At 41.3% G+C, this 57,671-nt stretch carries 40 protein-coding genes (2 of these 40 running past the window's edge); 32 read left to right on the top strand and 8 right to left on the bottom strand.

The features are described 5' to 3' along the window. From R8N23_RS16485 to R8N23_RS16375, 23 genes are all read left to right on the top strand, one after another. Positions 1–744: the final stretch of a T9SS type A sorting domain-containing protein gene (locus R8N23_RS16485; RefSeq protein ID WP_318172713.1), read on the top strand. 2,934 nt of this gene lie to the left of the window's left edge; only the last 744 of its 3,678 coding nucleotides appear in the window; its start codon lies off the left edge, out of view; its stop codon occupies positions 742–744. Positions 745–803: 59 nt separating this feature from the next. Further along, positions 804–1,190, top strand: a complete 387-nt coding sequence (locus R8N23_RS16480; protein ID WP_318172712.1) for a hypothetical protein — start codon at positions 804–806, stop codon at positions 1,188–1,190. Positions 1,191–1,302: 112 nt separating this feature from the next. Continuing rightward, complete coding sequence (locus tag R8N23_RS16475) at positions 1,303–2,172, top strand: DMT family transporter (protein WP_318172711.1); 870 nt, start codon at positions 1,303–1,305, stop codon at positions 2,170–2,172. Positions 2,173–2,269: 97 nt separating this feature from the next. Next, complete coding sequence (locus R8N23_RS16470) at positions 2,270–4,456, top strand: alpha-N-acetylglucosaminidase (RefSeq protein ID WP_318172710.1); 2,187 nt, start codon at positions 2,270–2,272, stop codon at positions 4,454–4,456. Positions 4,457–4,479: 23 nt separating this feature from the next. Then, positions 4,480–7,206, top strand: a complete 2,727-nt coding sequence (locus tag R8N23_RS16465) for an alpha-galactosidase (protein WP_318172709.1) — start codon at positions 4,480–4,482, stop codon at positions 7,204–7,206. Between the two features lie 132 nt (positions 7,207–7,338). After that, a complete protein-coding gene (locus tag R8N23_RS16460) occupies positions 7,339–9,441 on the top strand; it encodes a beta-L-arabinofuranosidase domain-containing protein (protein ID WP_318172708.1) in 2,103 nt (700 codons plus the stop codon). A 321-nt stretch (positions 9,442–9,762) separates the two neighbouring features. Beyond that, positions 9,763–12,804 carry a TonB-dependent receptor gene (locus tag R8N23_RS16455; RefSeq protein ID WP_318172707.1) on the top strand — a complete coding sequence of 1,014 codons (3,042 nt, stop codon included), beginning with the start codon at positions 9,763–9,765 and terminating at the stop codon, positions 12,802–12,804. Between the two features lie 30 nt (positions 12,805–12,834). Further along, positions 12,835–14,358 (top strand): RagB/SusD family nutrient uptake outer membrane protein, encoded by a 1,524-nt coding sequence (locus R8N23_RS16450; RefSeq protein WP_318172706.1) that lies wholly within the window; start codon positions 12,835–12,837, stop codon positions 14,356–14,358. 77 nt (positions 14,359–14,435) lie between these two features. Next, positions 14,436–17,723 (top strand): VCBS repeat-containing protein, encoded by a 3,288-nt coding sequence (locus tag R8N23_RS16445; protein ID WP_318172705.1) that lies wholly within the window; start codon positions 14,436–14,438, stop codon positions 17,721–17,723. A gap of 195 nt (positions 17,724–17,918) precedes the next feature. Next, positions 17,919–19,475, top strand: coding sequence for a tetratricopeptide repeat protein (locus R8N23_RS16440; RefSeq protein ID WP_318172704.1), 1,557 nt, complete (start codon positions 17,919–17,921; stop codon positions 19,473–19,475). 77 nt (positions 19,476–19,552) lie between these two features. Continuing rightward, positions 19,553–20,947 carry an aryl-sulfate sulfotransferase gene (locus R8N23_RS16435; RefSeq protein WP_318172703.1) on the top strand — a complete coding sequence of 465 codons (1,395 nt, stop codon included), beginning with the start codon at positions 19,553–19,555 and terminating at the stop codon, positions 20,945–20,947. Continuing rightward, positions 20,937–22,139 (top strand): chromate efflux transporter, encoded by a 1,203-nt coding sequence (gene chrA / locus R8N23_RS16430; RefSeq protein WP_318172702.1) that lies wholly within the window; start codon positions 20,937–20,939, stop codon positions 22,137–22,139. The genes R8N23_RS16435 and chrA overlap by 11 nt, the downstream gene beginning before the upstream one ends. Continuing rightward, positions 22,136–23,167 (top strand): sulfotransferase, encoded by a 1,032-nt coding sequence (locus tag R8N23_RS16425; RefSeq protein ID WP_318172701.1) that lies wholly within the window; start codon positions 22,136–22,138, stop codon positions 23,165–23,167. The genes chrA and R8N23_RS16425 overlap by 4 nt, the downstream gene beginning before the upstream one ends. 73 nt (positions 23,168–23,240) lie before the next feature. Next, a complete protein-coding gene (locus R8N23_RS16420; protein WP_318172700.1) occupies positions 23,241–25,244 on the top strand; it encodes an MGH1-like glycoside hydrolase domain-containing protein in 2,004 nt (667 codons plus the stop codon). An 18-nt stretch (positions 25,245–25,262) separates the two neighbouring features. After that, positions 25,263–28,352 carry a glycoside hydrolase family 2 TIM barrel-domain containing protein gene (locus R8N23_RS16415; RefSeq protein ID WP_318172699.1) on the top strand — a complete coding sequence of 1,030 codons (3,090 nt, stop codon included), beginning with the start codon at positions 25,263–25,265 and terminating at the stop codon, positions 28,350–28,352. A gap of 250 nt (positions 28,353–28,602) precedes the next feature. Continuing rightward, on the top strand, positions 28,603–29,541 hold the full coding sequence (locus R8N23_RS16410) for a homoserine kinase (protein WP_318172698.1): 939 nt from the start codon (positions 28,603–28,605) through the stop codon (positions 29,539–29,541). Continuing rightward, complete coding sequence (lysA, locus tag R8N23_RS16405) at positions 29,538–30,791, top strand: diaminopimelate decarboxylase (protein ID WP_318172697.1); 1,254 nt, start codon at positions 29,538–29,540, stop codon at positions 30,789–30,791. Before R8N23_RS16410 ends, lysA begins: the two co-directional genes overlap by 4 nt. A gap of 315 nt (positions 30,792–31,106) precedes the next feature. Beyond that, positions 31,107–32,057 (top strand): hypothetical protein, encoded by a 951-nt coding sequence (locus R8N23_RS16400; RefSeq protein WP_318172696.1) that lies wholly within the window; start codon positions 31,107–31,109, stop codon positions 32,055–32,057. Position 32,058: 1 nt separating this feature from the next. Further along, positions 32,059–33,672 (top strand): sodium/sugar symporter, encoded by a 1,614-nt coding sequence (locus R8N23_RS16395; RefSeq protein ID WP_318172695.1) that lies wholly within the window; start codon positions 32,059–32,061, stop codon positions 33,670–33,672. A gap of 81 nt (positions 33,673–33,753) precedes the next feature. Next, complete coding sequence (locus R8N23_RS16390) at positions 33,754–35,991, top strand: glycoside hydrolase family 95-like protein (RefSeq protein WP_318172694.1); 2,238 nt, start codon at positions 33,754–33,756, stop codon at positions 35,989–35,991. After that, on the top strand, positions 35,978–37,396 hold the full coding sequence (locus tag R8N23_RS16385) for an arylsulfatase (protein WP_318172693.1): 1,419 nt from the start codon (positions 35,978–35,980) through the stop codon (positions 37,394–37,396). Before R8N23_RS16390 ends, R8N23_RS16385 begins: the two co-directional genes overlap by 14 nt. 133 nt (positions 37,397–37,529) lie before the next feature. Further along, entirely contained in the window at positions 37,530–38,042 is a 513-nt protein-coding gene (locus R8N23_RS16380; RefSeq protein ID WP_318172692.1) for a GTP cyclohydrolase, read from the top strand. A gap of 12 nt (positions 38,043–38,054) precedes the next feature. After that, the gene (locus R8N23_RS16375; protein ID WP_318172691.1) at positions 38,055–38,579 is read left to right on the top strand and encodes a DUF4442 domain-containing protein; all 525 of its coding nucleotides are present in this window, start codon (positions 38,055–38,057) and stop codon (positions 38,577–38,579) included. A gap of 69 nt (positions 38,580–38,648) precedes the next feature. Here the strand turns inward: R8N23_RS16375 and R8N23_RS16370 are convergent, their stop codons facing one another. After that, the gene (locus R8N23_RS16370) at positions 38,649–40,211 is read right to left on the bottom strand and encodes a SulP family inorganic anion transporter (protein ID WP_318172690.1); all 1,563 of its coding nucleotides are present in this window, start codon (positions 40,209–40,211) and stop codon (positions 38,649–38,651) included. 80 nt (positions 40,212–40,291) lie between these two features. After that, positions 40,292–40,615, bottom strand: a complete 324-nt coding sequence (locus tag R8N23_RS16365; RefSeq protein WP_318172689.1) for a hypothetical protein — start codon at positions 40,613–40,615, stop codon at positions 40,292–40,294. A gap of 186 nt (positions 40,616–40,801) precedes the next feature. Here R8N23_RS16365 and R8N23_RS16360 point away from each other — a divergent pair, with 186 nt between their 5' ends. From R8N23_RS16360 to R8N23_RS16340, 5 genes are all read left to right on the top strand, one after another. After that, entirely contained in the window at positions 40,802–41,674 is an 873-nt protein-coding gene (locus R8N23_RS16360) for a helix-turn-helix domain-containing protein (protein ID WP_318172688.1), read from the top strand. Between the two features lie 75 nt (positions 41,675–41,749). Further along, positions 41,750–42,298 (top strand): carboxymuconolactone decarboxylase family protein, encoded by a 549-nt coding sequence (locus R8N23_RS16355; protein ID WP_318172687.1) that lies wholly within the window; start codon positions 41,750–41,752, stop codon positions 42,296–42,298. Between the two features lie 175 nt (positions 42,299–42,473). Further along, positions 42,474–43,220, top strand: coding sequence for a 3-oxoacyl-[acyl-carrier-protein] reductase (gene fabG / locus R8N23_RS16350; RefSeq protein WP_318172686.1), 747 nt, complete (start codon positions 42,474–42,476; stop codon positions 43,218–43,220). Positions 43,221–43,439: 219 nt separating this feature from the next. After that, positions 43,440–45,506, top strand: a complete 2,067-nt coding sequence (locus R8N23_RS16345) for a VWA domain-containing protein (protein ID WP_318172685.1) — start codon at positions 43,440–43,442, stop codon at positions 45,504–45,506. A 19-nt stretch (positions 45,507–45,525) separates the two neighbouring features. Continuing rightward, positions 45,526–45,984 (top strand): hypothetical protein, encoded by a 459-nt coding sequence (locus R8N23_RS16340; protein WP_318172684.1) that lies wholly within the window; start codon positions 45,526–45,528, stop codon positions 45,982–45,984. A 337-nt stretch (positions 45,985–46,321) separates the two neighbouring features. Here R8N23_RS16340 and R8N23_RS16335 read toward each other — a convergent pair whose 3' ends face one another. The 3 genes from R8N23_RS16335 to R8N23_RS16325 form a co-directional block, all read right to left on the bottom strand. Next, positions 46,322–48,883 (bottom strand): ATP-dependent Clp protease ATP-binding subunit, encoded by a 2,562-nt coding sequence (locus R8N23_RS16335; protein WP_318172683.1) that lies wholly within the window; start codon positions 48,881–48,883, stop codon positions 46,322–46,324. Positions 48,884–48,977: 94 nt separating this feature from the next. Then, positions 48,978–49,583 carry a WbqC family protein gene (locus tag R8N23_RS16330; RefSeq protein WP_318172682.1) on the bottom strand — a complete coding sequence of 202 codons (606 nt, stop codon included), beginning with the start codon at positions 49,581–49,583 and terminating at the stop codon, positions 48,978–48,980. Next, on the bottom strand, positions 49,580–50,206 hold the full coding sequence (locus tag R8N23_RS16325; RefSeq protein ID WP_318172681.1) for an L-threonylcarbamoyladenylate synthase: 627 nt from the start codon (positions 50,204–50,206) through the stop codon (positions 49,580–49,582). Before R8N23_RS16325 ends, R8N23_RS16330 begins: the two co-directional genes overlap by 4 nt. 128 nt (positions 50,207–50,334) lie before the next feature. Here R8N23_RS16325 and mltG point away from each other — a divergent pair, with 128 nt between their 5' ends. Both mltG and R8N23_RS16315 read left to right on the top strand, forming a co-directional pair. Beyond that, the gene (gene mltG, locus R8N23_RS16320; protein WP_318172680.1) at positions 50,335–51,372 is read left to right on the top strand and encodes an endolytic transglycosylase MltG; all 1,038 of its coding nucleotides are present in this window, start codon (positions 50,335–50,337) and stop codon (positions 51,370–51,372) included. Between the two features lie 111 nt (positions 51,373–51,483). Beyond that, positions 51,484–51,816 (top strand): MGMT family protein, encoded by a 333-nt coding sequence (locus R8N23_RS16315; protein ID WP_318172679.1) that lies wholly within the window; start codon positions 51,484–51,486, stop codon positions 51,814–51,816. Here R8N23_RS16315 and R8N23_RS16310 read toward each other — a convergent pair. Beyond that, positions 51,811–53,244: a sodium:solute symporter gene (locus tag R8N23_RS16310; RefSeq protein WP_318172678.1), complete on the bottom strand. Its 1,434-nt coding sequence runs from the start codon at positions 53,242–53,244 to the stop codon at positions 51,811–51,813. The genes R8N23_RS16315 and R8N23_RS16310 overlap by 6 nt on opposite strands. A gap of 149 nt (positions 53,245–53,393) precedes the next feature. Here R8N23_RS16310 and R8N23_RS16305 point away from each other — a divergent pair, with 149 nt between their 5' ends. After that, positions 53,394–54,515, top strand: a complete 1,122-nt coding sequence (locus tag R8N23_RS16305) for an acyl-CoA desaturase (RefSeq protein ID WP_318172677.1) — start codon at positions 53,394–53,396, stop codon at positions 54,513–54,515. Here the strand turns inward: R8N23_RS16305 and R8N23_RS16300 are convergent. Both R8N23_RS16300 and R8N23_RS16295 read right to left on the bottom strand, forming a co-directional pair. After that, the gene (locus R8N23_RS16300) at positions 54,512–55,873 is read right to left on the bottom strand and encodes a hypothetical protein (RefSeq protein ID WP_318172676.1); all 1,362 of its coding nucleotides are present in this window, start codon (positions 55,871–55,873) and stop codon (positions 54,512–54,514) included. The genes R8N23_RS16305 and R8N23_RS16300 overlap by 4 nt on opposite strands. A 118-nt stretch (positions 55,874–55,991) precedes the next feature. Next, on the bottom strand, positions 55,992–57,173 hold the full coding sequence (locus R8N23_RS16295; RefSeq protein ID WP_318172675.1) for a trans-sulfuration enzyme family protein: 1,182 nt from the start codon (positions 57,171–57,173) through the stop codon (positions 55,992–55,994). A 119-nt stretch (positions 57,174–57,292) separates the two neighbouring features. Here R8N23_RS16295 and R8N23_RS16290 point away from each other — a divergent pair, with 119 nt between their 5' ends. After that, a protein-coding gene (locus R8N23_RS16290; protein ID WP_318172674.1) for an alpha/beta fold hydrolase crosses the window boundary here: on the top strand, positions 57,293–57,671 show its 5' portion. It continues 638 nt past the right edge of the window; only the first 379 of its 1,017 coding nucleotides appear in the window; it begins with the start codon at positions 57,293–57,295; the stop codon falls past the right edge of the window.

Genomic DNA, 57,671 nt, shown 5'->3' with positions numbered 1-57,671 from the left:
GACAGTTGGGATATCAGTAATATTCTTGCCTTTGGAGGAGCCAATAATTCACCAACATTTACTAGTGCGACCGTTGTGATCTATAAAGACACTTTAGGTAATCCTGGAGAGGTGCTATATATGAGTGATGAAATAGTACCAGATTCGGATCCTCTAGATGCCAACCTTAATTTGACCTTACCAGAAGAGGTGCATTTAGAGAGCGGCACTTATTGGCTTTCTGTTTATGCCAATCTGCCTTTCAATCCATCAGCAACGCAATGGTTTTGGACTTCACAGAATGGAGGAGTGGGACAAGAGCCTCAATTTTTGGATCAATTTGACTTGTTCGGAACTGGGTCAACCAATTGGACGGACGTGTCGGTAGCTTTTGGAAGACCGCCATTAGATCAGGTATTCCAGGTTTTTGGATCGATTGTGCCTTCAACTTTGGATCCTGTTTCGGCAAGAACAACCGAAAATGGACCTTTGGTAGATTTGGAAATGGAAGTTCGATCTGTGGTTTACCCTAATCCATCTACTGGGGAATTTACTTTTAGTATTGAAATGGGTGACTCTGATCAAGCTGCTCCTATCATAAATATGAGTGTGTATAATACTTCAGGTAGATTGGTGCATCAGATGAGAGACATTGACACGAAAACTGAATTTCGTTGGGATGCATTTAACCAACCTGCAGGTATCTATATGGTTAAATTGAATGGGCCACGCGTAAGTCAGTCGTTTAGAATTGTTAAAAAATAAATCTGTGATAATAATCCCATGCACGATTTGTGCATGGGATTTTTTTTGAACATATGTTTATGAATAAAATAGTTTGTCTGGTATTTCTTTTGATCTCCTTGGTTAATCAAGAACAATCAAAACCCAACAATATGTTGGTTCAGAATCCAGATATGGTAAAGTTTAGCGGTGTTATACTTAAAATTTCACCTGAAGAGGGACAAGTCTGCAATGCATCCGTTAAAACAATAGAGGTTCAGATCCTTAAGGTTTTATATAAAGGACGAACCGTCAACCTAAACCTACAATCTCAGACTGTAATAACTATTCTCATTGATTCTAAGATTCCTAGCGAGAAGATTGCCGGACTTCAAGCTGATCAGGTATTAACCTTCCATGCCATGGAAAAACTCTGTTCAGATGATACAGGATCCATGCTGATAGCTCTTTCCTGGGTTTTTGAATAGATCTTACTATGCCGGGACCATTGGATTGATTATTTAATCAATTCACGAATTAGATATTTCACAGTTCAGTGAACATGTATTAAGTTCACTTTAAAATTTAATTTCAATTCCTGTGAATCTATCAAAAAGTCACTTTCCTCAACTCATATTGGCAATTATAGTGATGAGTACCTCTGGCGTACTCGCGCGTGCTATGAACATTTCTCCTGAACTCGCGATTTGGGTAAGGTGTGTGATTGCAGGTTTGGCCTTATGGGTTGTGTTGAAGTTTTTGAAGCTTCCATTGTGGATCAAAGAGCCAAAGGCTCGCATGATAGTTTTGTATAGTGCCATACTCTTTGGTTTGCATTGGGTCACCTACTTTTATGCCTTACATTATTCAAGTGTGGCCATTGGTATGTTATCCCTATTTACTTATCCGGTTTTTACCGCCATCTTAGAGCCAATCATTATAAAATCTAAGCCTAAACTGATTGACATAGGACTTTCTTTTGTGGCCTTCTTTGGTGTTTTCTTTTTAGTTCCTGATTTCGACTTGACCAATGATGTTACTTTAGGAGTGGTGATAGGTGTGGTCTCAGCAATTGCTTACTCTTTAAGGAATATCTTGTTGAAGCTTCATGTACAAAACCATTCAGGCATCACCTTGATGTTTATGCAAGTGGTTGGGCTTTCGGTATTGCTTAGTCCTGTTTTCCTTTTAGGAGATGTTACCTTTCAATTGGATATGATCATTGTAGACTGGTGGAAACTACTGACGCTTGGACTGTTTACAACTGCATTAGGTCATACACTCTTCGTGGTGTCGTTCAAAAATTTCTCCATCACAGTGATCAGTATTTTAAGTACACTGACCCCACTTATAGGTATTGGTCTGGGTTATCTGTTTTTGGATGAATTGCCACAGGGTAATGTTTGGATTGGGGGATGCCTGATCTCGGTCGCAGTACTCGTTGAGTCTATAAAATCAGTTAAAAAGTAATTCTTGTCGTTTGCTAAGGTCATGTAGAGGTATAATCTCATGTCCTGGCTTCTTGAGCAGCTATATTCGGGTTTGAATATTATGCTAATCCATACTCATGAAAAGCCAAATTATAATTTTCTTAATAGTAACCATTTTTATCTCATCATGTGATGAGCCGTCCTCCGAAAATAATTCAAACACACCGTCCGAAGTCCTTGGGAGACTGATGGGCCAACAGTCCGAAATATTTGATTTTGAATTGGTTCAGGATGATAAGAAAGAATGGTTCAAACTAAGCATTGAAAAGGAACGCGTAAAGGTTCAGGCCAATTCTCAGATCGCATTGTGTCGAGGAGGTTATGATTATTTGAAAAATGAATGCAAGGCATTGATTAGTTGGTCTGGGAATAATATCAATATACCTGAGAAATTGCCAGCAGTCAATCGTAAAGTTGAAACTCCATATCAATTTCGGTATTATTTCAATGTAGTGACACACGGATATACCACCGCCTATTGGGATTGGAACCGCTGGGAAAAGGAGATTGATTGGATGGCTGTTCATGGATTAGATATGCCTCTAATTGGAGGAGCACATGAAGCCATATTGGCACGTGTTTTCAAAAAGTTAGGATTAAGCCAAGGAGACATTGATGATTACTTTTCAGGGCCAGCACATTTTCCTTGGAACCGAATGGGAAATTTGAATGGATGGGATGGCCCACTTCCCGATTCGTATTTTGACAAACAAATTGAGTTGACTCATCAGATATTAGATCGCATGTATGCTTTGGGAATGACCCCAATAATACATGCTTTTGCCGGCTTTGTGCCAAGAGGAATTAAGGAATTATATCCCAATGTAGAGGTTCGTGAACTAGGATGGGGTGGAGGATTACCACTTGAAAATAATGCTTTTATATTAGCACCTGACAGCCCACTTTTTGTAGAAATTGGAAGAAAGTACATCGAAGAATGGGAAAAGGAATTCGGAAAAGCCTCTTACTACCTGGCTGATAGCTTTAATGAAATGGATGTGCCTGAGGCTGATAATCCTGCTCAGCAGCTCGAAGAACTGGCTGGGTTTGGCAAATCTGTCTATGAATCAATCAAAAGTGCCAATTCGGATGCCACCTGGGTAATGCAAGGATGGACTTTCCCCTATCATAAAGATGAGAATGGTGAATTGTTTTGGACACCAGAGCGGCTTCAGGCCTTGGTGTCGGAAGTTCCGGATGACAAGCTGCTCATCCTGGATATGGCGAATGAATATAACCACGACTTTTGGAAGATTGACCCGTCATGGAAGATGTATGATGGTTTTTTTGGCAAAAAATGGATTTACTCATTCATTCCCAATATGGGGGGCAAAGTTCCGCTCAACGGAATCCTTGATACCTATGCAACCATTCCTGAGCAGGCATTGCAATACCATGATAGAAAGAACCAGGTGGGTTTTGGATTTGCACCTGAGGGCATTGAAAATAATGAAATAATCTATGAGCTACTTTCGGATATGGGTTGGAGGGAGACTAAAATTGATTTGGACAGATGGATCGAAAATTATAGTACCCAGCGATATGGCGATTATCCCGAACAATTGAAATTAGCTTTTCAGCAGCTACGTGAATCTTGCTATGGTACATTTACGGATCACCCGATGCATAGATATCAATTTAGACCTTATAGTAAACCTGAGGGAGTCGAGGATCATGCTACAGTTCATCAATCAGATAAATTCATGTTGGCCGTTAATACCTTTTTGAGTTGCTCTGATGAACTTAAAGACAATGAATTGTTTGTCTACGATGCGATAGAAATCGTTGTTCAGGGTTTAGGTCTGATTGCTGACCAAAAACTTCTTAATGTTATTGATGTATATGAAAATGGGAGGGAAGCTGATCTTGATGAGGTGATGGAAATATTGCTGGTGATAGATCGTTTGCTAGCGTCCCACCCGAATCACAATCTGCAACGGTGGGTAGATTTTGCCCGAAGCTGGGGTGAAATTAGTTCTGAGAAACAATATTATGAGTCTAATGCCAAAAGATTGATTACTACATGGGGCGGAGATCCAGTTAATGACTATTCAGGTAGAGTGTGGAGTGGGTTGATCCGGGATTACTACGTGCCCAGGTGGATCAATTATTACAAGGATCCAAATGGAAATAAAAAACAGGAAATGAGAGATTGGGAAGAAAATTGGATAAAGACACCGGGTGTGTCTTCGATTAACCCTTATGAAAATCCCTTGAAAATAGCGAAGGAAACATTCGCCAAATATTACCAAGTCAGACATTGATCTGTTATTCAATTATAGATATGATGAAAAAAGCCATAATTACATTCATATTTCTTATTGCTACAGTAGCGCTCCAGGCGCACGAGAGGAAAAAAGATCAATCACCTTCGTTAAGCAATGATTTGATCGGATTTGCACTGCAAATCGACAATGAACAACTGACCAGCGAGCATTTCAAAATTGAAAAAAGTGATCTGACACTCAAATCAGATGGTAATTTTGCTGTTTCTATAGTTTGGACCGATTGGATAGCTCCTGGCATGAGCAACAATGCTGAAAACCCCGTCACATTGACTAAAGAAGATTTTACCATTGTTAATTATAAGCAAAATGATCTGCAGCTTGATCTTTTTCTTAGTGGAAAATCGACCTCTCTGCAAGTAAAAATCCAATATGAATTACAACAGGGTAAGTCCTATATCAGAAGAAAAATAGCTATTAGAGATTCACTTTTTGAGAAGCATTTCTTGCATAAAATAAGTGCCTACGATGCCCATTGGAAAAGCTCATCATTTACAAGACCATTGAAAGAAGGCGGATTTGGACAACCGGTCGCAGTAACCTTTGGAGATAATGGATTTTACGCAGGACTTGAATATCCTGCATCTACCAACTTCGTGAAGCAGGAGTCTGATTCAATATTTAATTTGACATGTAGTCGGCTCATCGGTCAAAAAATAACAAATGAATGGATTGAGAGTGAATGGGTGGTCATTGGTCTCACTCCGGGCCGAGGGGTGAAAAAAGCTTTTATGTCCTATCTCGACGATATCAAAATCGAGCCCAACAGACCTTTTACATTATACAATAGCTGGTATGATTTGAGAGGAGAAAAGTATCCGGTAGGGAGCTACGTGAAAGCTTTGCAAGATGAGGACTATATGACGGAAGCTAATGTGCTGCGTCTTTATGAGCTGTTTCAAAGGGACTTTGCTGAAAAACATGATGTTGAATTAGATGCATTTGTTTTAGATGACGGATGGGATGTGTATGAGAGTGATTGGGTGTTGAATAAAAATGAGTTTCCGAATGGTCTGAAACCATTGAAAGAAGAATTTGAGCGAAACAATACTTCATTGGGTTTGTGGTTTGGGCCTAGCGGAGGGTATTCTGCCAGAATGAAGAGAATTGATTGGTATCGAAACAATGGATACGAAGTAGTGGGGCAGGAAAAGCAATGGGGAGGCGCCCAGCTTTGCCTTGGTGGAAAAAAATATAGTCAACTCTTCAAAAAGCGTACAACAGAATTTGTAAACCAAGGCGTGTCCTACTACAAGTGGGATGGATTTCAGTTTTCTTGCAGTGAGCCTGATCATGGACATCCCATTGGGTTGTATTCGCAAGTGGCTATTTTGGATACACTACTTTCTTCCATTGAGGCTGTACATCAAATAAACTCTGAAGTATACCATAGTGTTACATCCGGAACCTGGTTGAGTCCCTGGTGGCTCAAACATGCCCACCAGATTTGGATGCAGGGAGAGGACTATGGATTGGCCGAAGTGCCTTCGTATGACTCAAAAGATGCGGCTATCACCTATAGAGATATAGTGCTGTATGATGATTTGCAGAATAAGAAATTTTGGTTTCCTGTCAGCAATATGATGACCCACGGCATTATTAAAGGAAAACTGGAAGAACTCTACCTGGACACGTCTTTGAATAAATTTGCTGACAATGTAGTACTCTATTTTGCCAGAGGGGTTTCGATGTATGAGCTATACACCAGCCCGGACATGATGAAAGAGGAAGAGTGGAAGGTAGTGGCTGATGCGTTGAAATGGGCAAAAGATCATTTTAGTACTTTGATGAATACAGAGATGGTTGGGGGGGATCCAGGCAAAAAGGAAGCCTATGGTTATGTTCATTTGAAAGGTAACGAGGGAATAGTGGCCGCCCGAAACCCTTTTATTGGTCAGCAGGATTTGAAAGTGGTGTTAAATCCTGATTTTGGTCTGGAACCAAACGCTTCAAATCTGGTACTCGAGAAAGTTTATCCGTATCGTTGGATAGCTCCTGAATTGTATGCGGCCGGTGATAGTATCAATCTGCCATTAAGTGGTTATGAAACCGCAATATATGAGATCTACCCATTGGTTGAGGCAACTGAACCTTTGATAGCGGGGGTGCCCTTTCAGACAGAGTATGCAGAAATGGATGGCTACAAAGTGCAGTGCTTTGGGGAGGAGGTTCCAATTATTCTGAATAAGAAAAGCATAACCTCAATCAAATATGAGAATGAAGTCATTTCGTTTGATCAGTTGCCTAGGCAGGAAAAGGTCAAAAGGGCTTGGGTTAGTGATTTTAAGGGAGAGTGGGACAAAGATACGATCAATATATGGTGTGAAATAAATGAGAACATTAAAGAAGCCTCGTTGGCATTCCTATTTAGTTCGGCAGATGATGCTCCCGGTTGGCTGCCTGAGGTAAAATTTGAACTGGAAAACAAACAGGTTCCATCCAAATTCAACGGAAAAAGTCTGGAAGCTACAACCGAACCTCTTCAAATTTCCTCTGGTTGGTACTCCATACCGATCGAGGCGGGCAAGCATGCTCTGAAGCTGATTCAGGATATAGATTCATGGAAGGGGAAAGTGGAAGTCTGGGCCATAGGTACTGTTTATAAACCTGGAGTTCAATTAGAAATCAAAATGAGGGGAAAAACCCAGTCGAGAACTATGGTTCCGGTAGTGATGGAAAATGGGATTATGCTAGAAAAAGTAAAACTGGGAGAAATATTGATCAGATGATTAGGCCAACTAATTGCTGCCAGAGGTCAAAGCGCTTCAGGAAGAATTGGTGTTGGGTAAGCGACAATGAAAAAAGGGAAAAATGAGAAGTTGGGCTAAGGTCTAAGTAAGCTGGTTTATAAAATGAATAGAGTGAGGAAATTATTATTTAAATGTATGTGTTTTATTGGTCTGGCTGGATTTATTGGTTGTCTGGACCAGGAAAATGTCGCTTTTGTTACTGTTGAGAATCCTTCTCAGAGACCGGGAACCTACTTTTTCAAGCCTTCTCTTGGCTCAGTGAAGCCAACAGGTTGGTTAGCCAGCTATTTGAAAACACAAAAAAACGGGATTACCGGAAATCTTGATATTGCTGGGGGATATCCATTCAACCTACCTATCTGGTCCGATACTTCCAAGGTCATTGATGACAGAGCACAGGCTACCTGGTGGCCATTTGAGCAGACCGGGTATTGGATAGAAGGAATGAGTCGTGTTGGTTATTTATTGCAGGATAGTTTTTTGATTACTAAGTCTCAAAAGTTTATCAATTATCCGCTAGAACACCCTACTTCTGACGGTTTTATAGGCCCTGCCTTTTTGAAGGAAGCAGGTAAAACGAACCGTTGGGCACACGTTGTTTATTTCAGGGCGCTAATGACTGCTTATGAAGCAGCACAAGATGTTAGAATAATTGATGCTATTTACAATCATCTCAAATATGATTTGAATACTTACCCATATCGACATGTTCGCGAAATGGGAATAATTGAATCTATGCTTTGGACTTATGAATTTACGAGAGACGAGTCCTTGCTACATCGGGCGAAAGAAATTTTTATTGAAGGAAATAAAATCAATTCAAACCGTAGTTCATCTATTCATCAAATAATAGATCCAAACAGACCCGTCAATGAACATGGAGTGACTTTTTTGGAGTTTGCCCGCTTGGGAGCTATACTCTATATGTATACTGGAAAAACGGACTATTTAAAAATTAGCCTTTCAGCCTATGAAAAGGTAGAGCAGCAGTCTTTATTGGTAGATGGCGTTAACAGTTCAACAGAACTTCTGAAAGGAAAGGATCCATTAGCCAGCCACGAAACCTGTGATGTAGTGGAGATTTCCTACGGTTGGGCCAAGTTATTACAGGCCACAGCTAACCCCATTTATGCAGATAAGATAGAAAAAGCTGCCTTTAACGCAGGTCCGGGAGGCGTTACCTCGGACTTCAAGGCCATGCAATATTTTTCATGTCCAAACCAGGTGATAGCAGGAAGTCATACCAATCACAATGCTTACATGAAAGGCAACAGTAGTATGCAGTTTGCACCAAGCGCCTGGATCAAATGTTGTCCTGGGCAGGTTTCAAGATCCATGCCGCTCTATGCATCACAATTTTGGTTTGTTAAAAATGCTGAAATATTTACCGGGACATATGGGCCAAATATTTTCACAACACAGACGGTATCTGGCGAAATAATTGAAATAGAGGAATCCACCAATTACCCTTTTGAAGAGGAAATTGAATTTAATATTAAAACCAAAAGAGATATACAGTTTAAATTCAATTTAAGGATACCGGAATGGTGCGATGCCGCTAAAATAAAACTCAACGGCAAACCTCTAAAAATACAACCACGAGGAGGCGAATATGTTGAATTGGATAGAGTATTTAAAAATGGAGATCAGGTAACTTTGTATCTTCCCAAGCATGTAATTATGAGTCAATGGGCAAACTATAGCGGGGCTATTGAATATGGATCTTTGGTTTTTTCATTGGGAGTTGAGTCAGATCGGGAGATAGATTCTAGTTCGGCATGGTCCATTTCGTCAGAATTTCCAGCACTTAATTTAGCACCCCGTTCTGAATGGAATTATGCTTTTGCCTTTCGACCTGATAATGTCAATGATGTGATTCAAATCGATGTGCAAAACGGTGATTTAGAGCAATGGACAATGGAGCGTGCGCCTATTACTATCAAGGTACCGGTACGAAAGGTGAAAAACTGGAATCTGGTGTCTACCGACAAAGTAATCCAAGAGGATTATTGGCCTTCTCACAATGCAGATACGGTTTCAACCTGGAATAAAGAAGTGATAGCAGTAGAAGGAGATTTTTTCTTCACTCCGGAAATACCTGATCGCGAATTTCTAATAGAAAATATGTCGACGCATGTTGATACGGTTCATTTAGTGCCCTATGGGTTTACCGACCTAAGAATGACAATTTTTCCACTTTCGCCAGTAGACTAAGGGCCTAAATCGACAAAATAACCTATCTGAAAATTCTAGTGAAGGCAAGCTTTATGCAGAGGCTTTACTGATACAATTTTAACCCATCCAGTAAATAACCAATTTTTTTGATCTGATTCTTTTGTTTGTTTGGTTAAAAACTGCCGATTTCCTGAATTAAAAACGTAAAAAATACATTTGTAAAAAGAGCCTATACGTTTGATGAAGGGCTGTTTCGACCCATTGTAGAGGTGGTGTAAAGGTGTTTTTTTATGAGAATGATTAATTAAAGTGAACATTTGATCTTGAATCAAAACCCATAATTAAATAATCATAAAGTCTATGAAGAAAAACATACTTAAAAGTTTAGGGTCGGTACTGCTGGTACTCATTCTAATACAGCTGGGACTACCAGCTCAGGCACAATCCCTGATTAAGGGGACTGTTACAGCTTCTGATGAAGCAGGTGGACTGCCTGGAGTCAGTATCCTTGAAAAGGGTACTTCGAACGGTACGGTAACTGATCTCGACGGAAACTTCTCGCTGAGCGTAGGAAGCGAGGCGACTCTAGTTATTAGTTACATAGGTTACACTACGCAAGACGTGACAGTGGGTAATCAGACCAGCATCTCTGTGGTATTAGATCCAGATGTTGAAACGTTGGAAGAAATTGTAGTAATTGGCTACGGCACACAGAAGAAAGCAGAGCTTAGTAGTGCTGTTTCATCTGTTGATGTCGATAATTTACAAAAACTCCCGGGTGCGAATGTGGCAGGGATGCTACAGGGACAGGTAGCAGGCGTCACTTCTACTACTGGATCTGGGGCCCCCGGGTCTGCACCTGTGATAAGAGTAAGGGGTATGGGAACCATCGGTAATAATGATCCTTTGTTTGTTATTGATGGAATACCTGGAGACATATCTTCTATCAATCCAAACGATATTGAATCAATTAATGTATTGAAAGATGCGGCAGCAGCTACAATCTACGGTTCGCGTGCGTCCAATGGAGTAGTGGTTGTCACAACAAAACGAGGAAAAGTGGGCCCTCCGGTAGTGTCTTTAAATGCCTATATGGGAGTCAGCTCAATTAATAAGAAAATTGACGTACTAAATCGAGATCAGAACAATCAGGTGAGTACCGCAGCATTTGCAGCTGAAGGATTAGATCCTTTGCCTTACACCACTCTGCCTATCACCACGGATACTGACTGGCAAGATGAAATGTTCAGAAATGGAGTAGAGCAAAAATACGATTTGGGTATTTCAGGTGGAAATGAGTTTGCTAATTACAATTTCTCGATTGGATTTTACGATAAAGAAGGTACTATCATCGCATCTGACTATAATCGATACAATTTGAGAATGAATGTTGACTTCAAATTGAGTGATCGAATTACCATTGGACAAACTATTTCATATGCGAGATCAGAAAGAAATAGATTAGGTGAGGATGAATCATCTGATAATGGTGGTAATGCAGGACTTTCACCAGTTCTTCAAATCTTGGAATCCATGCCGCACAATGCAGTTTATGACCCAAATTCTCCTAATGGATATGCAGAAGCGGTTGTTTCTTCGGGTAACGTAGTCGGATTAAACAACCTAATTACAGACAAAAGTACGGTTGATAATCTACAGGCCAATGTCTATTTGGAGGCCAAGATAGTTGAAGGCTTAAAATTCAGAACACGGTTTGGTGTGAATATGTATAGTGAAGACCAGGTATATCACGTACCTACCTATACTTTTGGTCCACAAAGTGCCAATGACAAAGCTTCGCTATGGGAATTAAGATCAAAGACATCCGAATGGGTTTGGAACAATGTTTTAGACTATAGCAAAACATTTGGAGATCATACCGTTTCTGCTTTGGTAGGCGTATCGGCTGAAGAACGCGTATACAAGTCAACTGGAGGTAGCAATAATGAATTGCCGTCCAACAAACTAATGGCCTTAAGTGCTGGTATTGGTGATGCCAACTCTTTTGGATCTAATGTAACAAGAACAATTTCATCGGCATTCGGACAGTTCAACTACTCCTATGGTGATAAGTATCTCATTCAAGCCAGTATCAGAAGGGACGGTTCTTCCAGATTTGGTGAAGACAATAGATACGGGGTGTTTCCATCAGTTTCACTTGGTTGGAGAGTTAGTTCGGAAGACTTCTTCAATGTGCCCGGAATTAGCAACCTGAAGCCAAGATTCAGTATAGGTAAATTGGGTAACCAAAATATTGATGATTATCTTTTCCTTGCTCGAGTTTCAAGCAACAATTCAGCACTTAATTACCCACTTGGTGGTGAAGCATCTCAAGTTCCAAACATAGGTACAATCAGCCGTACATTGGCTTCTTACGATATCAAGTGGGAAGAATCAACCACGAGAAACTTTGGATTGGATTTGGGCTTATTGGAGGATCAGGTCACATTGACCTTTGATTACTTTCATACAGAAACGAGCGACATGCTCGTAGGTGTACCAGTTCCTGCTACTTCAGGTATTACAGTGACTCCAGTGACCAATGGAGGTCAGTTGGTGAACAAAGGATGGGAAATGGCAGTGACCTACAAAAAAGTGAAAGGTGACTTCCAATACAACATTACGGGTAACATCACAAGCAACAACAATGAAGTAACCCAGCTTGGTTTTGCGGATGAGTCATTTACAAATGGGCATGTCATTTATGATACACACCCAACCACCAGAACAGAAGTGGGTAGGTCAATCGGAGAATTCTACCTTTTCAAAACTGATGGTTTATTTCAGAATCAGGGAGAAATTGATGCACACGGTATTCAGCCAAATGCTCAACCAGGGGATATCAAATTTGTAGATGTGAACGACGATGGAGAGCTAAATGATGACGACAGAACTTATGTTGGTAGTGGTATTCCAGATTTTGAATATGGTTTAACCTTTAATGCTTCGTACAAGAATTTCGACTTTAGTCTATTCTTCCAGGGAAGCCTGGGCAACGAAGTTTATAACGGAACTAAAGTCTATTTGTATAGAAGACAAGGTGATGACAAAAACTTCTCAGCTGATCTACTCAATGCCTGGACACCAAGTAATACCAATACCAGTGTACCAAGAGTATCTATGTTGGATGCAAACCAAAACATAAGACCTTCTGATTATTTCATGGAAAATGGCTCATACCTACGTCTTAAGAATGTTCAGCTAGGATATAGTTTCGGAGAGATCACCAAAATGTTTTCCAGTGCAAGAGTATATGTAGCAGCGGAAAACTTGTTTACGATTACCGGATATGACGGATATGATCCAGGTAATACTGGATACCAGCAGTTCTCAAGAGGCGTGGATGTTGGGCTTTACCCACTGTCTAGAAACTTAATCATGGGCGTACAGCTCAAATTTTAATAAGGGCTTAAAATGATAAATGAATTAATCATGAAAAGATATGTTATAATATTATTCACTGCACTTACCTTCATGGGTTGCCAGGATTTTTTGGAACCTGAAAATGTGCAAGAATTGACCGAATCTTCATTTTGGCAGAATGAAGCTGATGCCCGAAAGGCATTGGTAGCGGCTTATGCTTCGCTACAGTCTCATACGGGTTCTAAGTGGACTTTTTTCGAACAAATGTATATTAGTGTTACTTGGAAGGCGGATGATATTCTAAATGCGCCTACGGACTACGGAAAGTCCATTGCTGATTTTACTAATGGTACAGACGATGGAGCCATTGCCAGCTTTTGGAAAGCTAACTATACGGGTCTTTCATATGCCAATCAGATTATTGAAAAAGTGCCAGGTATTGAGGCTATCTCTGATGAAAATAAGGATGCATTTGTGGCGGAAGCTAAATTTCTCAGAGCCCTCTACAATTTCAATTTATTGGTGGCTTTTGAGAACATTCCGTTGATTACGGAGACTCCAAAAAGCCCAGAGGATTTCTATGTTTCTCAGGCAGAACCATCAGCAGTATGGGCTCAAATCGAACAGGATCTTTTAGCGGCCAAAGCTGATTTGCCTGCGACGAGAGAAGGCGAGGACGTAGGCCGTGCGACCAGCTGGACTGCTGCTGCATACCTAGGCAAAGTTTATTTATTCCAGGAGAAATTTGGTTCCGCAGTTACTGAGTTGACGGACGTGGTAGACAACGGACCTTATGATTTGTTACCAAATTATGCTGATAACTTTAATGGTGCGGGTGAAAATGGAGTTGAGTCTGTTTTCGAAATCCAATGGAGCGGTAACAGAGCGAATGGAAATGATGAACGTCATCCATTCAATTTTGAAGTGACACCTGGCGCATTGGGTGGATGGGAGTTGTATTACCCATCCGATTGGTTGCTTAGCGAAATGATGACTGACCAGACACCTACTGCAGAGTATAGCGACAGAGTGTATAGCTCCGTATTTTTTGATGACCCTAATTCAGAAATGCTGGATGTATACAGTGGTGTTTCGGTACCCTATGCGGATGTAAAAGATGATCTTTCTCACCCTAAATTTTTCAAAAAATATACTGGAGAATTCGACAAGGATTATTACAATGGAATCAATATTCATCTGATGCGATTTGCGGATGTTTTGTTGATGCAGGCTGAGGCATTAAATGAAGAAAGCGCAGCCAACACGGATGCCGCCATTGCGATTGTGAACCGTGTCCGAAACAGGTCTAATGCAGCCGACATTCCATTAGGCTCCATGAATCAGTCTGAACTAAGACAGCAAATCAGACATCATGAAAGACCCGTAGAATTGGCCATGGAGTACACTATTCGTTGGTTTGATTTGTACAGATGGGCTAAGGGTAGTACAGCACCGGAAAAGATCAGTGATATTATGGAAGCGCATGACAAACCATTTGCAGAGAACTATGTGGATGGCAAGCATGATATTTTCCCAATTCCACTTGAGGAAATGAATAAAAACGAAAACCTTATACAGAACGATGGGTTCTAAATAGTAGTTAGTTGATAATGTATGAAAGAGCAGGAGATAAGTTCTCTTGCTCTTTTTTCACTTAATATGGTATGGATATGAGGGTGGTATATTTCTTTTTGATCGTAGGGTTAATTTCTGCATGTGGTTCTGACAAGAAAGATCAGGAACGGGGAGAGAAGACTGCCTTATTTACTGAACTGAAAGGGGAGCAAACACAAATACGTTTCAAAAATATCATCCCGGAGAATGAAAGGATGAATAGTCTCACCTATGAATATTACTACAACGGGGGAGGTGTAGCCGTGGGAGATGTAAACAATGATGGACTCCCGGACCTTTATCTTACAGGCAATGTCACGCCAAACAAACTGTACCTAAACCAAGGAAATTTTAAATTCAAGGATATCACCGAAGTCACTGGCTTAAAGGACTCGCCAAGCTGGACCACAGGAACTACCATGGTTGACATCAATCAGGATGGTATTTTAGATATCTATGTATGCCGATCGGGTAAACTCGATGAGGCACAGCGAAGAAATTTGTTTTTCGTTTCTGTAGGAATGAAAAACGCCCTGCCGATTTATAAAAACCAAGCCGAAGAGCTGGGTCTGGATGATCCTGCCTACTCCACACAAGCTGCTTTTTTTGATTATGATCGAGACGGAGATGTGGATGTTTTTCTTCTCAATCACAACGTAGAAGTACAGCCTTACTACGAATTGGAAGAATTAAAGAAGAAAAGAGATCCTCTCGTTGGTGACAAGTTATTTAAAAACGAAAATGGAAAGTTCATTGATGTGAGTGCACAAGCTGGCATTCATGGAAATGAAATTGGATATGGCCTGGGTGTTTCCATGGGTGACTTGAATAACGATGGCTGGCCGGATATCTATGTAGCCAATGACTATTCCGAACACGATTATGTATATATCAATAATCAGGATGGTACTTTTTCAGAGCAATCCCAAACTTCCCTGATGCACCAATCCAACTATTCCATGGGCTCAGATATTCAGGACATCAACAATGATGGATGGCTTGATATTATGGTATTGGACATGGTAGCAGAAGACAATTATGGTATCAAAACCAGCATGAGTGGTATGAGCCCTGAACGCTTTCAAACACATCTGGATAATGGTTTACAATATCAATACATGTATAATACACTTCAGTTAAATCGAGGAGAGGCAAGGTTTAGTGAGGTCGGTCAGTTGGCAGGAGTGCATAGTACAGATTGGAGCTGGGCACCTCTTTTGGTTGATATTGATTTAGATGGTCATAAGGACTTGTTTGTGACTAATGGGTTAAAAAGAGACTTTAGAAACAACGACTATCGTAAGTATAAAATTAAACGCCTGGCTGCGGTGGAAGGAAAAGAAGGAGTGGACAAAGCCAAATTGATTAAGGAGTTGGTTAACCTTACACCTCAAAAGAAGTTAAGGAACTATGTGTTCCAAAATCAAGGCAATTTACGGTTTGAAAACAAACAAGACGATTGGGGGATAGTCTCTTCTACTTATTCTAATGGGTTGGCTTATGCCGATTTCGACGGTGATGGCGATCTGGATTTCATTACCAACAACATAGATGAAGAGCCGATTCTTTATAAGAATAATACGCAGGAAATCCATCGAAAAAAATACCTGAAAGTGAGTTTCAAGGGGAGCAAGGAAAACCCAGGAGGTATAGGTGCCAGAGTGAAAATATGGTATCAGGGACAGCAACAAACCCAGGAACATTATCTGACTCGTGGCTATCAATCCTCGGTTGCCCCTAATCTGACATTTGGCTTAGATCAGACCAATCTTATTGATTCTGTGAAAATAGATTGGTCAGATGGAAAAACTCAGATATTAAATCAAATAGCATCTAATCAAACATTGGTTGCAGACTATGAAGAAGCTGTTTTTTCTGAACGGGTGGGAAAAGCACCTCAAGAGGTTGAGCTGCCCAATATCCCCTTTGTCCATCAGGAAAAGAGTTTTAATGATTTTGAAAGAGAGAGTTTGCTGCCTCACAAAATGTCTGAGTTAGGGCCGGGTTTGACAGTAGCTGATATTAATAAGGATGGATTGGAAGACGTTTTTATTTGCGGGGCGAAGGGTTTTAGTGGTTCACTGTTTTTGCAAAATTCCTTGGGAGAATTTGAAATGCCTGCTCAAAATCCTTGGCAGAAGTATAGCGCATCGGAGGAAGTATCTGCATTATTTTTTGATGCTAATGGAGATGGTTGGCCTGATTTGTATGTAGTGAGTGGAAGCAATGAATTCGAAGAGGGAGCAAAAGAGCTCCAAGATCATTTGTATATCAATGACCATGGAGATTTTGTAGATGCATCCCATCTTTTGCCAGGCATTGGGGTGAGTGGAAAAGCAGTTGCTGCTGCGGATTTCGATGAAGATGGCGATCTGGATTTGTTTGTTGGGGGGAGACAAAAGCCAGGCTTGTACCCATATCCTGAAAGCAGTTATCTTCTCGAAAATCAAAATGGAAAATTTGTTGACAGAACTTCAGCAGTTGCTCCCGAGATGACCGAATTAGGAATGGTGACGGATGCGGCATGGATAGATTATGATTTGAGTGGCACGTTAGATTTGATCATAGTAGGCGAGTGGATGCCGTTAACTATTTTTAGTCTCAAAGACGGGAAGTTTATTAAACATGAAGTCGAAAATTCAACCGGATGGTGGAATAGTATAGCGGCCGCCGATTTTGATAAAGATGGCGACCTTGACTTAGTTTTAGGTAATAATGGTCTGAATTATAAATACAAAGCCACTCAAGAAGAACCTTTTTCCGTTTATGCCGACGATTTTGATCAAAATGGTTCTACTGATATTGTTCTGGGATATTATAACAATCAAAAACAGTTTCCACTCCGAGGCAGAGAGTGTTCATCCAATCAAATGCCTTTTATTAAGAAAAAATTTCCTACATACCACGATTTCGGACAGGCTACTTTGCAGGAAGTATACGATCATCAAAATTTAGCCAATGCGCTGCAATATCATGTCAAGACATTTGCCACCTCCTATGCAGGAAACTTAGGCAATGGAGACTTTACCATTATGTCACTACCAGTTGAAACACAATTTTCGGCTACTAATACAATCGTGATAGAAGATGTAAATGCCGACGGTAGTCTTGACATCCTTCTAGCAGGAAATCTATATCAATCAGAAGTAGAAACCCCCAGAAATGATGCAAGTTTTGGAGCCATTTTATTGGGGAATGGGCAGGGGCAATTCGAATACTTTGATCATTTGGGTCTAAACATAGATATAAGAAGTATGAGTCTTATTCGCTTAACAGATCAAAGTCTTGCAATAGTAGTATCCAGCAACCAAGGCCCTGTTAAAATATTGAAGCTGCCTTTTTAACACTAGTTTTCCTTTGTATTTTTAATATTATAAACAATTAATGAATTCAGGCTTTTGAGAAGACTTCATTGCATTTCAACATTATGGCTAATTTTTGTAATTAGTCTGAATTGCCAGGCGCAAGAATCGCTATGGGATCGACCGGTCACTAATGCTCAAAACTTAATCGACAGTCTTGTGCATCGATTGCCAGTCATGCAAAAAGAAGAAAAGCTCAAAAATCTCAATTTACTTGCAGAAGCTTATTGGGAACTCAATGCAGATAAAAGTATCAATTACGGCTTAGAAGCGTTGGCGTTAGCAAAGGAGCTTAGGAATCCCAAAGAGGAAGGATATGCGTTATTAAATATTTGTCAAGGCTATTTGTTTAATGATTCCTATGATCAGGCCTTGGATTATGGTTTAAAATCGCTGAAGGTGAGGGAGCAAGTGGGGGATGTAAAAGATATTGCATACACCCTTCGAACGATCGGTTGGTTGTATTACGATATAGGATATTTTGACAATGCTCTTGATTATCACTTCAAAGTACTTGACATCCATAAGGAGCTCGGAGATGATGAGCGCATTGCCTATAGTTATAATAGCCTAGGTATAATATATTCAAGTAAAAAAGATCATCTAAAGGCCATATCCTATTCCACTCAGTCTTTAAGGCTCAAATTACCATTTGGAAACAAAGAAAGAATTTCCAGTTCACATGCCAATTTGGGAACAAGTTATGCTGCTTTAGGTGAGTTGGATTTGGCGCAAGATCATTTAGAAAAGGCTTTAGCACTAATAGAAAATACAGCTGAATATTTTGAACAAGTCGAAATTTTGAATGAATTGGCCAATGTGCAATTTCAGAGAAAAAAATATGATCTAAGTGAAGAATACTTAGAAAGAGCTCGGCAGCTCATTGACTCAGTAAATGTTAATAAAGTACTTAAAGAAAGAAATTTCTTTTTATCCTCGGCGCTTTACAAAGCAAAAGGTGATTTCGAAAAGTCACTGGAGTACCTCACATCTTATGATTCGATTCAAAAAGAAATACTTTCTGATGAGAAACAGAATCGATTAGCAGAAATGAGGATTTTGTACGAATCCGAACGTCGGGAGAATGAGGTTAATTTATTGAAACAAGAAAAGGAGGCAGAGGAGCTTCGAAAAAATGCGCTCATCGTAGGCATGGTGCTGCTGTTAGTCATTGGTATTTTGATTGTCAATAGATTGGTGAGCGGTATGAAGAAGAATAAGAAAATCTTCGAGATCAATCAGAACCTGGTCAAGGTCCAACTGGAAAAAGAAGAAGTAGAATCCGCACGCCTAAAGGAGCGTTTGGAATACCGAAAAAAGGAATTAACCAAGATGGGACTTTTCATCTCTCAGCGTAACGAGACTTATCAGCTACTCGCTAATTCATTAAAGAAATTCGACTTTTTAGATAGAGCCGATGCCGAACAAAAAATCAAATCATTGATAAGCGAATTTGAAAGCCGGTTGAAAATTAATGAGGACATCGATGGATTCTATTCTGATGTGGAGCAGCTGCATGATGACTTCTTCTTTAGACTGAAAGAAAAATTTCCAAACCTGACCGACAATGATATGCGTCTGGCTGCTCAACTGAGACTCAACCTAAGTTCCAAGGAGATATCTTCCCTCAACAATATCTCTGTAAAATCTGTAGAAATCAGTAGATATCGGCTGAGGAAGAAACTGGAGCTTGACCCCGAGGATATCCTTACCGACTACCTGCGTGATGTATAGTGTAGAGGTCATGTAGAGCCGAAAAAATCTATTCTCAGTGTGTTTAAGGGTATTTTTGATTTTCATCAAACATACTGATGTTGACTTTTATTAAACATACCCCATTTTTAGCCTGTCTGGTGTTAGGCTATTGGCTTTCTTCTTGCCAGTCGGAAACTATTCAGTTTACTACGGATCCTGTAGCTCTTCCGGATTCTACGAATGAACTCCGAATGAAGGTCTCTTTTGACTTGAATCAGGAAGCTGAAGCTTACGTTGCATTTTGGGTCAAAGACAAACCAGATCAAAAGTATTACTCTCCACTTTCTCCTGTAGGCCAGAGTCACTACATGTCTTTAGTGGGGTTAAAGGGTATTACCACTTATGAGTATCAGGTAATCGCTAGAAATGAGAAGACGGAGAACAGCAGCGATATACAGAGTTTCACTACCGAGAAATTCCCAATCAATGTTCTGCACCTGCGTTGGGATGAGGAAAAAGTGGCGGGATTGGATGGTTATATTTTGTCTCAGCGAAGAATGGTAAATGGGATTATCTATTTGATAGATCAGGATGGAGATGTGGTGTGGTATCAAAGTGTACCCAAGCAACCGAAGCTATCACATTGGACAGATAAGGATCGGGTGCTCGTGCTTTATGGTGCCGCCAAGCATCGTAACAGTTCTGGTGATCAGATTGTGGAGTATGATTTATTAGGGAATGAACTTTTTCACCTCGATTTGAGCAAATTGAATGAACCATTAGAAGCACATCACGAAGTGAGATATAACGAGGAGGGCAATCTCCTGGCATTGGTCTACGAATTTCAAAAACACGATTTGTCGAAAGTGGGAGGGTCACCCGATCAGCAAGTGATGGGAGATAAAATCGTAAAAATGGACACTTCGGGTCAAGTGCTTTGGTCTTGGTCGATATTCGACTATCTCAATCCTGCTTTGGATTCCACCATTCTTAAAACCGCTGAGGATTGGAGTCATGCAAACAGTCTGTCTATAGATCAAGATGGGAATTATTTGATCTCATTTAGGAATTTCAATCAGGTTTGGAAAATCGATGCCCAAAGCGGAGACGTATTTTGGAAGCTGGGAGAGGGGGGCAATATCGCAGTGGACAGCTCTGGCTATTTTTATGGCCAACATGCCTTCCATATCAATCCAGAAGGAAGCTATCAGGTCTTCGACAATGGTAGAAAAGAACGCCAGACGCGAATAGTTACTTATCAAATAGAAGAGTCCAACAAAACGGCTGATATAAAAACAATCATTGAACTACCGGAGGATTTGTATTGCGACAAAATGGGCAGTGCTTATTTGATGAACAATGACAATTTCCTGATTTGCGCACCTCGTACCAATTCTCTTGTGGTGGTCAATCCAGTAGGAGAGGTATTGTGTAGGGCACGTGTTGGGATTCCGGATCCCTATCGTGCCGAGTATGTCCCGCAATTATACGATTTGAGCCATGTCAGATAATTCGGCGAACCTATCGATGGGTTATCTATTTAAGACATTTCTGAAAGTGGGGTCATTTTCATTTGGAGGGTTTATGGCATTGATTGCTGTCCTGCAAAAGCAAATGGTGGAAGAGGATAAAACGCTGGATAATCAAGTCTTACTAGACGGAGTGAGTCTGGCTTCCATTCTTCCGGGTCCTTTGGCTGTCAATACTGTAGGATTTGTTGGCTATCGACTCAAAGGCTTTTGGGGTGGTTTGCTGTCTATGTTTGCCGTTACCCTACCATGCTTTTTGTTGGTGCTTTTGTTTTCGGTTTTCTATTTCCAATACGGCGAACTGCAACTTTTCCAAACAATCATCTCATGGGTGATGCCAGCCATCGTAGTGATCATTCTGATGGTGGTAGTGAATATGTCAAAAAAGCATTTGACAGGTGCAAGTCATATTGTCTTGTCTGCCGTCGCTCTGGTAGCTGGTCAATGGCTCAACGGCATCTTTGCAACGTTGGTCGTGATGTTGGTTGGAGCTGTTTTTGGTTTTTTCTTTTTGAGAAAGAAGGAGGAGAACGCTTTGACAACTAATATCACTGCTTCTACAAACCATTTGATTCGGCATTTTGCCGTACTGCTGGCAGTTATTGTAGTGATAGTTTTAGGTCTTTATTTCTTTCAGAACGAGTCTCTTTGGCTAACCAATCTCAAAGTACTATTCACCTTTTCGTCAATGAGCCTGACCTTGTTTGGAGGTGGTTATGTCATCATACCGATCATACAAGAAACAATAGTAGAGTCCATGCAATGGCTGAGTTTGTCTGAGTTCAACACGGCACTGGCCATAAGCCAAATCACACCAGGTCCCATACTTATTAGTGCCACTTTCATCGGATACAAAGTAGCAGGTTTTACTGGGGCGTGCCTGGCAACTCTTGGGATTTTTTTACCATCAGGTTTGCTCATGATTGTTTGCAGTCACTGGCTGATACGCTACAAGGATAACAAAAATATCAAAGGAATTTTTGAAGGATTAAGGCCGGTAGTCCTCGGTTTGATACTATCCGCAGCAATTACGATTGCCAGAGGTACACTGACAGATGAGCAGGCCTTGATTTCTTTCGGATTACTGCTCATTGCAGGTCTTTGGTTCAAATTATCAACCCCTATGCTCATGCTTTCGGCTATGGTCATAGGTCTAATTGGATTTTTATTATGAATAAGCAATATACGCCCATCCAAATCATAGGTACTCAGCGCTCTGGGTCCAATTTGCTAAGGCTCATGATCAATGAGTTGGAAGGTGTGGTAGCTCCTCACCCACCGCACATTCTCAAAACTTTCATGCCGCTTTTGGGGCAGTATGGCGATTTGTCTGATGCGTCAAACTTCAGACAACTGGTCGAAGATGCCTGCCGACTGGTGGAGACTAATCCTGTGGTTTGGGAAAATGTAGCTTTGGATAGAGAGCAAATTTTCGCACAGTCCACCAATCGAAATCTGATCGAAATTTTCAAAAGTATTTACGAACAAATGGCTGCTGCCAATGGTGCCAACTTTTGGTGTTGCAAAAGTATGGCCAACGTCAGTTATGCTGATCAATTCGAAAGTAATGGATTGAAGCCATTGTATATCCGTCTGGTTAGAGACGGCAGGGATGTAGCCGCTTCTTTCAAAAAAGTAGCGGTGGGTGAAAAACACAGCTACCATTTGGCGAAATATTGGAATAATCTCCAGCAAAAATCTGAAGATCTGGTCGGAAATATTGGGACCGATCGGGCCATCACAATTAGATATGAGGATTTGATCCATGAGCCAGAGCAGGTGATGCGTCAGATTTGTGCTTTTTTAGGTTTGCCTTATTCGGATCAGGTTTTCAATTATTTCCAATCAGAAGAATCCAAGCATACTGCTGCTTCTGGTTTTATGTGGTCTAACGTCACTCAGCCTATTCTCAAAAATAATACGCAGAAGTACAAATCTGTTTTAACCGAAAAAGAAGTCGAGATATTCGAATCAATCGCAGGTCAAATGCTGATGAAGAACAGGTACACCGTGAATGGCAATAAGCCATTAATTTTCTCCGCTGAAGAGATACGGGAATTTGAAATAGAAAATGAAAGATTGAAAAAAGAAACGCTCAAACAAGAGCATCTTAAAATTGATTTGCAAAAAAGAGCTGCACAAGAAGCTTTGGTAGAGGAGATCAAAGCTCGAAAAGTTATGCAAATGGCCGAATTGGCCTGATTAAATAACAATGTAGGGGTAGTGTAGGGGTAAATTATTTAGCAAAACCTGATCTAAAAGATACATTTGAAATATGAAAAATGACTTAGTGACAATAAGCCTTATTGGATGTTTGGGACTTGCGGTTTTGATGTCTTGCGGCCAAAGCCAAAGTTCCAATGTCGAAAACCTGCAACCAGAATTTTCAAATTTGTTCGACCTTTGGGGTATGCCAAATAATGTAAAGGATCGCTCGGTCTTTAGTTTTTCAGACCTGGGTGCATGGCATAGTTATTCGCTGAGTCCGAAGCCGTCTGGAGGTTTTGTAGGCCCTTATTTGATGACCGACGACAATGGTATTTGGGCTTCTCAGCAGTTGGTTACACTGCAGTTGTCTTTGGGTGGTTTGGCATTGGATTGGTCTTCCGCCAAAATGATAGAAAGTCTCTATTTACCTGGGAGACTAATTCAGACTTATCAGTTAGAAGGCATCACGATCAAGCAAGAGCTGATCTTCATTTCCAACAGATCCACCTTGGTGCAATATCAAATCGAAAGCAACGCCAAACAGCCGAAGGTAGTGGCTGATCTGAAAGCAGCTACTTGGTTATCAGGGTGGTCTTTTAGTGTGGACAATGATCAACTATTGTTGCAATCTGATAGCAGCAAAACCAAGGTGTTGCTCACCTTTGATCAGCCTGCCGATGGCGTGATTGAAGCCAATTCGTTCGTTGGTCAGGAACAGGAATTTGATCTCAACCCTAATTTCCCGGTCAAGATCAGCTACGTGCAGTCGACATATTTCACCGAAAGTGAGAGAAGAGATGATAAAGAAGCGATAGACAAAGCACTGGTCAATCCGGTCTGGGCTTTCGCTAATAATCAAAAAAGGTGGAATGACTACCTGACAAAAACATTGGAGAAAACAGACGGACAGGCGATTGATTCTGTTTACAAAGACGTAGCGGTAAAATCCCTTAACACACTGATCAACAACTGGCGAAGCGCTGCCGGCGAATTGAAGCATGATGGATTGTTTCCGTCCTATGCCTACGGAGGATTTCATGGTTTTTGGGCTTGGGATTCGTGGAAACATTCCGTTGGATTGGCGGATATCCTTCCACAATTGGCCAAGGATCAAATACTGACCATGTATGATTATCAGGATATTGATGGCATGATTGCGGACTGTATTTTCAGGGATACGTTGATCGAAAAACACAACTGGAGAGATACCAAACCGCCACTATCAGGTTGGGCAATAGCCAAAGTATTTGAGACCACTCAGGATACAATATTTATTAAGCAGCTCTATCCAAAACTCAAAAAATATCATCAATGGTGGTACGATTTCCGCGATCACGACCAAAATGGCTTGTGCGAATATGGATCTACGGACGGCACCCGAGTAGCCGCTGCCTGGGAGAGCGGCATGGACAATGCCGTACGCTTCGATGAGGCCACCATGCTTACGAATGGAGGAGGCGGGTATTCCTTGGATCAAGAGTCGGTAGACCTCAATGCTTACCTTTATGCGGAGAAGTTGTACCTGGTTCAGTTGGCGCAAATACTGGGGGAAACTTCTGATGCAGAAAGATATCGGCAAGAAGCGTTAGGACTTGCTGAGCAGATAAAGGAGCAATTTTACGATAGCGGAAAAGGCTTTTTCTTCGATGTGATGTTGGATGATAAAGTCATTCAGATATTTGGTCCCGAAGGCTGGATTCCGCTTTGGGCGGGATTGGCTACGGAGGAGCAGGCTGCTGCCGTGGCTAATCACATCATGGATCAGTCTCAGTTCAACACCAAAGTACCACTACCAACCCTAGACGCTTCTCACCCAAAGTTCAATCCGAAAAATGGATACTGGCGTGGCCCGGTTTGGCTCGATCAGGTGTATTTTGCTATTCGAGGACTGGAAAAATATGGCTATCACCAAGAAGCCAACGAGCTCAAAAACAAACTGTTTAACAACGCCGAAGGCCTGATGACGGACGGGCCTATACGCGAAAATTATCACCCCATCACCGGCGAAGGCCTCAATGCCAAGCATTTTAGTTGGTCCGCTGCGCACCTATTGATGTTGATCAGAGAATAATCGAAAATGAAGAAAGGAATGAAAAAAGTAGGATGGCTAGTCGGATTGCTGGCCTTAGGTTGCACCACACCAAAGCAGCATCATGACTGGGAAGACCAGTCCATTACAGAGATCAATAAGCTACCGGCCAGGTCGGATTATTTCCCCTATGAATCCATGGATTTGGCGAAGACCAAAAACAAAGCCGCTTCAGAAAGATACTTGTCACTGGACGGTAAATGGAAATTCAATTGGGTGCGTAAACCAGCTGACCGACCTAAAGATTTTTATAAGAAAACGTTTAGTGATAGTGAATGGAAATTGATCGACGTGCCGGGTAATTGGGAGCGTCTGGGGTATGGCGTGCCTCATTACCTGGACGTTGATTATCCATTTCCGGCCAATCCGCCATACATTCCTAATGATTACAATCCGGTGGGCTCGTATCGTAAGACTTTCGATTTGCCACTTTCGTGGAATGGCAACGAGGTCATCATCCATTTTGGAGCTGTACGATCGGCCTTCTACCTCTGGGTCAACGGCCAAAAGGTCGGCTATAGCCAAGGCTCAAAGCTTCCGGCGGAGTTTGATATTACGGAGTTTGTACAGCCCGGTGAAAATCTGGTGGCCATCGAAGTCTATCGCTGGAGTGATGGTAGTTATCTGGAGGATCAGGACATGTGGCGTTTGAGTGGAATCGATCGTTCGGTATTCGTGTATGCGCAGCCTAAATTGCATTTGTACGATCATACCGTGTTGGCAAGTTTGGATGAAAATTTCAAAAATGGCCAGTTGGAAATCACTGCAGGGGTCGCCGGTGGCACTGGCTCTTTGCAAGTGAAACTGATGGATGGAGAAAATGAAATCTCAAATCTCAAATCCCAAATCTCAAATCAAGAAAATCAAATCTTAAACCTCAAATCTCAAATCTCAAATCCAAAATTGTGGTCTGCAGAATATCCAAACCTGTATCAGCTGACTATGGAACTCAAAGATAGCCTCGGCAACACCGTGGAGGCCTATAGTCAAAACATCGGATTTCGGACTGCAGAGATCAAAGATGGTAACTTCAAAATCAATGGCCAAACCGTAATGATCAAGGGAGTGAACCGTCATGAACACGATCCGGTGACTGGGCATGTAGTAGACGAAGCCAGCATGATTAAAGACATCAAACTGATGAAGCAATTCAACATCAACGCCGTGCGAGCCAGTCACTATCCCAATGTCACACGCTGGTATGAGCTGTGTGATGAATACGGGTTATATGTGGTAGACGAGGCCAATATTGAATCACATGGCATGGAGATTCAGAATCCTGACGTGACCCTGGCCAACCAACCTTCCTGGCAAAAGGCGCACTTGGATCGAGTGCAAAGAATGTACGAGCGAGATAAAAACTTCACCAGTATTGTGACTTGGTCGCTAGGGAATGAAGCGGGTTATGGTGTCAATTTTCAAGCGACCTACGATTGGCTTAAAGCCCAAGACCAAAGCCGACCAGTACAATACGAAATGGCTCAAAATTCGGATTATTCAGACATCCAGGCACCTATGTATCACTCGATAGAGCGCATTGTGGAGTATGCCGAAAAAAACTCAAACAAGCCCTTGATCTTGTGCGAATATGCCCACGCCATGGGCAACAGTGTAGGTAATCTGCAAGACTATTGGGACGCGATAGAAAAGTACAAATCGCTGCAAGGTGGCTTTATCTGGGATTGGGTGGATCAAGGATTGCTAGAGACCTCCGAAGATGGCGAAGAGTATTTCGCCTACGGCGGCGACTATCCGCATGCGCCTGTCAAGAGCGACTCTAATTTCTGCATCAACGGACTGGTGCAGGCCGACAGAATCATCAATCCCCACATTTGGGAAGTGAAGAAAGTGTACCAAAACATCAAAATCAAAGCGGTTGATTTGGAGGATGGAAAATTTGTGATCCAAAACAAATACGACTTTATAAATTTGAGTCAATTCGATTTTGCATGGCAATTGAAAGATGATGAGGGATTGATTACAGAGGGTTTATTGCCAACATTAGCAGTTACACCTCATACAAGCCAAGAATTTCAAATCTCAAATCTCAAATTTGATAATACTGCAAAAGAACAAATCCTCACCATCACTGCTAAAACGAAAGTAGCCACGGCACTTGTGCCTGCCGGACATGAAGTGGCATGGAATCAATTTGTCATTCCAGCTAGTAAGCCAGTCTCGAATGTCAGAGATGCAAATGCTTCCCCACTCGACTTGGTAGAAGATGAGTCCTCTTTTGTGGTAAGGAATACTGCCAATGAAATCACTTTTTCAAAAACCACGGGGCAAATAGAAAGTTGGAAACTCAATGGAAACGAACTACTAATAAGTGGTTTGGAGCCCGACTTCTGGCGAGCACCGGTAGACAATGATCTGGGTAATGGCATGCCAGCCAGAAATGGCATTTGGCACTTTGCCGGAAAAAATCAGCAGCTCCAAAAGTTGGAAGTGATAGGGAAAGAATCGAATGAGGTAGTGATACAAACCAGTTTTGAATTGCCAGATGTTAATTCATCTGAATACATTACCACATATACTATCCAAAGCGATGGGCGCATTCACGTCTATAATCAGTTTATGCCAAAGGGAGATTTACCTGACTTACCTAGATTCGGAATGAAACTCGTGTTGAATCCTGAATTTGACCAAATGAGCTGGTTTGGTAAAGGTCCGCACGAAACCTATTGGGATAAAAACACCGGAGCAAAAGTGGATACCTACAGCGGAACCGTTTGGGATCAGTATCATCCGTATGTCCGTCCACAAGAGTTTGGAAACAAGTCGTCGGTTCGCTGGGCGAGCTTGAAAAATGCAGACGGATTGGGCTTAAAAGTGATCGGAGACTCACTGCTAAACACCCGTGCAATGAATCTGGAGCTGGCGGACATTGACCACACCCCAAGACCAAGTCCTAATAGACACACCACGGACATTAAGAAAAAGCCATTAGTCACCTGGAATATAGACCACATACAAATGGGCGTAGGTGGAGATACCAGCTGGGGCAGGCGAGTGCACAAAGAGTACACGATCCCTGCCAAAAATTACAGCTATGGCTTTACTTTAGTGCCGGTGGGGTTGGATGAGTAATGAAGGCTGTTTGAAAGATCACGTCACTTCGACCCAAAAGGGGAGAAGTCCCCAGCGGTCTGCACTGTCGAAGGGGATATCTCCTTCCAGTCGATATGACGGGTCCTTTTTCCCCCTTAGAAAAAGGGGGCTAGGGGGATTTGAAACCCTTCAACCGTTGTTAGTCAAAAAACCATCGCCGTTGTTGGTCACAAGACCAACAACCAAATGATAAAAACAGAATACACTAGATGATCTAGTTATTAGAAAAATGAAAGAAACATTGCAACAAACGATAGCAGAAGTAATGCAGGGCTACGACCTCGGGCAGGTGCTTGGCATAGAAACCCTCACCCAAGGCTATGCCAATGAAAACCTAAAAGTAATCACGGAGCAAGGCCCTATACTGTATCGCATCTGCAAACAGCAACCGTTACACCTGTTGGAATACGAAGTCCGCTTGATGGAAGCATTGAAAAAGGCGGGTATCAAAACGGCCTTCCCGATAGCCGATAAATCAGGGACGTATATCCAAAAGTCTGACAAGCATTTCGTGATGCTCTACGAATTCAAAGTAGGAACCGAGCCAGATCTGAGCGAAACCGTGGCCTATCAGATGGGTGAGGAAGTAGGAAAGTTGAGTTTGATTTCTCTCACCACTGGGTTGGAAAAGAAGAATGCCGTTCATCTGGATAATTGCCAACAACTGGTTTCAGAATTTGGCGAAAGCCAAAATCCCATGCCTGAAGTATTCGGGTATTTTAAAGAGCAAACGGACTACCTATTAGAAAACCTTGATACATCCTTACCGAGAGGAATTGTACACGGAGATCTATTCCCCAACAATACGATTTACAATGGCAATGACTTGGTCGCAATCATCGATTTCGAAGAGGCTTGCAGCGACCAGCTCATGTTTGATGTAGGCATGACTATCAATGGTTTCTGTTTTGTTGATAACGAGCTAAAGTCTGATTTGTTCAGAGCTTTCCTCAATGGCTACAATTCACATCGCCAAATGACCGAAGAAGAGTGGAGTTCCTTGCCGCATTACATGCAGTGGGGCAGCCATGGCATGCTGAGCTGGCACCTGAGAAATGAACTGATTCATGTACCCAACCAAGTGCAATACGAACGTGTACTGGAACTTATGCGTCGCACCCAGTGGATGCGAGACAACGAAAATGAAATTATGAAAATGGTCCGATGACCAAAATAGCAACTGCCATGAAATTGGAAAACAATACTTATAAGATTCAAAATATTCCCGTAGAAGGTTTAGCAGAAAAGTTCGGGACACCACTATACGTGTACGACGCTGATGAAATTAAGGAGCATCTGGATCGCTTTCGACAGGGGTTCAGTAGTGTAGACCTGAAGGTGAAATACGCCTGCAAGGCACTGACCAACATGAGTGTAATGAAGTATCTGCTCAAACAAGGCACAGGCCTGGATACCGTCTCCATATCCGAAATTCAGATGGGATTGACTGTTGGCTATCAGCCTAATGATATTGTGTTCACACCGAATTGTGTGGATTTTTCTGAAATCGAGCAAGCAGTGGAGTTGGGTGTGAAAATCAATATTGAGAATCTGTCCAATTTGGAAAAATTCGCTAAAAAATATGGTGGCTCTGTACCAGTCTGCATCCGGCTCAATCCACAGATAGCGGCGCAATCGAACACGGACAAAGTGGATTGGTGGCACAAGCAATCGAAATTTGGTATTTCCTTGGATCAGATTGATGATGTGAAAGCTCTTGAGTCTCAATACGATCTACATATCGATGGCATTCACATACACTCGAGTTCGGTGATCATGAGCCCAGAAATTTTTATCAACGGAGCAAAGGCCGTTTTCGACATCGCCATGCAATTCGAGAAATTGGATTTCATCGACTTTGGTGGAGGAATCAAAGTAGATGTAGGAGATGGTAATGAGGTAATCGACGTGGTGGAGCTAGGCAAGCAGTTGGATGTGGAGTTTACTGCTTTTTGCGAAAAGTACGGCCGCAAGCTGCAGTTGTGGTTCGAGCCGGGCCGTTTTCTGGTGGGAAACGCTGGCCATTTGCTATCCAGATGTGTCGTGCGCAAGCGCAATGGCGGGACGGAGTTTGTAGGAATTGACAGTGGCTTCAATCAACTGATCCGCCCGATGATGTATGGTGCTTATCACGAGATTGTAAATACAAGCAATCCACAAGGCGATCAACAAAAATATACCGTGGTCGGTAATATCTGTGAGATAGACAATTTTGCCGTAGATCGTGTGTTGCCAGAGACCAAAGAAGGCGATCTTCTGGCCATCAATAGCGCCGGAGCTTACGGCTACAGCATGGCATCCAATTACAATTCCAGATTTAGACCAGCGGAGGTATTTGTTGTTGACAGTGAAGCACATTTGGTAAGGAAACGCGACAATTATGAAGACCTCATTCGAAATCAGATTATCATTGACTAGAATTCACTTTTGTCTGGGTAAGACAAATGGTATAAATGTATAAATAGACTTTTTCCATATAGGTATCCTTTAATTTTATTAAATGTAAATTATACGTTTAATAATATATCCTGTATATTGCCCATTAGTCCAGATGGACGGGAGTGGAGATGTGATCATTTTTGGTTGGATTGCTATCAAATTTTTTAATTCAATTTTGAAATAAGCTCGATTTTGGTGAGTTTAGCCGTCCCCCCAGAACGATTGAAATAAATCTCCCCCCATTTTGAAATATATCTAATCCCATTGCCGGGGTGAATCGGTAAATATTGCATTGTGTTTAGCATTCAAGAAATTAAACTTGGGAATTTCAAGGCCATTCGTTTGGTTAATGAAAATACTCAGGAGTACATTGAAATACTAACTGATTTTGGAGCAGGAATTAATGATTTGGTGGTGAGGAACTCGGAGGGAAACATGGCTTCTGTAATTGATGGCTATCGATCTGAAAATGAAATAATTCATGATCATCATACGGCATATAAAGGTTGTAAGCTATCTCCATATCCAAATCGGATTCCTGACGGAAAATACGAATTTGAGGGTAAATCCTATCAGTTGGGGATTAATGACCTACCGACTAACAATAGCTTGCATGCACTACTACACAATAGACCGTTTGAAATAGTCGGTCAATCTGCTAATGAAGCTGGAGCCATGTTGAAATTAAGATATGTGTATAAAGGAACTGATTTGGGCTATCCATTCCCATATGAGCTCCTTTTGACTTATACCATGGATGGCAGCGGCGTAAAATTTCATACACAGATTCAAAACACAGGTAGTGAGACATTGCCTTTGGGTGATGGCTGGCATCCTTATTTTCAATTCGAAGATTTAGATCAAATTGATTTGGAAATGGGGCCTGCTAAGCGATTGAGCTCAAACGTAGGCAATACGCTTTCGAATGAGCATGGCTTTGAAGAAGAGTCTTCATTGGCTGGTAAAGCCTTGGACGATTGCTTTGAAGTACACGAAAATGGAGAATATCAAGTCTTTTTGCGTGACCAAAAGCAAGGTATTGAAATCGAAATTTGCCAGGAGAGTGAGGTTGGGAGATACAAATACTTTCAAATCTATACGCCTCCTTCTAGAAAAAGTATTGCTGTTGAGCCAGTGACTTGTCCACCCAATGCATTCAATACGGGGCATGGCTTGATCAAATTAGAACCAAAACAAGAGGTGTCAATGACATTTGGCATCAAATACAAACTACTAAATAACTAATATGAATTTTTCAACCTTAGATTTTATCATTTTTGCTGCCTACTGTGCAGTCATTCTGGGCGTTGGCTTATTTGTGTCTCGGGACAAAAAGGGACATGAAAAAAATGCCGAAGACTATTTCTTGGCGGGGAAATCACTGCCATGGTGGGCGATCGGAGCCTCCTTGATTGCAGCCAATATCTCTGCTGAGCAGTTTATTGGGATGTCGGGATCCGGGTTTGCTTTGGGATTAGCCATTGCTTCTTACGAATGGATGGCAGCGATCACGTTGATCATTGTCGGAAAATATTTCCTTCCCATTTTTATTGAAAAAGGGCTTTATACCATTCCTGAATTTGTAGAGAAACGATTCAGTACCAACCTTAAAACCATTTTGGCGGTCTTTTGGATTGCTTTGTATGTGTTCGTAAACCTCAGCTCGGTATTGTATCTAGGGTCGCTTGCATTAGAGACGATCATGGGTATCCCAATGATGTATGGAGTGATTGGATTGGGCCTTTTCGCTGCGGCTTATTCGCTTTACGGCGGTTTATCTGCTGTGGCCTGGACTGACGTAATTCAAGTAGTATTCTTGGTGCTTGGCGGATTAGTAACTACTTACTTGGCGCTAGACGTAGTATCTGATGGCGCAGGCGTAATGGCCGGTTTCAATCATTTGCTCAAAGCAGCACCTGATAGCTTCCACATGATATTAGACGAATCAAATCCTGAATTCAAAAACCTACCGGGTATCTGGGTACTTGTAGGTGGTATGTGGGTAGCCAACATCTACTACTGGGGATTCAACCAATACATTATCCAAAGAACTTTGGCAGCCAAGTCATTAGAAGAATCTCAAAAAGGTATTGCACTGGCGGCTGGATTGAAATTGATCATTCCATTTATTGTAGTTATTCCAGGTATCGCGGCTTATGTGATGGTAAATGATCCTGAGATTATGGCACGACTTGGAGAAGCTGGACAAATGAACCTTCCAGGAGCAGGGGCTTCGGATAAGGCTTACCCATGGTTGTTGCAATTATTGCCTGTAGGATTAAAAGGTGTGGCTTTTGCGGCATTGGCTGCGGCAGTAGTATCCTCTTTGGCTTCTATGCTAAACTCTACTTCTACTATCTTCACTATGGATATTTACAAGCAGTATATCAATAAAAATGCTTCAGAAAAACAATTGGTGTCAACTGGTCGTTTGGCTGCAGGAGTAGCCTTGGCAATTGCCTGCGTAATGGCTCCGTTGTTGGGTGGTATTGATCAGGCATTCCAGTTTATTCAGGAGTACACCGGAATCGTGAGCCCGGGTATTTTGGCTGTATTCATTCTGGGATTGTTCTGGAAAAAGACTACCAACAAAGCAGCGATATGGGGAGCGATTTTGTCTATTCCTATTGCAGTTGGGTTGAAAATGGTGCCAGGTATTCCGTTTATGAATCAGATGGGATTGACGGCCTTGGGTACGATGGTAGTTATAGCCATAGTGAGCCAGATGGAAAACAAAGGTGCTGACGATGAGAAAGGAATAGAGCTCAACGCAGGTCTATTCAAAACCGGTCCCATTTTCAATATTGCGGCATTTGCGATTTGTATTATTACCGCTGTGTTATACGCCATGTTCTGGTAAAAAACATAGGACATTAAATCCGACAACATAAAAATCGCAGTCGGATACTTTATACCCCAATTTTTTCAATTTAATTGAAGCATGAAACTACGGTTTCATGCTTCAAAAATATTTTTATTGATCATGATAAGGGGTTATCTATTATTTTCTACTCTAGTTTTTTTCTTTTTAGCCTGTCAACAGCCTTCGGAACATCCGGTTAGAAAGGAGATGCCTTTAAGGCAATATAATTTTCATCGGGAATCCTACGACTCTGTAGCCCTAAGATATCTTATGGGCAATGCTGAAATGGGTGGGCTTGTCGATTTAAATGGTTTGGGTTTCGACCAACTATGGTTTACCGACCTGTGGGAAGATTCGATCAGGAGAAAGCCGTTAGATGGTTTTCGATTAGTCAAGACTGATCATTTCAAAAATGAGCAATTAGTTAATGCACACTTTGATCAAGTGCTAGACATAAAAAGTGGTGTACTGACAACAAAGGTTGAGTCGAAGAACGGTGTGGGCTATGAAACTGAAATCTTCTTTTCAAAATCAAATAAACACCTATTAGTTTTTCGATTAAAGGATCTATCGGATGACTCCCGTGATTGGGTATTGACTTTACCGGAAAAAAGTACCCCACTGAATAATAAACTCCGCACATGGGTGAATTATGATACGCTGGGGTATTCCAAATATGCGGCCTGTCACTATATCCCTTCCAGCATTCAAAATGCCAATAAATCAAGGAATGTAACACTAGAATTGGACGACAATGGTGAAGCATTAATATTGTTAGCAATTACCACAGAATTTGATGACCCTGATTATCAAAATATTGCATTAGAGGCTGTTTCAAAAAAACAAACCATAGAGGCGTTAAGGGCAGAACATCTTGCTGTAGTAGATAAAGATTGGGATAAGATGGGATCTATCATCTTACCAGAGAGTGATTATGCCAAATGGTTTTATCGAAGTCTTTATTTTCTAATGAGTACTGCGGGAGCAGATCATTTTTTACCTGGCGAAATGCAGTTTTCAATTCCTACTTATTGGGATATGCATGCTTTTACGTATGGACATGCCGGGTGGTCAACACTTGCCTTTGCCTCTCTGGGACATAGAGAAAAGGCTAATAAAATGGCGCAATGGCACTATCAGCCTGAAGCACTGCGAGCGAATGTGAATAGAATTTTTCCTTTCCAGGGAACCCATAATCTGAGTTATAAGGGTCAGGATCGCGGGAAACAAACGTATCTGGAGTCGCTTAGCCCTTTGGCTATGGCATTTGGCCATGAGTTAACGGCTTTTGGCGATAATGTCGTTTATGAAGGCGATTCGCATTGGGATTGGCAAAGACAGTTGGATGGATTTGCGGCTAGCATGTTTCATATTCTAAATAGACTATACCCTGATCCTTTCTTTGAAGACGAGTATGCCTATCCTGTTTTGAAAGGCACCGCCGAATTGTGGAGTTCATTGGTAGTATGGGATAATGAACGTGGAATTTACTATCTGCCACCTCTGCTTTCTGTATCAGAAAATATAATGGAAAATTCTGTTCTGGATGCTGTTTTAGCCGCCAGATGGAATCTTATGACCGCAGCAGAATATGCAGAGAAAAAAGGGGTGGATAAGGATTTAAGCCAGAAATGGAGGAAGGTGGTCGAATCTTTGGCTATTCCTCAAAATGAAAAGTACTATTTAGAGTTTTTGGATGATCCTCAGAAACGAGAAGGGGGTGGTTATTTCGGAATTCGAGCTGCCGCATATCTTGGTTATCCTGCTATTGAGCAAATCCCCTATTTAGATAAAGCAAGGGTTCGAAATACGCTGGATAATACTTGGGAAAGGAATTTGAAAGGAAAAGGTATGATCAGTTTTGTGTCGAATTGGTTTGCTCTGACTGAAGCACTATATGGGAATGGAGAAATGTCATTTCAGATGTCCAATTTATGCACCAAGCTGATTGACCAATCTGAAGCTACTATGGGAGAGGCATTAATATTTGATGAGACTAACGCTCCCGTTTTGGAACAGCCCTATTTCTTAACCGGATACAGTTCTTTGATACTTGTTCCTATTCACATGATGTTACAATCTCATCAAGATGATATCAGAATATTCCCTGCCATGACTAAGGAATGGCAAAACGCAGCATTTTATGATCTTCCAGCACTGGGTGGACTGACAGTTTCGGCTGAATGGGAATCAGGTAAGCCTAAATGGATTGTGTTTAAAAAGGATGAAAAAATCATCAAACACCTGCACGAAGAAAATTATGATTTTAACAATTTGACTTTTGATTACCTAAAACTATTAAATGATGACTTTTAAAACATTGTACAATTTCACGGCAGTATGTCTCTTTTTGGTTCTTATGAATTCTTGTAGTTCTCGAAATCTTGAGAATCAAGAGACAAAACCACCTAATATCATTTTTATTATGGCTGATGATATGGGCTATGGGGTGCCCGGAACTTATGGAGGAAAAATAATTCAAACACCCTTCATTGATCAGTTGGCAGCTGAGGGCATGAAATTTACACAAGCGTATGCCGGAAGTTCTGTTTGTGCACCTTCAAGAAGTTCTTTGCTTCTTGGGCAACATGTTGGTCACACTTCGTTGAGAGGTAATACAGGTGGAATTGCGATCAATGATGAGGATACCACTTTTGCCGAAATATTAAAGGCGAAAGGTTATACAACCGGTGGATTTGGTAAATGGGGCTTGGGTGATGTCAGAACATCCGGCGTTCCTGAAAAACAAGGTTTTGATGAGTTTTTCGGGTATTACCACCAGATACATGCCCATTTCTATTATACAGATTATCTATGGAATAATGGCAAGAAAGTTGAAATTCCATCAGATAGTAGTTCGGAATCTTATACTCAGAACATCATTATGAAAAAAATGAAACAGTTTATTAGAGATAATAAAGAGGGACAATTTTTTTGCTTCGGCTCTTGGACGATACCGCATACAGATGATGTTGGTAATCCGGTAATACCAAATGATGATGCTTCATTTTTGTTATATGATTCTTTGAATTTACCGCTTGAAGCAAAAGAATATGCAGGTATGAATAGTCGAGTTGATAGAGATTTAGGCCAGATTCAGTCGCTATTAAAAGAATTGAATATTGAGGACAATACGATTGTGATTTTCTGTTCAGACAATGGTGGAGGTAAAAAATATGATGCCTATTTTTCTGTTAATCAACCATTTAGGGGGTATAAACATACCTTTTACGAGGGCGGAATAAGAGTGCCGTTTATTGTTAAGTGGCCGGGAAAAATAAACCCTGGGATTGTTAGTGAGCTGCCTATTTATTTTCCTGATATTATGCCGACTCTAGCTGACATGGCAAATGCGAGCGACTTGGTGCCAAATAGTACTGATGGCCTATCAATCGTCCCTACCTTATTAGGCAATGAAGATGAGCAATTAAGGCATGAAGCACTTTATTGGGAATTACCCGCCTTTGATTGGGACGCCATGGTTTATCAATCCAATGAACTTCAACAAGCCATAAGAATGGGGGATTGGAAAATGTTGAGGCATAACACAGAAAGTAGTTGGGAGCTTTATGATCTGAAAAATGATCCATCAGAAATGGTTGACATGGCCGAGTCCAATCCTCAAATAATCCAAAAAATGGAAAAATGGATCAGTGAAAACAGGAGTGATATGCAAGATCAAATAGAACCAGAAATGCCGGAGGGTAAATGGTTTAGATAGACAGATATTATTATGTGGATTAGTAGGGCCTCATGGGATATTCCTGTGAGGTTTTTTTTATTGTATGGTCCTGCAGGAACTCTTTGGTATCGTTTCCGTATCTTGAAACCGAATGAATAAATGTAGTTGAAATATGATAGTGAAACTGGCAGAAGGACCATTGAAAACTAAATTTGGTGAGTTTACTGAAGCGCTTTATTATGATGGTCAAAAGGAGTCAATTGCTTTGATGATTGGAGATTTGGCAGGAGCAGAGGATGTGCTATGTAGAGTTCATTCTTCCTGCATTTTTGGTCATTATTTCAATAGCGTTGAGTGTGACTGTCAGGAACAAATGGATATATCACAGCAATTGATTGGAGAAGCAGGAAAGGGCATTATCATTTTATTGGATCAGGAAGGAAAAGGCAATGGCCATTTTGCTCTTTTGAATAGCGTGAAATATAAACGGCAAGGTATAAATCAGGCCGTGGCTTATGAAGCGGTTGGGTTTAGTAAGGACAATAGAGACTTTTCTGCAGCTGCCAAGATATTGAAACAAATCGGTGTAGGTTCAATCAGAATGTTAACCGATAATCCTGAAAAAGTCAAGACGCTGCAGAAGCATAGGATTAAAGTAACCGGCAGTCAAAATATAGAATTATGACGATCAAATGGGATGGAAAAACTACTATATACTTTGGGCGATTTTTTTGGACGCGGTAGGGTGTTCAAATGGATGTTCAACCTCTTTCCTGGGTTTAGAAGGACGGGTGCTCGAATGATAGAGGCTAGCGACGATTTTCATTATGCCAAAATCAAATTGCCACTCAATTACAAAACCAGAAACTATGTAGGTACGATCTATGGTGGGTCCATGTATAGCTGCGTAGATGGAATCTACATGGTGCAGCTGATTAATATTCTGGGCAAGGATTATGTGGTGTGGGATAAGTCGGCTTCGATAAGATTCAGAAGACCGGGTAATACCACACTTTACGCCGAGTTTGTCATCACCAAGGAATTTGTATCGCAGGTCAAGAAAGAACTGAGTGAACTAAAAGAGAAGGATTATGTAATGAAAGTGGATTTGGTGAGCGCAGAAGGCAAGGTGCATGCGGAAGTGGAGAAGGTATTATATTTTGCTACCAAAGCGCATTACAAAGCAAAAAGGAAGGCCAAACAATTGGCTAATAAGCTATAAAAAAAAGCCGCCATGACTAATTTCTGGATTTAAGTCCAAAAAGTAACCATGGCGGCACTGCATCATTTTCTATTCCATTATAGACAGGTGTTTATCAAATCCAACCAACTCTAGATTTATGCCTCTGGATTTGGCATTGATTTTAAAATCTTCAATTACTTCTAGTACATCCCAATGAATGTCTTTCGTCCTGGTGGCATCTATGATCACATGCGAATTCTCTGGAAGTAATCCGAAAGTCTTGATAAACCCTGCTTTGTTCAAAAAGCTCACATCTTCAGATAAATCAATTTTAATCGGCTCACCTTCTTTGATTTCATTAGGATCAAAGTGATACGGCGTTTTGAAGTTATTCCACAGTATAAATACCATTGCCACGGCCAAGCCAAGACCAATACCCGTCAATAGATCAGTAAATACAATAGCCACTATAGTGACAATGAAAGAGTAGAATTGAGAATGTCCAGTCTTGTACATCGCCTTGAAAATCGATGGCTTGACCAGTTTGTATCCTACAACTAAAAGGACAGCAGCCAAACTAGCTAGTGGGATAAGGTTTAGCACTTGAGGAATAGCCATTACACAAACTAAGAGCATGATACCGTGGAAAAATGCTGAAGCTCTGGTTTTACCACCAGATTGGATGTTGGCAGAACTTCTTACGATTACTTGAGTAATTGGTAGACCTCCGATAAGGCCAGATACTGAGTTACCAACGCCTTGAGCGATAAGTTCTCTGTTGGTAGGTGTAATTCTTCTTTCAGGGTCCATTTTGTCTGTAGCCTCTACACTAAGAAGTGTTTCGATACTCGCTACGATAGCGATCGTTAATGCCACTGTGTATGTTTTGGATTCAGTAAGCATGGCAAAGTTTGGACTCGTGAATTGTCCAAAGAAAGCTTGAATACTGTCATTTACAGGGATGTTTACGACATGCTCACCATGAAGAGAGAAGAATTCATTGCCATCGAAAAATACATTTAGACCAATACCCGTTGCGACAGCCAATAATGGACCATTTAATATTTTAGTAAAGCTGAATTTTTTCATGAATGGCTGCTCCCATAGAATAAGAATAGCTAAACCAAGCATACTGATTACTAAGGCACCTGGCGTAATATTTTCCCATGCATAAAACAATTCTGTGAAAGTATTGTGTCCATCAGACTGGATAAAATCTAAGTCGCCTTCAGGATCTGCGTCATATCCAAAAGCGTGAGGAATTTGCTTTAGGATGATAATCAATCCAATACCTGAAAGCATACCTTTGATGACTGAAGAGGGGAGGTAATAAGCAAAAACTCCCGTCTTGAAAACACCCAGTAGCACCTGAAAAATACCAGCGATTACTACAGCGGCAAGAAAATTTTCGAAAGAACCCATGTCGCCAATCGCGGTGAGTACAATTACAGCTAATCCGGCAGCAGGACCACTAACACCAAGCTGTGACTTACTGATTAAGGCTACAACAATACCGCCTACAATACCAGCAATAATACCTGAAAACAACGGCGCGCCTGACGCCAAAGCAATTCCTAAACACAGTGGAACGGCTACTAAAAATACGACCAAACTGGCCGGAAAGTCACTACCTAAGTGACTAAAAAATCCTTGATTATCTGAATTCTTCATGATGCATATTTGTATAGACTCAATGAGTCCGATTGAATAATTGACTTAAAGTTTAAGGTTGAGCGTAGACTATGATAGTCTTAAATCAATCGGTCGGGCGGAGGGGTGATTACCGGTAGGCAAAGCTCCTGAAGCAACAGATCATTAGATAAATGACCTCGTTTGTCTTGAGCCTCGAAAATTAGGCCATGAGCATGAGAAATGTCTTGTTGGAATTTTTCCTTTTGTTCGGAACTTTCCTTTTTCTCTTCACTGGATTCTTCACCATCCAAATCGGCTTCTTCCATGTTCACTGTTTGCTGCTCTAGTGAGTAATCAGGAAAAACATCAGAAATCACGAACGAGATCATCATCACAATGATCAGCGAGTTAATCGCGGTATCCGTAAATTTCTTTCTATGCATGCTTACTTTTTCTTATAGCTGACTCTTAGAGTCAACTGCTAAAATCCTGCTTTTTTTACTGATATACAAGCAAAATGTTTCATTTGGTCAGAGATCCATACAAGTGGTAGCGAATTGAAATTTGAAGTTTTTATAAAACAGAGAACCAATTCTGAAAGGAGGTGTTTTAGATAGAAATAGCAAAAGATGTATTTCGATTATAAAGACCATCAGCTCAATGCTTTGCTTCGATTGACTGATAATGTAGGGCTTATTGTAGAAGACGCCAGTATTCAAAAAGGTTTGATTCACATGATCTGGAATCAAGGAGATGATCCTGTGTGTTTTGATGTGGATGGGTCGACAATTACTCTTGGGCCTGATGAAATCACCACAGTCACTTACGTGCATTCGGTCAGGTTTCATAGGCCGTTGCCAGCGCTTACTGTATTGTCATTCAATCGTGAGTTCTATTGTATCAAAGACCACGACCATGAAGTCTCCTGCAATGGGCTATTATTTATGGGAGCCAGAGACCTGCCGATTTTGTCATTGGATGAAAAGGAGAGAAGCAGTTTGCAGTCTTTGTTGCAGGTATTTGAAGATGAATTTCAAAACAAGGACAACATTCAAGGGGAGATGCTCCAGATGTTATTGAAAAGGTTCATTATCAAATGCACGCGCTTGGCTCGAGCACAGACCTTAGGTGTTTCAGTGGCGACCGATGCATCCGAGACCATTAGGAAATTTAACGTGTTGGTAGATGAACATTATAAATCATTGAAGCAGGTCGCTGATTATGCGGACTTGATGTTCAAATCTCCAAAGACCTTGTCAAACGTGTTTAAGCAGCATGGCAGCAAATCGCCACTGCAACTCATTCACGATAGAGTGGTCATAGAAGCTAGACGTCAACTGTTGAAAACCAGTAAATCAGCTAAGGAGATCGCTTTTGACCTTGGTTTTGATAATGTCTCCTCCTTCAATAAGCTCTTTAAAAAATGCACGAATTCGTCTCCGGTGGAGTTTAGAAAGCAAAATGTGGTAGATCGGGAAAAATCGACAATCATTCAGGAATAATTAGCTATTACCTGCGCAAGCTTATCCAGTTTATACGATTAGAAATTAAAATTTTAAATCATAAACAAACGAAAAATGGAAAGCTTTAACGTACCCTCAAGAGAAGAAGTATCAGCAAACAATCAAGCGATTTTTGACAACTTGAAAAGTCAGGTAGGATTCGTACCAAACCTGTATGCGACCTACACACATTCAGAAAATGCTTTGGCTGATTATCTGGCCTTGTCGGGAAGAAAAACTTCCTTGTCTGGAAAAGAAAAGGAAGTCGTAAACCTGGTAGTGAGCGAAGTCAATGATTGTGACTATTGTAAAGCAGCGCACACAGCAATCGGTAAGATGAATGGATTTACTGAAGAGGAAATCCTAGAAATAAGAACAGGAGCAGCTTCGTTTGATTCTAAGCTAGATGCTTTGGCCAAATATGTAAAAAGTGCGACAGTGAATAGAAGTAAGCCTGAGCAATCTGCCATAGATGCTTTCTTCGAGGCAGGTTATACCAAGGAAAATTTGGTAGATACTGTTCTGTTAATTGGAGACAAAACCATCAGCAACTTCTTGTTTGGTTCTACTCAGATTCCAGTTGACTTTCCGGCAGCACCAGAGTTGGAAGAAGTAGTGTTGTAAAGAAAAGGTGAATTGAGTAGTTAGTAATCCCGTGGGCTTTGGCCTGCGGGATTTTTTTGTTTCCAGATATGAGGGGTGTCTGACCAATATTTCATCTCTCCATAAGGCACATTTAGCGAAAGCGATTACTTTTGAGGCTTTAAGAAAATCTAACGAGATACAAATCAAATCAAACATGGGTTTATTACAAGGAAAAACAGCTTTGGTCACGGGTGCTTCTAAAGGAATCGGACGTGCCATCGCGATGAAATATGCCGAACAAGGCGCTAATGTAGCATTCACTTATTTGTCTAGTGTAGAGAAGGGCGAAGCATTAGTAAAAGAGCTAGAAGCCAAAGGTGTGCAAGCCAAAGGGTATAGATCAGATGCTTCTGATTTTGCTGCTGCAGAAGAGTTGATTAATAATGTGGTAGCAGACTTCGGTAGCCTGGATATTTTGGTGAATAATGCGGGTATCACTAAGGATAATCTGTTGATGAGAATGACTGTAGAGATGTGGGACGACGTGATCAATATCAACTTGAGATCATGTTTCAACACCGTGAAAGCAGCTACACGTACTTTTATGAAACAAAAAGCTGGATCTATCATCAATATCACTTCAGTAGTAGGCGTAAAAGGAAACGCCGGTCAGGCCAACTATGCCGCTTCTAAAGCAGGTATTATCGGTTTTACCAAATCAGTAGCATTGGAACTAGGGTCTAGAAATATCAGATGTAATGCAGTAGCTCCTGGCTTCATCGAAACGGATATGACGGATGCCTTGGACGAAAAGACCGTTCAAGGCTGGAGAGACGCCATCCCAATGAAACGTGGTGGTCAGCCAGAAGAAGTAGCAGATTGTTGCGTATTCTTAGGTGGAGACCAGTCGACTTACATCTCGGGTCAGGTGATCCAAGTGGATGGTGCGATGTTGACATAATAAAATTAAAATACAACAGTCGTCATCACCCGGCGGTAGTCCGGGTGATCCGCCTGTGGTAAGAGCTGTTCTTCAGTCATGCTACCAGTCGAAAGGGATAGCCCCGACAAGCAGGGCTATGACGGTAATATTTATAAAATTACTCACCCCTTTTCTTTTCCACCCCCAATCATTATCTTCATTTTTTCGTACAATCACTTTCCATCATAAGCTGAGAAATTGCCAGAATTAACCTTTGAACAATCCGTTTGGTACGTGCCACTTTGTTTGCTTTTGGCGGCGGCTATTTCCTATTTGGTGTACACCAAAAAGTCACCTTGGAATAGTTTGACCAACTGGCTGCTCAACGGACTCAGATTTCTGCTCATTTTTGTTTTGTTGATTCTTTTACTCAATCCATTGCTTAACCAAATGGTGAATGAAGTAGAGCAACCATCATTTGTGATCGCCATCGACAATTCCATTTCGATGGTTCAGGGACTGGACTCTGTTCAGCGACAGCAATTTTTGACTGATGCAGAGCAAGTGAAACAGAAACTAGAATCCAAAAACTATGAAGTTTTTGTTCATACGTTGGATGGAAAATCTGCTAGTTTGAATGAAATCGTTTTTGATCAGAAAATTACCAATCTGGATAGATGGCTCAGAGATTTGCAGTCCAATTATGAAGGAAAGAATCTGGGTGGCGTTTATTTGATATCTGATGGAAAATATAACCAAGGCACTTCGCCAGCATTTTTTCCATACAATTACCCCGTGTATGCCATAGGCGTCGGGGACACCTTGCAAAAACAAGATTTAGTCTTGCAAAATGTATTGTACAACAAACTGGCTTATCAAGGAAATAAATTCCCAGTAGTCGCTGAGGTGGTTAATCATGGTTATGCGGGTCAAGAGGTGAGATTAGAAGTACGAGGTAATGGGAAAGTATTGGCTGCTCAAAATGTAAAACTCACCAGCAACGAAGGACTGACAAGAGTAGAACTGGAAGTAGAAGCAGGTGATAACGGCATGCAACAACTTGACCTTCGGTTAAAAGTACTGAAAGGAGAGTCGGTGGCTTCCAACAACTTCAGGAGGATTTTTGTTGACGTAGTGGATGGCAAACAAAAGATATTGCTAGTAGCACCTACACCACATCCGGATATCAAAACGCTGGCTGCCGTAATTGAAAAAAATCAAAACTATGAGTTGACGACCTACATTCCTGGTGTGAATGAATGGAAGGAAGACAAATATGATTTGGTGATCGCTCACCAAGCGTATAACCGATACAAACAAGCGAATGAGGCCGTGCAAAAACAAAGAGAACAAGGCGTGCCGGCATTGCTCATCTTTGGCGGCAGGTCCAATATCTTGATGGCCAGCCGAACGGAGGAGCTTTTTACTTTTAGTCAGAAAGGTGCCAAACGAGACATGGTTTTTGGAGCTTTGAATGATGAGTTTAGCCTGTTTTCTCTGGCGGATGAAGCTCGTGAAAACTTCAATAGCTTCCCGCCCGTGAGTGTGCCCTATGGAGAAGCCACTCTGCCTGCTAACGCGGAAATCTTGATGTATCAACGAGTCGGAAGCATCCAGACAGACAAACCGCTGCTATACTTGGTAGAACAAAACGCACAGAAATCAGCCTATCTGCTGGCTGATGGGATTTGGAAATGGAGAATGCAAGAGTTTGCGACGACGGATGGTTCTGAAACGTTCGATGATCTCTTTCTAAAGACTATCCAATATCTGAGTACCAAAGTGGACAAACGAAAGTTCAAATTTTACCCAGAGAGCAATACCTATTTCGAAAACCAAACGGTGAAATTCCATGCAGAAATCTACAACCAGATTTACGAACGTGTCTATGGTGAGCAAGTACAAGTAGTAGTCACTAATGCCGATGGATTCAATAAAGAATTCAACTTCACACCAAGCTCAGCCTATTCCAGACTGGAAGCGGCCAACTTTGAGCCCGGCTTGTACAACTATCAGGCAAAAGTCACACTCAATGGTAAACCAGAAACAGTCTATGGAAAATTCTCTGTGAAAGAACTCCAGCTCGAAGAACTCGATCAAGTCGCTGACTTCGACCTGCTTCGTCAAGTAGCTTATAACACCGAAGGCAAGTTCTACGCGGATACGGAGACGCCATTAATGGACATCGACAATTTCCAACTCAAAGGTATCATCCATTCCCAAGAGGACATCTTCCCAGTCATCCATCTCAAATGGATTTTGTTTGTGCTTCTGACCCTTGTTTCAATCGAGTGGTTCATCAGGAAGTATAATGGGGGGTATTGACTTTAAGTCACTGGGAAATATGAACTTACAAATCAAAAACATTAAAAGAATTGAAAATTCTGAAAGATGGTGGAATCGAGTAGGCTTTGTTGGGAAAGGGTTTTCAGCAATTGCCACAACTATCTTTTTGACGGTTATGATTAGTAGGATAATTAATGGCCCATATGACCACTGTGAATTTGTAGAACAGGTTAGAGGCATGGAGTTTTACGGAACCATCACTGATAAAATGGATAGAAGATGGAATCATAATAGTCATGGATTAACAATAACTAATGTGGATGGATCTGATGCATACTTATATTTGGTTTCAGATTTAAGACGCGGTAAGAAATCAGGTGCGAGTTATTTATGGACTATTTCAGATGAAGGAGATTCTGTTAGGAAATCCAGAGGAACTCTTGATATTTACGTCAAGAAAAATGGAGAATGGGAGAACCAACCGATTGTTTTTGCAACAAAACTTAATTGTCCTTAGCAATATACCTTCTTGCACGTGTCTGTGATTCAGATCATTTGCTCTAAGAAGTTCAATAAGATTTCTCACTTCACCTCCCTCTCGATCGGATCGTTCGAAATGACATCAAAAGCCAGTATTAATATTATTTGTCATCTCGACGATAGGCGTGATCTTAGCGTCATGAGGTAAGAGGTCAAAAAAATAGCTCAGGGCTTAAACCTTGAGCTATTTTATCTTCGTCATATCGACCATTCGCTTGCGCTGAAGCTTTAGCGAAAGCGTAAAGGGAGATATCCCCAGCTGCACTGCTGCTGTCGGGGTATTTCTCGCTCCTCCGTCACTCGAAATGACGTCGTTACTCTTCTTCTTTCTTCTCTTTTTTGGACGACTTTTTCTTCTTTACAGAAATGGTCAAAACATCGTCTTTGGCTTTATGATCCGCTACCAGCGTTTCTCCTTCGGCTACTTCGCCTTTTAGGATCTCTTCAGCAATTGGATCTTCCAGGTACTTCTGAATCGCTCTGTTCAACGGTCTCGCACCATATTGAGAGTCATAGCCTTTTTCAGACAAGAAGTCTTTGGCTTTATCTGTCAATTCGATGTTGTAACCCAAGTCGATGATTCGCTCTAGCAATTTGTCCAAAGTGATATCGATGATCTTGTGGATGTGCTCTCTTTCCAATGAGTTGAAAGTGATTACATCATCCAATCTGTTCAAGAACTCAGGGCTGAAGGTCTTCTTCAAAGCACTCTGGATGGTTGACTTCATCACTTCATCTAAGTTGTCCTTTTTGTTCTTGTTCATGAACCCGATACCAGCACCGAAGTCCTTCAAGTCACGCACACCAATGTTGGAAGTCATGATGATGATCGTATTTCTGAAATCGACTTTTCTACCTAGTCCATCAGTTAAAATACCATCGTCTAGCACTTGTAGCAAGATGTTGAACACATCTGGGTGCGCTTTTTCGATTTCATCCAAAAGAACCACGCTATATGGCTTTCTTCTGACCTTTTCAGTCAGCTGACCACCTTCTTCGTAGCCTACGTATCCCGGAGGTGCTCCTACGAGTCTTGATACAGAGAATTTCTCCATATACTCACTCATATCGATTCTCACTAAGGCGTCGTCCTTATCGAATAGGTATTGAGAAAGGACTTTCGCCAATTCTGTTTTACCTACTCCAGTAGGGCCTAAGAATACAAACGAGCCAATCGGCTTCTTCGGATCTTTCAAGCCTACTCTGGTACGCTGAATAGCTTTCGCTAATTTTTCGATGACTTCGTCTTGTCCGATGATTTTTTTCTTCAAATCATCTTTCATGCCTAGCAGCTTGTTGCTCTCTTTTTGAGCCACACGCTTGGCAGGTACGCCAGTCATCATAGCGATTACTTCGGCTACATTTTCTTCGTTTACAGTGAATCGCTGAGATTTAGTCTCTTCTTCCCACTTCGCTTTAGCTGTCTCCAACTGCTCGATAAGCTTCTTCTCTTTGTCACGAAGCTGTGCTGCCTCTTCGTACTTCTGACTTTTCACCACCTGATTCTTTTGTACCTTGATGTCTTCGATAGACTCTTCCAAGCTTACAATTTCGTCAGGCACATAAATATTGTTGATGTGAACTCTCGATCCAGCTTCGTCCATCACGTCGATGGCTTTGTCTGGCAAGAACCTGTCGCTGATATAGCGATCTGATAAATTCACACAAGCTTCGATCGCCTCTTCCGTGTAGTTCACGTTGTGATGGCTCTCGTATTTGTCTTTGATATTGTTCAAGATTTGCTTGGTCTCATCCGGCGTAGTGGCATCTACCATTACGATTTGGAATCTACGAGCCAAAGCCCCATCTTTTTCAATGTATTGTCTGTACTCATCCAAGGTAGTAGCCCCGATGCATTGGATTTCTCCTCGGGCAAGCGCCGGCTTAAACATATTGGAAGCATCTAGCGAGCCAGAAGCTCCACCTGCACCTACAATGGTATGTAGTTCGTCAATGAATAGGATCACCTCCGGAGATTTTTCAATCTCGTTCATCACCGCTTTCATTCTTTCTTCGAACTGTCCTCTATATTTTGTTCCCGCTACCAAAGAAGCCAAATCGAGTGTAACCACTCTTTTGCCAAATAGAACACGAGACACCTTTTTCTGAATGATACGAAGGGCCAGGCCTTCCGCGATAGCAGTTTTACCTACACCAGGCTCACCAATCAGAATTGGGTTATTTTTCTTTCTTCTACTTAGAATCTGAGCTACACGTTCAATTTCTTTATCACGACCTACGATAGGATCTAATGCATCCTCTTCGGCCATCTTTGTTAAGTCACGACCAAAGTTGTCAAGAACGGGTGTTCTAGACTTGTCGCCACCTTTCGCAGATTCTTTGCTTGAAGATGAGCCACCACCAGCACCACTGCCAGAACCGAAGAGTCTTGATGAATCTTCATCCGGTTCGTCAGTGTCTGAAGAGCCCATCGGGTGTTCCGTTTGATATTCTAGTAGTTCTTTCACTACATCATAGGCTACATCAAATTTGTCTAGAATCTGTGTGCCGATATTATCTTCATCTCTCAAAATAGAAAGCAACAAATGCTCCGTGCCAATCAAATGGCTTTTGAAGATTTTTGCTTCTAGATAAGTGATTTTTAATACTTTTTCTGATTGACGGGTCAATGGAATATTGGCGAGGTTCTTTACGTTGTTCGTCGCAGAACCTTTAGTAGCTTTTTCTATTGAAGCTCTTAGTTCGTCTAGTGATACGCCTAATTTTTTCAATAAGCTCACTGCTACACCTTCACCTTCTCGGATCATGCCTAATATCAAATGCTCAGTTCCGATATAATCATGACCTAGCCTTAACGCCTCTTCTCTGCTCAACGAAATGACTTCCTTTACCCTATTTGAAAACTTTGCCTCCATACGCTACTTTGTGTGTAGTAAAAATAAATTTTAATATCCTAAAATCTTATCCAAAAACGAAATAATTAATGGAATCGTTTCCTGACTTTAGAAATTATAAGTATTTGTCCGAATCCGGCCCAACACAACTGAGCAAATCCAGAATACTGAGGTTAGCAGCAAATTTGCTACCAAACAATTGTTGGTACGGGATGGGGGTGAAATACTCTCGACAAATATAATCCGATTTAGGGTGGATTACCGAACGAACATCCTCCGTTTCGTCGAATGGCCCTTTTTTATAGGTGGATGTGTATTTTATCTCGGTGTCAATATTGAGGACTTTGAGACAGAATGTCAGCACTTCGTTGTTTAGTGCCAAAAGTGTCTCATGTTTTTGAAATAAAATCTGATGCAAGTAGGGCTCGTAGTATTCAAAAAACGGAGATTTATTGTAAGCTGAAATGATGGCTCGCCAATGATTGTTGAGCCACTTCTGACCATAGTCGATTTTAATTTCGTCCATGGGGATTTTTTTATTTCCACCAATCATAGGGATGGCTAGTGGCAGCACTCGATTGGCATCCAGGATATAACATCGGTTGCGATACGTTTGTTTGACGAAATGCTCTTTGGTTTCAATCCAAACTTCTTGACGGTTCTTGATTAGACTGAAATATTCCAAACAAGGGAAGTATTGACTTTCAATTAAGGTGCTCATAGAAATTCACTCAAATCACCCAAACCTTCTCTTACCAGCTCTGGCTCGTCTGAGGTGCAATCCACGACTGTACTGGCCACCACTTCGCCATAGCCACCGTCGATCACTATATCTACCAGTCCTTCATATTTTTCATAGATCAATTCTGGATCTGTTGAGTACTCCAATACTTCGTCATCATCATGGATAGAAGTGGTTATGATTGGATTGCCCAGTCTTTTGACTATTTCTCTCGGGATGTTATTGTCAGGCACTCTGATACCCACTGTTTTTTTGGAGGCATTCAAAAGTTTGGGGACTTTGTTGCTGGCATTGAGAATGAAAGTGAAAGGACCTGGAAGTGCCTTTTTCATCAACTTAAAAACCGGGTTAGGTAATGATTTGGTGTATTCTGAAATATGGCTGAGGTCATAACAGATAAAGGAGAAGTTCGTTTTTCCTTTGATTTGCTTCAGCCTTTTGATTTTGTCAATGGCTTTGGTATTGAAAATACTGCAGCCCATACCATAAACGGTATCAGTAGGATAGATGATCACACCACCATTTTCCAGCGTTTTTACGATGGTGTCGATTTTTTGAGGATCTGGGTTTTCCTCATATAGTTTTATAAAAGCTGTTTCCATGATTGAAGTGCTAAAATTAAAACAAATGTGTGAGATTGAAGTCAGAAGATTGAAGACAGAAGAGCGAACCGGAACTTCTGACTTCGGTCTTCCGACTTAATTACTAAGTTCTATTACTTTTGCCGCCGATGGATAAAAAGAAAATAGTAATGGGTTCGGCAATCGTGGCTTTTTCCATGATGCTTTCCTCTTTTGGGTTTTACTTCTGGCAGATGATCTATTCGCCCAACTTCCTGGTTGAGCAAGATCCCAAACCGCTGATGATTCGTACTGGCTCTACTTTCAAGGAAGTTCAGAATCAATTGTATGATGGTCGATATGTGAATGATTTAGTGTCATTCAGTTTCTTGTCTAAGATGATGGATTACGATCAACTGGTGAAGCCGGGTTTGTACCTGATCGAACCGAGTATGACCAATGTGCAAGTGATCAGAATGCTTCGTTCTGGTGATCAGACGGAGGTGAATGTTACTTTCAATAACGCCCGTCTATTAAGCGACTTGCCTGAAAAAATCACGCGCAATCTGGAGATGACTGAAGAGCAATTTGCTGCACTTGTGTTGAATGATTCCATTCAGCAGTCTTTGGGGTTTGATAGCTTGACCATGATTGGCATGTTTATTCCTAATACCTATAAAATGTGGTGGAATACCAAGCCAGAAGATTTATTGGCTCGCCTCAAGAAAGAGTATGACAAGTTTTGGAATGGTGAGCGATTGAAGAAAGCCGAAGCATTGGGTATGACTCCAAAAGAAGTTTCAGCCTTGGCAGCGATCGTACAAGCGGAAACTATCAAGTCTGATGAGCGTCCTGTCGTAGCAGGAGTTTATTTGAATAGAATAAAAAGAGGGTATCCGCTCCAGGCAGACCCGACCTTAGTATTCGCTGCTCAAGACTTCACGATCAAAAGAGTGCTCAATAAGCATAAGGCTATTGATTCACCATACAACACTTATAAGTATCAGGGATTACCTCCCGGGCCTATTAATATGCCAAGTATAACATCCATCGATGCAGTTTTGAATGCGAAGGAGCATAAGTATCTATACTTCTGTGCCAAAGAGGATTTCTCTGGATATCACAACTTTGCAACAAATCTTGTTGATCACAATCGAAACGCTGAGAAGTTTCAGCATGCCATGAATAAGGCAGGAATCTATAAGTAGATTTTATTGATTTTGTCATTTCGTAGCGCAGCGGAGAAATCTCATTAGCGAATTGTAGAACAATAAGATTTCTCACTGTCGTTCGAAATGGCATTTAATGTTAACTAAGTAATGAAGGAGCATTCTTTTTTCAAAGACGTCTACGAAGTAGTCAAACTCATCCCAGAGGGAAGAGTAACCAACTATGGCGCCATTGGAAAATTTTTGGGATCAGGACTGAGTGCCCGGATGGTAGGTTGGGCGATGAATGCCGCCCATGGTTTGCCAGATGTACCTGCTCATCGAGTGGTAAATGCTCAAGGGTTGTTAACTGGTAAAATGCATTTTGCCACCCCCGATACCATGCAAGAGAAATTGGAAGCCGAAGGGCTAACTATTGTCAAAGACAAAATCCAGAACTTCAAGACGCACTTCTGGGATCCGGCTTTGGAATTGGAATTATGATTTTCTGATCAATGCGGTCAGACCTAAAAAAGTCAATAATCCATTCAGCAGTAACAATTCAAATCCGAATTTGTAGCCTCCCAGCCAAACGACTGAATTCTCATTAATCATATAGGTCAATAGAGGTGCCAAAACGCAAACCACTGGTATCCATTGGTCTTTGACAGATTGTGTGGTAAATAACCCGAAAGCATACAAGCCGAGTAATGGACCGTAAGTATAGCCAGCCACTCTAAAAACGGCATTGATTACACTGTCGTCATTGATGGCTTGAAAGATAAGTATGACGATAAATATAAGAACAGAGAATCCAAAGTGAACCAGCATTCTGTTTTTACTATCACTCTGGCTTGGATCTTTTTCTAAGAAATCAATATAAAAAGAAGTGGTCAGCGCGGTCAATGCGGAATCGGCGCTGGAATAAGCTGCAGCCGTCACCCCTAAAAGAAAAACGACTCCTCCGAATACTCCAAAGTGATTCAACGCCAGATATGGAAATAGGGCATCAGTGGTATTAGTCAAATCAATCTGGTTGACCTCAACAAAATGATAGAGCAATACACCTAGAGACAGGAAAAGCAAATTGGCAAAAATGAGCACGATGCTAAACCAAAAAACATTTTTCTGTGCGTCTCCGAGTGAACGACAAGTCAAATTCTTTTGCATCATATCCTGGTCTAGACCCGTCATCACGATCGCAATGAATGCCCCTGCGAAAAACTGTTTAAAAAAGTTGCGCGGAGCCTGCCAGTCCCAAATGAAAGTGTCGGACAAATCGCTCGATTGGATTATCTGCATCAGTCCACCAAAAGATAGATCTAGCTGACTGCCAATGATGGAAATGCTAATGCCTACCGCTAGTAACATAAAGAGTGTTTGCAGGGTATCGGTCCAAACTATGGTCTTAATTCCACCTTTAAAGGTATAGAGCCAGATCAATGCAATGGTCACAAATACTGAAACTGAAAATGGGATATTATAGGCATCGAAAAACGCGATTTGCAAAACTGTTGCCACTAGGAACAATCTAAAAGAGGCGCCAATTACTCTGGAAACCAAAAAAAAGAATGCCCCCGTTTTATAAGCACTTTCCCCAAATCTGGAATCCAAATATTGGTAGATGGATACCAAGTTCATTTTGTAATACAAGGGCAGAAGGACAGTAGCAATCACCAAATAGCCCAAAAGATATCCGAGTACCATCTGAAAATACGCCCAATGGCTATTGCCTACTTCTCCTGGTACGGAGATGAAAGTAACACCTGATAGCGAAGCGCCGATCATACCAAAGGCAACTAAATACCAAGGCGATTGTCTATTAGCTGTGAAGAAAGACTCGGCGTCGGAATTTTTAGAAGTGAAATGAGCAATGGTCATCAGTAGGATGAAATACCCTGCGACGACTGAAAATACCAAAAGTGGACTCATACGGTACTAATTATAGTTTATTGGGGCAAACATACTGATTCTTGTCATAGGAACTAATCCAAAATTCGGAGCGATCTTAGTGCGATAGGAGCTATATTGCGGGTCGGTTTGAGCTATGTGCTAGGCAGTTAAAGTAATTCAAAGAATTAATGAGCGAAGTAGGAAATATTTATTTCAACAATGAAGATGCAAAATCTAAGGAATTTGCTAAAGTGTTGAACGGGAGAGTGAATGAGTACTTTAAAACAAAAGGTGTTTCTAAGTATGGAAATCTTGAAATGTACATCAAGACTGTATTTATGTTGTGCCTATTTTTTGTGCCTTTTGGGAGTTTGGTGTATTTCGAGCCTACAGGTATATTGGCTATAGTTCTCTGTTTGATCATGGGACTGGGAATGGCTGGCGTAGGTTTAGGAGTGATGCACGATGGTATTCATGGTGCTTATTCTGCAAAGAGCTCAGTGAATAAATTTTTTGGTTATACCTTGAATTTGGTAGGTGGCTGTGCCATCAACTGGAAAATTCAGCACAACATCAAGCACCACACCTATACGAACATTGAAGATCACGATGAAGACATAGAGCCAAAGGCAATTCTTCGTTTTCATCCTGCTACGAAACTAAAGCCGGTTCACAAGTATCAATACATCTATGCGTGGGCATTTTATGCCTTAGGGACGTTCTTTTGGGTGACTTTCAAGGACTTTGCCAAAATGATCCGGTACACGAAAGAAGGCCTGTTGGCTAAAAATACAAGTAGCGTTTTTAAAGAGTATGCCATTTTGATATTCACCAAAGTATTCTACTATAGCTATGTGATTGGTTTACCTATCATGTACACGAGCTATACCGGCGGTGAGATCTTTTTAGGATTCTTTGTGATGCACTTGGCTGCTGGTACAGCACTAGGCTTTATTTTCCAGCCTGCTCATTTGCTCGAAGAGGTAGAATATCCTCAACCAGATGAAAATGGCAATGTGCCGTATTCAAGATTTGTTCATCAGTTGTACACTTCTGTAAATTTTGCCAATAGCAATAAATTCGTGACTTGGTATGCCGGTGGGTTGAACTATCAGGTTGAACATCATTTGTACCCTCACATTTGTCACGTGCATTACCACGCCATTGCACCGATCGTAAAAGAAACGGCTGCTGAATATGGTATTCCGTATCACGCCAAAGAAGGATTTTTCGAAACTTTGCGTGAGCATACCAATATGCTCAAATGGTTGGGCACTCCAGAAAGTCAATTGGCTCCGGCTAAAGCCTAATTTTTCTTGTACCAAAAGGGAATGGTTGCGAACCACTCATAATTCGCCACTTTGGCTGAGTCGAGGTAGATTTTCTCAATCTTCAATAAATTCTCTCCTTCCATAAATTGATTGGTCGGTATATAAGTGATAATCCCTTTTTGCTGCTTGGATGGATGGGTGTAAAACCGATAATTAAGTTCGTGGTAAATCGATTCGTTGATAGAAAGCTGATATATAGCACTGAGACATGAAAGCAATTGGTCGATGTCTTCATCGTCAAAGCGCTGATTGCCAATATTCAAATTTCCATTTTCAAACTTGGATTTAAACCTCCAATTGAGCCCATCTTCTTTCTGTGGTGTGAAACCTTCACAGAATTCACTGATTCGGACATTGTCAAAGGCGTCGTACCTTAAAAAAACCTTCAAAAAAGGCTTGTCCACAAAGTCTGAACTGATACTGGCTCGTTCTATATAATCATCTGCTGGGCGCTGATCGTCATAATAGTTGGCAGCTATGACTTGTTGATTCAATTTTTCAGGAAAGTACTGGTGCTGATCAAATCTGAAAATCATGGTGAAAAATAAGACAAAGCCGCCTAGCGCATATATGAGTCTAATTCGCTTCTTTGAAAATTTACTGATCATGTAGTAGTAGATGCTTCTACTCAAAACGGATAGCGTAATCAAATTATAGAGTCTGTAAAATGGATAGTACACTCGAGCAAACCATTTGATTTTTTTGAAAAAGCCTAGAGTGAAATAATCGAGCATATAAATAATACCTGTCAGCAGTATGATTGGAAAGACAATAATGGCAGTTACTTGTATAACTATGTCGAACCAATCAGGCATCAAATCAGAAATGAAATTGAGTACTACAGCGATCATTCCAAAAAAGATCAGATACATCCCAAATGCTAATAAGATGGAGATCACTAAAAAGGCAAAAGCAAAAATGACACTACATATTTCGTCTAACTTGATCACCAGCTGATCCAGGCTGATGACTCTTTTTTTGAGCTTTTCAGTAAAGAAATCGTTGTAGTTAAGATCAGAGAAATTGATTTTGGATTGGACAGAGCGCAATCCTATCGTCCCTATCCAAAAGCCTCTGAGCATGAGATGGGCTATTAAACAAAAGGTGAGCGCTTCCAGTGATTTGAAAAGCAAGCCAATGAAAAGATACAGCATACTATACTGTCCTGATCGCAAATTGTATTGAAATTCAAGCTCGGTGATGAAGCCCTCAAAAGAGAGAATCGCTTGTATCAGCAAGAAAATGGTAAAAGCCGAAACCAGTAGCTCCAACTGCCAACTTTCACGCTCGAGTTTATTCAGCCAATCGCTGATCTGATCCTTAGTCTTGTCGCTCATTTAGATTTTGGTTTATCTAAATTTAGTAGAAGAGCGATTGATTAGTAAATGTTTAATTGAAAATAAAACAATTCTCCTCCTTGGAGAAGGAGGCTGGGAGGATTGAATGCCAATGATGTCAATCAGACGACCGCCCAAAAGCCTGCTCCAAATCAGCAATAATATCTTCGATATGCTCAAGACCTGCAGAAATTCTGATCAGATTAGGTGCAATACCAGTAGCTGCTCTTTCTTCATCTGTGAGTCGTGCATGTGTGGTAGATGCCGGGTGAGTAACAATTGTACGCGTATCGCCCAGATTGGCAGTCAGGCTACACATTTCAATACTATTAAGAAATTGTCGGCCTCTTTCTACACCACCTTTGATTCCGAAACATACCATGCCGCCACCACTTCTCATTTGCTTCTTGGCAATTTCATGTTGAGGATGAGACGGTAGGAAAGGATAACGCACCCATTCTACTTGCTCATTTGCTTCTAGCCATTCGGCTAATTTCAAAGCATTTTCACCATGCTTTTCCATTCTAATAGCCAGTGTTTCTAAACTTTTAGAAAGCACCCAAGCGTTGAACGGGGAAAGGGCGGGACCAGTACTTCTGCTAAATGTATATATTTCTTTGATAAGGTCTGCTCTGCCTACAATCATGCCTCCCATCACTCTTCCTTGTCCGTCAAGGTATTTAGTGGCGGAATGAATAACTAAATCCGCACCATATTCTATCGGTTGTTGTAGATAAGGAGTAGCAAAACAATTGTCAACGATCAAAATCAGGTTGTTCTTTTTGGCGAAAGCCCCTGCAAACTCAAGGTCAATTAATTCAATACCTGGATTCGTTGGTGTTTCTAAGAAAAGTACCTTTGAGTTTTCTTGCACTTTATCTTGCCAGCTGTCCGTGTTGTCGAGGTCTAAATAAGTGCTTTCAATCTTGTATTTTGGAAGAAACTTGGTGATCACCGAATGCGAAGACCCAAAAATGGATCGGCAAGAAAGTAAGTGGTCGCCTGCATTGAGCAAGGTGGCAAAAGTAGAAAACACGGCTGCCATACCTGTAGCTGTCGCATACCCAGCTTCTGCACCTTCAAGGGCGCACATTTTATCAATGAATTCTGTGGTGTTAGGATTGGTGAATCTACTGTAGGTATTGCGGTCTATTTCTTCAGCAAAAGTCGCTCGCATTTCTTCGGCGTCATCAAACACAAAACTGGAAGTAAGGTACATCGGCGACGCATGTTCTTTTTCGTGCGTGGTCGCGATTTGCGTTCTGATGGCGTTGGTTTCGAAATGTTTGTACTTTTTCATAGAAAGCCCTTCAATAATTCTAACAGTTTTTTGCAAATATGTGAAGTTCATGTCTAAAATGGATTCTAACCGTGAACTATTATGGATCATTTATTAGGTTTGCGCCTTCAAATTTTCCTATGAGCCAAACAGCTTCCATATATCAGTACAATCAACCTTTTGAGCTAGAAAGAGGCGGGGAGCTTCCGCAACTAGAAATAGCCTATCATACCTATGGCGAAATGAATGCTGATAAATCCAACGTTGTTTGGGTATTTCATGCGCTGACAGCTAGTTCTGATGCTTTGGATTGGTGGGCTGGTCTATTTGATGCTGATTGTGCAATCAACCCGGATAAGCATTTCATAGTTTGTGCGAATATTTTAGGTTCAACCTATGGTACAACAGGCCCTCATTCGATAAACCCGAAAACTGGCAAACCTTATTTTTCTGATTTCCCTATGATTACGATCAGGGATATGGTCAAAGCACATCAATTGCTGAGAGACTATTTAGAGA

This window comes from Reichenbachiella sp. (assembly GCF_033344935.1).
Classification (GTDB): domain Bacteria; phylum Bacteroidota; class Bacteroidia; order Cytophagales; family Cyclobacteriaceae; genus Reichenbachiella.
This window is presented reverse-complemented; position numbering and strand designations above follow the sequence as displayed.

Bases quoted from the DNA above. Each gene is read 5' to 3' on its own strand.
- R8N23_RS16305 (WP_318172677.1), top strand. From the start codon at position 53,394: ATGAGCGAAGTAGGAAATATTTATTTCAACAATGAAGATGCAAAATCT.
- fabG (WP_318172686.1), top strand. From the start codon at position 42,474: ATGGGTTTATTACAAGGAAAAACAGCTTTGGTCACGGGTGCTTCTAAA.
- R8N23_RS16340 (WP_318172684.1), top strand. From the start codon at position 45,526: ATGAACTTACAAATCAAAAACATTAAAAGAATTGAAAATTCTGAAAGA.
- R8N23_RS16390 (WP_318172694.1), top strand. From the start codon at position 33,754: ATGAAACTACGGTTTCATGCTTCAAAAATATTTTTATTGATCATGATA.
- R8N23_RS16355 (WP_318172687.1), top strand. From the start codon at position 41,750: ATGGAAAGCTTTAACGTACCCTCAAGAGAAGAAGTATCAGCAAACAAT.
- R8N23_RS16295 (WP_318172675.1), bottom strand. From the start codon at position 57,173: ATGAAAAAGTACAAACATTTCGAAACCAACGCCATCAGAACGCAAATC.
- R8N23_RS16375 (WP_318172691.1), top strand. From the start codon at position 38,055: ATGGAAAAACTACTATATACTTTGGGCGATTTTTTTGGACGCGGTAGG.
- R8N23_RS16325 (WP_318172681.1), bottom strand. From the start codon at position 50,206: ATGGAAACAGCTTTTATAAAACTATATGAGGAAAACCCAGATCCTCAA.
- R8N23_RS16450 (WP_318172706.1), top strand. From the start codon at position 12,835: ATGAAAAGATATGTTATAATATTATTCACTGCACTTACCTTCATGGGT.
- R8N23_RS16380 (WP_318172692.1), top strand. From the start codon at position 37,530: ATGATAGTGAAACTGGCAGAAGGACCATTGAAAACTAAATTTGGTGAG.
- R8N23_RS16310 (WP_318172678.1), bottom strand. From the start codon at position 53,244: ATGAGTCCACTTTTGGTATTTTCAGTCGTCGCAGGGTATTTCATCCTA.
- R8N23_RS16335 (WP_318172683.1), bottom strand. From the start codon at position 48,883: ATGGAGGCAAAGTTTTCAAATAGGGTAAAGGAAGTCATTTCGTTGAGC.
- R8N23_RS16480 (WP_318172712.1), top strand. From the start codon at position 804: ATGAATAAAATAGTTTGTCTGGTATTTCTTTTGATCTCCTTGGTTAAT.
- R8N23_RS16445 (WP_318172705.1), top strand. From the start codon at position 14,436: ATGAGGGTGGTATATTTCTTTTTGATCGTAGGGTTAATTTCTGCATGT.
- R8N23_RS16435 (WP_318172703.1), top strand. From the start codon at position 19,553: ATGTTGACTTTTATTAAACATACCCCATTTTTAGCCTGTCTGGTGTTA.
- R8N23_RS16465 (WP_318172709.1), top strand. From the start codon at position 4,480: ATGAAAAAAGCCATAATTACATTCATATTTCTTATTGCTACAGTAGCG.
- R8N23_RS16415 (WP_318172699.1), top strand. From the start codon at position 25,263: ATGAAAAAAGTAGGATGGCTAGTCGGATTGCTGGCCTTAGGTTGCACC.
- R8N23_RS16315 (WP_318172679.1), top strand. From the start codon at position 51,484: ATGAAGGAGCATTCTTTTTTCAAAGACGTCTACGAAGTAGTCAAACTC.
- R8N23_RS16395 (WP_318172695.1), top strand. From the start codon at position 32,059: ATGAATTTTTCAACCTTAGATTTTATCATTTTTGCTGCCTACTGTGCA.
- chrA (WP_318172702.1), top strand. From the start codon at position 20,937: ATGTCAGATAATTCGGCGAACCTATCGATGGGTTATCTATTTAAGACA.
- R8N23_RS16425 (WP_318172701.1), top strand. From the start codon at position 22,136: ATGAATAAGCAATATACGCCCATCCAAATCATAGGTACTCAGCGCTCT.
- R8N23_RS16385 (WP_318172693.1), top strand. From the start codon at position 35,978: ATGATGACTTTTAAAACATTGTACAATTTCACGGCAGTATGTCTCTTT.
- R8N23_RS16420 (WP_318172700.1), top strand. From the start codon at position 23,241: ATGAAAAATGACTTAGTGACAATAAGCCTTATTGGATGTTTGGGACTT.
- lysA (WP_318172697.1), top strand. From the start codon at position 29,538: ATGACCAAAATAGCAACTGCCATGAAATTGGAAAACAATACTTATAAG.
- R8N23_RS16360 (WP_318172688.1), top strand. From the start codon at position 40,802: ATGTATTTCGATTATAAAGACCATCAGCTCAATGCTTTGCTTCGATTG.
- R8N23_RS16330 (WP_318172682.1), bottom strand. From the start codon at position 49,583: ATGAGCACCTTAATTGAAAGTCAATACTTCCCTTGTTTGGAATATTTC.
- R8N23_RS16470 (WP_318172710.1), top strand. From the start codon at position 2,270: ATGAAAAGCCAAATTATAATTTTCTTAATAGTAACCATTTTTATCTCA.
- R8N23_RS16370 (WP_318172690.1), bottom strand. From the start codon at position 40,211: ATGAAGAATTCAGATAATCAAGGATTTTTTAGTCACTTAGGTAGTGAC.
- mltG (WP_318172680.1), top strand. From the start codon at position 50,335: ATGGATAAAAAGAAAATAGTAATGGGTTCGGCAATCGTGGCTTTTTCC.
- R8N23_RS16300 (WP_318172676.1), bottom strand. From the start codon at position 55,873: ATGAGCGACAAGACTAAGGATCAGATCAGCGATTGGCTGAATAAACTC.
- R8N23_RS16410 (WP_318172698.1), top strand. From the start codon at position 28,603: ATGAAAGAAACATTGCAACAAACGATAGCAGAAGTAATGCAGGGCTAC.
- R8N23_RS16440 (WP_318172704.1), top strand. From the start codon at position 17,919: ATGCAAAAAGAAGAAAAGCTCAAAAATCTCAATTTACTTGCAGAAGCT.
- R8N23_RS16365 (WP_318172689.1), bottom strand. From the start codon at position 40,615: ATGCATAGAAAGAAATTTACGGATACCGCGATTAACTCGCTGATCATT.
- R8N23_RS16455 (WP_318172707.1), top strand. From the start codon at position 9,763: ATGAAGAAAAACATACTTAAAAGTTTAGGGTCGGTACTGCTGGTACTC.